The organism is Streptomyces sp. NPDC057307 (assembly GCF_042667665.1).
Lineage (GTDB): Bacteria > Actinomycetota > Actinomycetes > Streptomycetales > Streptomycetaceae > Streptomyces.
In genome coordinates this window covers 1-57,205 of the sequence record NZ_JBHUZM010000019.1, presented here as the reverse complement: position 1 = coordinate 57,205, position 57,205 = coordinate 1, and the positions used below count along the sequence as shown (strand labels likewise).

Annotated in this window: 48 protein-coding genes, 6 tRNA genes and 1 riboswitch; of the genes, 24 read left to right on the top strand and 30 right to left on the bottom strand. The window is 71.3% G+C overall.

Annotation, left to right across the window (positions count from 1 at the left end; genetic code table 11):
* Window positions 1-146 precede the first annotated feature (146 nt).
* On the bottom strand, window positions 147-1,247 hold the full coding sequence (locus ACFUN8_RS10545) for a Leu/Phe/Val dehydrogenase (RefSeq protein ID WP_383634302.1): 1,101 nt from the start codon (window positions 1,245-1,247) through the stop codon (window positions 147-149).
* Window positions 1,248-1,400: 153 nt separating this feature from the next.
* Here ACFUN8_RS10545 and ACFUN8_RS10540 point away from each other — a divergent pair, with 153 nt between their 5' ends.
* Complete coding sequence (locus tag ACFUN8_RS10540) at window positions 1,401-2,249, top strand: hypothetical protein (protein ID WP_383634300.1); 849 nt, start codon at window positions 1,401-1,403, stop codon at window positions 2,247-2,249.
* Window positions 2,250-2,751: 502 nt separating this feature from the next.
* Window positions 2,752-2,958: a developmental transcriptional regulator BldC gene (gene bldC, locus ACFUN8_RS10535; protein ID WP_003949541.1), complete on the top strand. Its 207-nt coding sequence runs from the start codon at window positions 2,752-2,754 to the stop codon at window positions 2,956-2,958.
* A gap of 383 nt (window positions 2,959-3,341) precedes the next feature.
* Here the strand turns inward: bldC and ACFUN8_RS10530 are convergent, their stop codons facing one another.
* The 7 genes from ACFUN8_RS10530 to ACFUN8_RS10500 all read right to left on the bottom strand — a co-directional run bounded on the left by ACFUN8_RS10530 (window position 3,342) and on the right by ACFUN8_RS10500 (window position 10,037).
* Window positions 3,342-3,563, bottom strand: a complete 222-nt coding sequence (locus ACFUN8_RS10530; protein ID WP_383634298.1) for a DUF6274 family protein — start codon at window positions 3,561-3,563, stop codon at window positions 3,342-3,344.
* A 186-nt stretch (window positions 3,564-3,749) separates the two neighbouring features.
* Window positions 3,750-3,824, bottom strand: a tRNA-Asp gene (locus ACFUN8_RS10525).
* 101 nt (window positions 3,825-3,925) lie between these two features.
* Window positions 3,926-7,876: an ATP-dependent RNA helicase HrpA gene (gene hrpA, locus ACFUN8_RS10520; protein WP_383634296.1), complete on the bottom strand. Its 3,951-nt coding sequence runs from the start codon at window positions 7,874-7,876 to the stop codon at window positions 3,926-3,928.
* 113 nt (window positions 7,877-7,989) lie between these two features.
* A tRNA-Phe gene (locus ACFUN8_RS10515) sits at window positions 7,990-8,063 on the bottom strand.
* A 22-nt stretch (window positions 8,064-8,085) separates the two neighbouring features.
* Window positions 8,086-8,160, bottom strand: a tRNA-Asp gene (locus ACFUN8_RS10510).
* 38 nt (window positions 8,161-8,198) lie between these two features.
* Window positions 8,199-8,271, bottom strand: a tRNA-Glu gene (locus tag ACFUN8_RS10505).
* Window positions 8,272-8,351: 80 nt separating this feature from the next.
* A complete protein-coding gene (locus ACFUN8_RS10500; protein WP_383634294.1) occupies window positions 8,352-10,037 on the bottom strand; it encodes a metallophosphoesterase in 1,686 nt (561 codons plus the stop codon).
* Window positions 10,038-10,178: 141 nt separating this feature from the next.
* On the opposite strand from ACFUN8_RS10500, the gene ACFUN8_RS10495 reads away from it, so the two are divergent.
* The 6 genes from ACFUN8_RS10495 to ACFUN8_RS10470 all read left to right on the top strand — a co-directional run bounded on the left by ACFUN8_RS10495 (window position 10,179) and on the right by ACFUN8_RS10470 (window position 15,044).
* Complete coding sequence (locus ACFUN8_RS10495; protein ID WP_382563755.1) at window positions 10,179-10,556, top strand: metallopeptidase family protein; 378 nt, start codon at window positions 10,179-10,181, stop codon at window positions 10,554-10,556.
* Between the two features lie 152 nt (window positions 10,557-10,708).
* Window positions 10,709-11,155 (top strand): fluoride efflux transporter FluC, encoded by a 447-nt coding sequence (locus tag ACFUN8_RS10490; protein ID WP_383634292.1) that lies wholly within the window; start codon window positions 10,709-10,711, stop codon window positions 11,153-11,155.
* Entirely contained in the window at window positions 11,152-11,505 is a 354-nt protein-coding gene (gene crcB, locus ACFUN8_RS10485; RefSeq protein ID WP_383634290.1) for a fluoride efflux transporter CrcB, read from the top strand. The genes ACFUN8_RS10490 and crcB overlap by 4 nt, the downstream gene beginning before the upstream one ends.
* Window positions 11,506-11,669: 164 nt before the next feature.
* Entirely contained in the window at window positions 11,670-12,272 is a 603-nt protein-coding gene (locus ACFUN8_RS10480) for a hypothetical protein (RefSeq protein ID WP_383634288.1), read from the top strand.
* A gap of 304 nt (window positions 12,273-12,576) precedes the next feature.
* The gene (locus ACFUN8_RS10475; protein WP_383634286.1) at window positions 12,577-14,796 is read left to right on the top strand and encodes a DEAD/DEAH box helicase; all 2,220 of its coding nucleotides are present in this window, start codon (window positions 12,577-12,579) and stop codon (window positions 14,794-14,796) included.
* A gap of 175 nt (window positions 14,797-14,971) precedes the next feature.
* Window positions 14,972-15,044 (top strand) — tRNA-Lys (locus ACFUN8_RS10470).
* 69 nt (window positions 15,045-15,113) lie between these two features.
* On the opposite strand, the gene ACFUN8_RS10465 is transcribed toward ACFUN8_RS10470, so the two are convergent.
* From ACFUN8_RS10465 to ACFUN8_RS10430, 8 genes are all read right to left on the bottom strand, one after another.
* Window positions 15,114-15,767 carry a class I SAM-dependent methyltransferase gene (locus ACFUN8_RS10465; RefSeq protein ID WP_383634284.1) on the bottom strand — a complete coding sequence of 218 codons (654 nt, stop codon included), beginning with the start codon at window positions 15,765-15,767 and terminating at the stop codon, window positions 15,114-15,116.
* Between the two features lie 75 nt (window positions 15,768-15,842).
* On the bottom strand, window positions 15,843-16,346 hold the full coding sequence (locus tag ACFUN8_RS10460; protein ID WP_383634282.1) for a hypothetical protein: 504 nt from the start codon (window positions 16,344-16,346) through the stop codon (window positions 15,843-15,845).
* Between the two features lie 182 nt (window positions 16,347-16,528).
* Window positions 16,529-16,657 (bottom strand): hypothetical protein, encoded by a 129-nt coding sequence (locus ACFUN8_RS10455; protein WP_383634280.1) that lies wholly within the window; start codon window positions 16,655-16,657, stop codon window positions 16,529-16,531.
* A 357-nt stretch (window positions 16,658-17,014) separates the two neighbouring features.
* Window positions 17,015-18,232: a helix-turn-helix domain-containing protein gene (locus ACFUN8_RS10450; protein WP_383634278.1), complete on the bottom strand. Its 1,218-nt coding sequence runs from the start codon at window positions 18,230-18,232 to the stop codon at window positions 17,015-17,017.
* A gap of 143 nt (window positions 18,233-18,375) precedes the next feature.
* A complete protein-coding gene (locus ACFUN8_RS10445) occupies window positions 18,376-18,771 on the bottom strand; it encodes a hypothetical protein (RefSeq protein WP_383634276.1) in 396 nt (131 codons plus the stop codon).
* A gap of 115 nt (window positions 18,772-18,886) precedes the next feature.
* A complete protein-coding gene (locus ACFUN8_RS10440; RefSeq protein ID WP_383634274.1) occupies window positions 18,887-19,402 on the bottom strand; it encodes a hypothetical protein in 516 nt (171 codons plus the stop codon).
* A gap of 122 nt (window positions 19,403-19,524) precedes the next feature.
* A complete protein-coding gene (locus tag ACFUN8_RS10435; RefSeq protein WP_383634272.1) occupies window positions 19,525-20,118 on the bottom strand; it encodes an ABC transporter permease in 594 nt (197 codons plus the stop codon).
* Window positions 20,119-20,170: 52 nt separating this feature from the next.
* A complete protein-coding gene (locus tag ACFUN8_RS10430; protein ID WP_383634270.1) occupies window positions 20,171-21,238 on the bottom strand; it encodes a medium chain dehydrogenase/reductase family protein in 1,068 nt (355 codons plus the stop codon).
* Between the two features lie 108 nt (window positions 21,239-21,346).
* Between ACFUN8_RS10430 and ACFUN8_RS10425 the strand changes: the two genes are divergently transcribed.
* Entirely contained in the window at window positions 21,347-21,985 is a 639-nt protein-coding gene (locus ACFUN8_RS10425; protein ID WP_383634268.1) for a TetR/AcrR family transcriptional regulator, read from the top strand.
* Window positions 21,986-22,130: 145 nt separating this feature from the next.
* Here ACFUN8_RS10425 and ACFUN8_RS10420 read toward each other — a convergent pair whose 3' ends face one another.
* Window positions 22,131-22,766: an SRPBCC family protein gene (locus ACFUN8_RS10420; RefSeq protein WP_383634266.1), complete on the bottom strand. Its 636-nt coding sequence runs from the start codon at window positions 22,764-22,766 to the stop codon at window positions 22,131-22,133.
* A 738-nt stretch (window positions 22,767-23,504) separates the two neighbouring features.
* Entirely contained in the window at window positions 23,505-24,533 is a 1,029-nt protein-coding gene (locus tag ACFUN8_RS10415) for an NADP-dependent oxidoreductase (RefSeq protein ID WP_383634264.1), read from the bottom strand.
* A 120-nt stretch (window positions 24,534-24,653) separates the two neighbouring features.
* Here ACFUN8_RS10415 and ACFUN8_RS10410 point away from each other — a divergent pair, with 120 nt between their 5' ends.
* Window positions 24,654-25,622: a LysR family transcriptional regulator gene (locus ACFUN8_RS10410; RefSeq protein WP_383634352.1), complete on the top strand. Its 969-nt coding sequence runs from the start codon at window positions 24,654-24,656 to the stop codon at window positions 25,620-25,622.
* A 244-nt stretch (window positions 25,623-25,866) separates the two neighbouring features.
* Window positions 25,867-27,435, top strand: coding sequence for a hypothetical protein (locus ACFUN8_RS10405; RefSeq protein ID WP_383634262.1), 1,569 nt, complete (start codon window positions 25,867-25,869; stop codon window positions 27,433-27,435).
* 145 nt (window positions 27,436-27,580) lie between these two features.
* Here the strand turns inward: ACFUN8_RS10405 and ACFUN8_RS10400 are convergent, their stop codons facing one another.
* Window positions 27,581-28,423 (bottom strand): oxidoreductase, encoded by an 843-nt coding sequence (locus ACFUN8_RS10400; protein ID WP_383634260.1) that lies wholly within the window; start codon window positions 28,421-28,423, stop codon window positions 27,581-27,583.
* Window positions 28,424-28,490: 67 nt separating this feature from the next.
* Here ACFUN8_RS10400 and ACFUN8_RS10395 point away from each other — a divergent pair, with 67 nt between their 5' ends.
* The gene (locus tag ACFUN8_RS10395; RefSeq protein ID WP_383634258.1) at window positions 28,491-29,228 is read left to right on the top strand and encodes a DNA-binding response regulator; all 738 of its coding nucleotides are present in this window, start codon (window positions 28,491-28,493) and stop codon (window positions 29,226-29,228) included.
* A 100-nt stretch (window positions 29,229-29,328) separates the two neighbouring features.
* On the opposite strand, the gene ACFUN8_RS10390 is transcribed toward ACFUN8_RS10395, so the two are convergent.
* A complete protein-coding gene (locus ACFUN8_RS10390; RefSeq protein WP_383634256.1) occupies window positions 29,329-31,338 on the bottom strand; it encodes a BTAD domain-containing putative transcriptional regulator in 2,010 nt (669 codons plus the stop codon).
* 112 nt (window positions 31,339-31,450) lie between these two features.
* On the opposite strand from ACFUN8_RS10390, the gene ACFUN8_RS10385 reads away from it, so the two are divergent.
* Entirely contained in the window at window positions 31,451-32,428 is a 978-nt protein-coding gene (locus tag ACFUN8_RS10385) for an alpha/beta fold hydrolase (protein ID WP_383634254.1), read from the top strand.
* Between the two features lie 93 nt (window positions 32,429-32,521).
* Here ACFUN8_RS10385 and ACFUN8_RS10380 read toward each other — a convergent pair whose 3' ends face one another.
* Window positions 32,522-33,118: a TetR/AcrR family transcriptional regulator gene (locus ACFUN8_RS10380; protein WP_383634252.1), complete on the bottom strand. Its 597-nt coding sequence runs from the start codon at window positions 33,116-33,118 to the stop codon at window positions 32,522-32,524.
* Window positions 33,119-33,198: 80 nt separating this feature from the next.
* Here ACFUN8_RS10380 and ACFUN8_RS10375 point away from each other — a divergent pair, with 80 nt between their 5' ends.
* On the top strand, window positions 33,199-33,636 hold the full coding sequence (locus ACFUN8_RS10375) for a VOC family protein (protein ID WP_383634250.1): 438 nt from the start codon (window positions 33,199-33,201) through the stop codon (window positions 33,634-33,636).
* A gap of 114 nt (window positions 33,637-33,750) precedes the next feature.
* Here ACFUN8_RS10375 and ACFUN8_RS10370 read toward each other — a convergent pair whose 3' ends face one another.
* Window positions 33,751-33,957, bottom strand: coding sequence for an antitoxin (locus tag ACFUN8_RS10370; RefSeq protein ID WP_383634248.1), 207 nt, complete (start codon window positions 33,955-33,957; stop codon window positions 33,751-33,753).
* Window positions 33,958-34,133: 176 nt separating this feature from the next.
* On the opposite strand from ACFUN8_RS10370, the gene ACFUN8_RS10365 reads away from it, so the two are divergent.
* A complete protein-coding gene (locus tag ACFUN8_RS10365) occupies window positions 34,134-34,346 on the top strand; it encodes a hypothetical protein (RefSeq protein ID WP_383634246.1) in 213 nt (70 codons plus the stop codon).
* Between the two features lie 69 nt (window positions 34,347-34,415).
* On the opposite strand, the gene ACFUN8_RS10360 is transcribed toward ACFUN8_RS10365, so the two are convergent.
* The gene (locus ACFUN8_RS10360) at window positions 34,416-35,069 is read right to left on the bottom strand and encodes an HAD family hydrolase (RefSeq protein WP_383634350.1); all 654 of its coding nucleotides are present in this window, start codon (window positions 35,067-35,069) and stop codon (window positions 34,416-34,418) included.
* Window positions 35,070-35,172: 103 nt separating this feature from the next.
* Here ACFUN8_RS10360 and ACFUN8_RS10355 point away from each other — a divergent pair, with 103 nt between their 5' ends.
* From ACFUN8_RS10355 to ACFUN8_RS10335, 5 genes are all read left to right on the top strand, one after another.
* Window positions 35,173-35,352 (top strand): hypothetical protein, encoded by a 180-nt coding sequence (locus tag ACFUN8_RS10355; protein ID WP_382571193.1) that lies wholly within the window; start codon window positions 35,173-35,175, stop codon window positions 35,350-35,352.
* A gap of 81 nt (window positions 35,353-35,433) precedes the next feature.
* A tRNA-Met gene (locus ACFUN8_RS10350) sits at window positions 35,434-35,507 on the top strand.
* Between the two features lie 140 nt (window positions 35,508-35,647).
* Window positions 35,648-36,394: a MerR family transcriptional regulator gene (locus ACFUN8_RS10345; RefSeq protein ID WP_383634244.1), complete on the top strand. Its 747-nt coding sequence runs from the start codon at window positions 35,648-35,650 to the stop codon at window positions 36,392-36,394.
* A gap of 542 nt (window positions 36,395-36,936) precedes the next feature.
* Complete coding sequence (locus tag ACFUN8_RS10340) at window positions 36,937-38,028, top strand: PP2C family protein-serine/threonine phosphatase (RefSeq protein WP_383634348.1); 1,092 nt, start codon at window positions 36,937-36,939, stop codon at window positions 38,026-38,028.
* A 304-nt stretch (window positions 38,029-38,332) separates the two neighbouring features.
* Window positions 38,333-38,487, top strand: a riboswitch (cyclic di-AMP (ydaO/yuaA leader).
* Window positions 38,488-38,498: 11 nt separating this feature from the next.
* A complete protein-coding gene (locus tag ACFUN8_RS10335) occupies window positions 38,499-39,563 on the top strand; it encodes a M23 family metallopeptidase (RefSeq protein ID WP_383634242.1) in 1,065 nt (354 codons plus the stop codon).
* Window positions 39,564-39,588: 25 nt separating this feature from the next.
* Here ACFUN8_RS10335 and ACFUN8_RS10330 read toward each other — a convergent pair whose 3' ends face one another.
* The 4 genes from ACFUN8_RS10330 to ACFUN8_RS10315 form a co-directional block, all read right to left on the bottom strand.
* On the bottom strand, window positions 39,589-41,007 hold the full coding sequence (locus ACFUN8_RS10330) for a PrsW family intramembrane metalloprotease (protein WP_383634240.1): 1,419 nt from the start codon (window positions 41,005-41,007) through the stop codon (window positions 39,589-39,591).
* Window positions 41,008-41,071: 64 nt separating this feature from the next.
* Entirely contained in the window at window positions 41,072-41,815 is a 744-nt protein-coding gene (gene trmB, locus ACFUN8_RS10325; RefSeq protein WP_383634346.1) for a tRNA (guanosine(46)-N7)-methyltransferase TrmB, read from the bottom strand.
* 240 nt (window positions 41,816-42,055) lie between these two features.
* Entirely contained in the window at window positions 42,056-43,324 is a 1,269-nt protein-coding gene (lhgO, locus tag ACFUN8_RS10320) for an L-2-hydroxyglutarate oxidase (RefSeq protein ID WP_383634238.1), read from the bottom strand.
* Between the two features lie 166 nt (window positions 43,325-43,490).
* Window positions 43,491-45,026: a sporulation protein gene (locus tag ACFUN8_RS10315; protein WP_383634236.1), complete on the bottom strand. Its 1,536-nt coding sequence runs from the start codon at window positions 45,024-45,026 to the stop codon at window positions 43,491-43,493.
* Between the two features lie 582 nt (window positions 45,027-45,608).
* Between ACFUN8_RS10315 and ACFUN8_RS10310 the strand changes: the two genes are divergently transcribed.
* Window positions 45,609-47,708 (top strand): asparagine synthase-related protein, encoded by a 2,100-nt coding sequence (locus ACFUN8_RS10310; protein WP_383634234.1) that lies wholly within the window; start codon window positions 45,609-45,611, stop codon window positions 47,706-47,708.
* A 47-nt stretch (window positions 47,709-47,755) separates the two neighbouring features.
* Here the strand turns inward: ACFUN8_RS10310 and ACFUN8_RS10305 are convergent, their stop codons facing one another.
* Complete coding sequence (locus ACFUN8_RS10305) at window positions 47,756-49,795, bottom strand: sigma-70 family RNA polymerase sigma factor (RefSeq protein WP_383634232.1); 2,040 nt, start codon at window positions 49,793-49,795, stop codon at window positions 47,756-47,758.
* 360 nt (window positions 49,796-50,155) lie between these two features.
* Window positions 50,156-50,974 carry a TetR/AcrR family transcriptional regulator gene (locus ACFUN8_RS10300; RefSeq protein WP_383634230.1) on the bottom strand — a complete coding sequence of 273 codons (819 nt, stop codon included), beginning with the start codon at window positions 50,972-50,974 and terminating at the stop codon, window positions 50,156-50,158.
* A 333-nt stretch (window positions 50,975-51,307) separates the two neighbouring features.
* Here ACFUN8_RS10300 and ACFUN8_RS10295 point away from each other — a divergent pair, with 333 nt between their 5' ends.
* Window positions 51,308-52,804, top strand: coding sequence for an NAD(P)/FAD-dependent oxidoreductase (locus ACFUN8_RS10295; RefSeq protein ID WP_383634228.1), 1,497 nt, complete (start codon window positions 51,308-51,310; stop codon window positions 52,802-52,804).
* A 137-nt stretch (window positions 52,805-52,941) separates the two neighbouring features.
* Complete coding sequence (locus ACFUN8_RS10290; protein WP_383634226.1) at window positions 52,942-54,714, top strand: SpoIIE family protein phosphatase; 1,773 nt, start codon at window positions 52,942-52,944, stop codon at window positions 54,712-54,714.
* A gap of 11 nt (window positions 54,715-54,725) precedes the next feature.
* On the opposite strand, the gene ACFUN8_RS10285 is transcribed toward ACFUN8_RS10290, so the two are convergent.
* Window positions 54,726-56,012: an MFS transporter gene (locus tag ACFUN8_RS10285; RefSeq protein WP_383634344.1), complete on the bottom strand. Its 1,287-nt coding sequence runs from the start codon at window positions 56,010-56,012 to the stop codon at window positions 54,726-54,728.
* Window positions 56,013-56,204: 192 nt separating this feature from the next.
* On the opposite strand from ACFUN8_RS10285, the gene ACFUN8_RS10280 reads away from it, so the two are divergent.
* Window positions 56,205-56,747 (top strand): MarR family winged helix-turn-helix transcriptional regulator, encoded by a 543-nt coding sequence (locus tag ACFUN8_RS10280; protein WP_382571209.1) that lies wholly within the window; start codon window positions 56,205-56,207, stop codon window positions 56,745-56,747.
* The last annotated feature ends 458 nt before the right edge of the window (window positions 56,748-57,205 follow it).

Sequence of the window (57,205 nt, the reverse complement as noted above, 5' to 3'; positions counted from 1 at the left end):
GGCGCGGGACCGGCGAGAACGGGTGTCCTCGCTGGTCAGCTGCGATTTTAACCTCTTATTGAGGGGCGACCCGCCGACCGGGGTGAGTCTCGTCTCCCCCCGGAGCCGCGCGGTGGCTCAGCGTCGGCCGATCGCCCCTCCGGACCTCAGCGGGCGCGGGCCTCCGAGATGCGCTGCTCGGCGATCCGGTCGGCCGCGGCGGCCGGCGGAATCCCGTCGTCCTTCGCACGTGCGAATATCGAAAGTGTGGTGTCGAAGATCTTCGCGGCCTTCGTCTTGCACCGCTCGAAGTCGAATCCGTGCAGCTCGTCGGCGACCTGGATCACGCCGCCCGCGTTCACCACGTAGTCCGGCGCGTAGAGGATGCCGCGGTCGGCGAGATCCTTCTCGACACCGGGGTGCGAGAGCTGGTTGTTGGCCGCTCCGCACACCACCTTCGCGGTCAGCGCGGGCACGGAGTCGTCATTGAGCGCGCCGCCCAGCGCGCACGGCGCGTAGACGTCCAGACCCTCGGCGCGGATCAGCGCGTCGGTGTCGGCGGCCACGGTGACCTCGGGGTGGCGGTCGGTGATCCGGAGCACGGACTCGTCCCGTACGTCCGTGATCACCACGGAGGCGCCGTCCTGGAGCAGATGCTCGACCAGATGGTGCCCGACCTTGCCGACGCCGGCGATGCCGACCTTGCGGCCGCGCAGCGTCGGGTCGCCCCACAGATGCTGGGCGCTGGCCCGCATCCCCTGGAAGACACCGAACGCCGTCAGTACGGAGGAGTCGCCGGCGCCGCCGTTCTCGGGCGAGCGGCCGGTCGTCCAGCGGCACTCGCGGGCGACGACGTCCATGTCGGCGACATACGTACCGACGTCGCAGGCCGTGACGTAGCGACCGCCGAGGGAGGCCACGAACCGGCCGTACGCCAGCAGCAGCTCGTCCGTCTTGATCAGCTCGGGGTCACCGATGATCACGGCCTTGCCGCCGCCGTGGTCGAGACCGGCCATGGCGTTCTTGTACGACATCCCGCGCGACAGGTTCAGCGCGTCGGCGACGGCGTCCTGCTCGGAGGCGTACGGGTAGAAACGGGTGCCGCCCAGGGCCGGGCCCAGGGCGGTGGAGTGCAGTGCGATGACTGCCTTGAGCCCGCTGGCGCGGTCCTGACAGAGCACGACCTGCTCGTGGCCACCCTGTTCGGAGTGGAACAGGGTGTTCAGTACATCGACGGTTGCGACAGGGGCTCCGGTCACATCGGTCACGGTGGTGACTCCCAAGTACGAAGCGGTGAGTAGCCCCTCCTGGGGGTGGGGAGGGACTGTTTGCGCACGAGGGTAAGTCCTACCGTGACGTAGATCCGACGCAGTGCCCAGGATCACCCTCCCGGGCGGTACGGGCATGGGACGATTCGCCCCATGCCAGCGGTGTCTTCACTCCTCGTCCCTTACGCCTCCTACCTGCGCGTGTACGAGCCCCTGGCGGCCTTCCCGGAGCCGGAGAGAAGCCACTGGGCGCGCTACGCCGCACGGGACCGCACGCCGACCGCACAGGACGAACTCCGGCGCTCCCTGGCCGACTTGCTGCCCACGCCGCCCGTCCCGGTGCCCGTGCACGAGAGCGCCGACGCGTTCGTGACGGAGGTGGACGGCGTGGTGTGCGTCTGCCCGTGGCGCACCCGGCTGCGCGGCTGGCTGGCCCTGGAGTCGCTGGACGGCACCCTGCCGAAGCCGCTGCTCGACGCCGTACTGCCGTCGGTCGTACGCGAACAGGCCGCCGCCGACTTCGAACAGTGGCGTGAGCGCAATCCGGACGCCCGGCCGTGGATCAGGACGGCGGTCTGGCAGGTGCCGGTGCGCTGGTTCACGCTCTTCGCCGACGACGAGCGCGAGTACCGGGCGTACGAGGAGGAGGGCCCCACGGCGCCCGCCCTGCGCTACCGGACCCCGATGGTGCAGGCGCGGCGGCGGCTGGCCCGCGCGCTGAAGGCGCTGCGGGAGTCGGTCGACGAGGGTCCGCTCATCGAGGGCCTCATGGACGTGGGCCGGTGGCTGGAGGAATTCCACCCCCGCTCGCTGGTCGAGCTGGACTACGGCGGGCTGGTGCACGCCCTCACCGGACCCCAGCTCGCCGACGACCGCTCGGCGGCGGACGTGGCGGCCGGGATCGCCGCGCTGCGGGCCGGTGACGGCGAGGCGGCGGGCGTGGCGTACGAACGGCTGGCGGAGCGCTGGCGGGCGGTCAGGGACCGCCAGTTCGCCAACTGAGGGCGTACCTGATGGGGCGCGCGGACGGGGCGTAGGGCCGCATGTCCGCGCGCCGGGGGACTTAGGCCCCGATCCGGGTTCTTTGCCTCAAGCGTGACGGACCGCACTAACGGGGCTCTTGCGCCCATCGCCCACCCTCGTGTCAAAATAGGACAAGGAGTCCGGGGAGGACTCCTTCCGTCCAAGTAAGGGTGGAATGCTCTGCATTGTGCTCTATGGGGGGTCTCGTGACTCCTGATTGCTCCTGTGACTGATCGTCACTGCGACGTAACTGTCCGCTATGGCATGGTCCATCGGCTTCCGTCGTTGATGAACACCTGAGAGGGCAATTCCATCGGTTTGGCCGACGAGGCTGGACAGATGGTGTAGTTGTAGTGCCGAGGACAAGCCGTTCGTCCTATAACCGACTCGGCCCGCGTCCGCCATTTCGGGCAACGCGGGTCAAGGTGCAGAATTTAGAGGAAAGAACCGAGATGGTTCGGTTCTCCCGAGGAGGCCGCTCATGACCGCTCGCACCCCTGATGCCGAGCCGCTGCTGACCCCGGCTGAGGTTGCCACGATGTTCCGCGTGGACCCGAAGACGGTCACACGCTGGGCAAAGGCCGGCAAGCTCACGTCCATCCGCACGCTCGGTGGGCATCGCCGGTATCGCGAGGCAGAGGTCCGCGCGCTGCTCGCGGGTATTCCGCAGCAGCGCAGCGAGGCCTGAAAAGCCTCGTCAGGGCACAGCTGACAACCAACCAACCCCAACCGGACACCCGGGTCCCCAATCCGGTCGTCCAGCTACATAGCTCCACATTGATCCACACAGCTTCACAACGCACCACACGACGGGCATCTGCCCCAACAGGGCCCACGCTCCCGCGATGCGGGGCAAGTCACTTTGATCGCGCTGGACTCCGCCGGGTCCAGCGCGATCTTTTTTGTGCGGTGGGGCCGGAGTTGGGGGCCGGGAGGAAGCGCTTGCGGGGGCATGCAATTGCACATATAAAATTCGCAGGCTGTATGCGAGGTGTAAGCACAGCCGTCCCGGAAATGTGATCGGTGACACCCGTCACAGAGGCAACCCCTTGCCAACTCCCGTCATAGCGCCTAATGAGGGTCGCTGTCCGCTTCTGGTGTGCGGTTCGGGGCGGAGCTGTTGGTTGTCGTCCCGTCGGCGCTCGGGGGAGCGGGCGCGGCAGGCTCCATGGCGAGCCGCTGGAGGCGATGGCAGACCGCGCAGTGACGCGTGACGTGTCGATAGCCCGTAGCGGCCGCCAGATGGGCGCGCAGGAGCGCGCGAGTCTCGTGCTTCGCCACCGATGCCGCCATGCGCGCCACCCCCCGGAGGACGGGGCCCTGGGCTGCCAGGGAAGGGCCCCTGTGGATGACTTACCCGCGCCACGGGGAGCCGTCAACCCAAGACGCAGCAACGAGGCCCGCACTCGTGGGGCTTTCCGGGGCGGCACAGCAACGAGGCCCGCATCCAAGGGATGCGGGCCTCGTGTCGTACAAACGCGGTCCTGACGGGATTTGAACCCGCGGCCTCCACCTTGACAGGGTGGCGAGCACTCCAAGCTGCTCCACAGGACCAGAATTCGCGGCTCCGGCGTGATTCCCACCGGCGGCTGCGAAGTCAGACTGTACAGCAGCTCGAAGGGTGCGGTCGAACCGGATCCGGGCCCCGCCTGCGGCTACGGCGCCGCCGCGTCGATCGCCTTCACGATCCGCTTGTCCGACACCGGCTGCGCCGTGCCCAGCGCGTGCGCGAAGTAGCTCACCCGCAGCTCCTCGATCATCCAGCGGATGTCCAGCACCTGCTGCGGCACCGGCCGCCCGCGCGGGAGCTGTTCGAGCAGCCAGGCGTACTCGTCCCGCATCTCGTGGACCTTCTCCATGCGCGTGGTGTCGCGCTGGACGTTCGTCGGCATCTGCTGGAGCCGACGGTCCGCCGCGACCAGGTAACGCATCAGGTCGGGCAGCCTGCGCAGTCCGGTACGGGTCACGAAGCCCGCCGGCATCAGCTCCGCCAGCTGGTCCTTCACGTCCTGCACGTTGTTGATCAGGACCAGGCTGTTCGTGGACTTCAGCCGCCGCTCACACGCCTGCCAGGCGGCCAGGATCTGCTCGACGTTGCCGATGGTGCGCACGGTCACGTCGACCAGGTCGGCGCGGACCTTCTCGTACAGCTTGCGGTACGACTCCTCGTCCCACGCGGGCCCCCCGTGCTCGGCGATCAGCCGGTCCGCCGCCGCCGTCGCGCAGTCCTCGAACAGCGCCTGGATCGAGCCGTGCGGATTACGTGACAGGGCCAGCTTCTGCTTGTTGTTGAGGGTGTCCGAGGCGAACTTGGCGGGATTGACCGGGATGTTGAGCAGGATCAGCCGCCGCGTCCCGTGCCACATGGCCTGCTGCTGCTCGGCCTCGGTGTCGTAGAGCCGTACGGCCACGGTCGCGCCCTGGTCGACCAGGGCCGGGTACGCCTTGACCGGCTGGCCGGCCCGCCGGGTCTCGAAGGTGCGCGAGAGCGTGCCGATCGTCCAGTCCGTGAGGCCCGAGCGTTCGACGGACTCGCCCGTCGGTCCCGCCACCGCCGCCGCGGCCTGCGAGATCGCCTTGCGGGCCTTGGGCTTGAGGGCGATCCGCAGCGCCTCCAGATCCTTGTCCTCGGCGATATTGCGGCGCCGCTCGTCCACGATCCGGAAAGTGATCTTGAGATGGTCCGGCACCCGGCCGGGATCGAAGTCCTCCGCCGTGACGGGCACCCCGACCATCCGCTGCAGCTCGCGGGCCAGCGTCACGGGAAGCGCTTCCTGAAGAGGCACCGCGCGCTCCAGGAACTTCTTGGCGTAGTTCGGCGCCGGGACGTAGTGGCGGCGGATCGGCTTCGGCAGCGAGCGGATCAGCTCCACCACCACCTCCTCGCGCAGTCCCGGGATCTGCCAGTCGAAGCCCTCGGAAGTGATCTGGTTGAGCACCTGGAGCGGTACGTGCACGGTCACGCCGTCCGCGTCCGCCCCCGGCTCGAACTGGTACGTCACCCGGAACTTGAGCCGGCCCTGCCGCCAGGAGTCCGGATAGTCGTCCTTCGTGACGGCGCCCGCGGCCTCGTTGATGAGCATCGAACGCTCGAAGTCGAGGAGTTCGGGCTCCTCCACGCGCTTGCGCTTCCACCACGAGTCGAAGTGCGCCCCGGAGACCACATGGTCGGGCACCCGCTCGTCGTAGAAGTCGAACAGCGTCTCGTCGTCCACGAGGATGTCGCGGCGCCGGGCGCGGTGCTCCAACTCCTCGACCTCGCCCAGAAGTTTGCGATTGTCATGAAAAAACTGATGGTGCGTCCGCCAGTCGCCCTCGACGAGCGCGTTGCGGATGAACAGGTCGCGCGACGCCTCCGCGTCGATTCGGCCGAAGTTCACCTTGCGCCGCTCGACGATCGGTACGCCGTACAGCGTCACCTTCTCGTACGCCATGACGGCCGCCTGGTCCTTCTCCCAGTGCGGCTCGCTGTACGTGTGCTTGATCAGGTGCTGGGCCAGCGGCTCGATCCACTCGGGGTCGATCCTCGCGTTGACCCGCGCCCAGAGCCGGGACGTCTCCACCAGCTCCGCCGACATGATGACGCGCGGCGGCTTCTTGAAGAGGGCCGAGCCGGGGAAGACCGCGAACTTCGCGTTGCGGGCGCCCACGTACTCGTTCTTCGCGCCATCCTTGACGTCTTTCAGGCCGATGTGCGACAGCAGCCCGGCCAGCAGCGAGATGTGCACGGACTGGTCCGAGGCCGGGGCGTTGTCGTCGTTCTCCTCGAACTTGATGCCCATCTGCTTGGCGACCGTGCGCAGTTGGGAGTAGATGTCCTGCCACTCGCGGATGCGCAGGAAGTTCAGATACTCCGCCTTGCACATCCGGCGGAAGGCGGAGGAGCCGCGGGCCTTCTGCTGCTCGCGGATGTAGCGCCACAGGTTCAGGAAGGCCAGGAAGTCAGAGGACTCGTCCCGGAAGCGGGCGTGCTGCTGGTCGGCCTGGGTCTGCTTCTCCGAGGGGCGTTCGCGCGGGTCCTGGATGGAGAGCGCCGAGGCGATCACCATCACCTCGCGTACACAGCCGTTGCGCTCCGCCTCGATGACCATGCGCGCCAGGCGCGGGTCGACGGGCAACTGGGAGAGTTTGCGGCCGAGCGGGGTGAGCTGCTTGCGCGGATCCTTCTGTGCGGCGTCGAACGCGCCCAGTTCCTGGAGGAGTTGGACACCGTCGCGGATGTTGCGGTGGTCCGGCGGGTCGATGAAGGGGAACTTCTCGATCTCGCCAAGGCCGGCCGAGGTCATCTGGAGGATGACGGAGGCCAGATTCGTACGGAGGATCTCGGCGTCCGTGAACTCGGGCCGCGCGTCGAAGTCGTCCTCGGAGAACAGCCGGATGCAGATGCCGTCCGACGTACGGCCGCAGCGGCCCTTGCGCTGGTTGGCGCTGGCCTGCGAGATCCGCTCGATCGGCAGCCGCTGGACCTTGGTGCGGTGGGAGTAGCGGGAGATACGGGCGGTGCCGGGGTCGATCACGTACTTGATGCCCGGCACGGTCAGCGACGTCTCCGCCACGTTCGTCGCCAGCACGATCCTGCGGGTCGCGCCGCCGCCGGGTCTCTGGAAGACGCGGTGCTGCTCGGCGTGCGAGAGACGCGCGTACAGGGGGAGGACCTCGGTGTGCCGGAGCTTGCGCTTGTCGAGCGCGTCGGCGGTGTCGCGGATCTCGCGCTCGCCGGAGAGGAAGACCAGGACGTCGCCGGGTCCCTCGGACTGGAGTTCGTCGACGGCGTCGCAGATCGCGGTGATCTGGTCGCGGTCGCCCTCGTCACCCTCCTCTTCGAGGAGGGGGCGGTAGCGGACCTCGACCGGGAACGTACGGCCGGAGACCTCCACGATCGGGGCGTCGCCGAAGTGGCGGGAGAAGCGCTCGGGGTCGATCGTCGCCGAGGTGATGACGAGCTTCAGATCCGGGCGCCGGGGGAGGAGCTGGGCGAGATAGCCGAGCAGGAAGTCGATGTTGAGGCTGCGCTCGTGGGCCTCGTCGATGATGATCGTGTCGTACGCGCGCAGGTCACGGTCCGACTGGATCTCGGCGAGCAGGATGCCGTCGGTCATGATCTTGACGAACGTCGCGTCCTGGTTCACCTGGTCGGTGAAGCGGACCTTCCAGCCGACGGCCTCGCCGAGCGGGGTCCTCAACTCGTCGGCGACGCGCTCGGCGACGGTGCGGGCGGCGATCCGGCGGGGCTGCGTATGCCCGATCATGCCCCGGACGCCCCGGCCCAGCTCCATGCACATCTTGGGGATCTGGGTGGTCTTCCCCGATCCGGTCTCACCGGCGACGATCACGACCTGGTGGTCGCGTATCGCCTCCAGGATCACGTCCTTCTTCTGGCTGACGGGCAGTTGCTCGGGGTACGTGATCGCCGGCATCCGGGCCGCGCGGGCGCGCACACGCTCGGCGGACCTGCCGGCCTCGACCGCGATCTCGTCGAGGACGGCCTGCCGGGCTTCGGGCTTACGGATGCGCCGGACGCCTTCGAGACGGCGGCCGAGGCGCTGCGCGTCACGCAGCGACACCTCGGCCAGCAGGGACTGAAGGTCGGCGAGGGAAGTAGACATACCGAGCCCAGGGTCTCACCCGCGCCGGGAGAGTGGCGAACCCATTTCGCGGGGACAAGTGAGAAGCCCCTGCCGAAGTTCTCGGGAGGGGCGTCTGCGGAGGAAGAAGAGAGTGGCTGGGGCCGGGATCGAACCGGCGACCTATCGCTTTTCAGGCGATCGCTCGTACCAACTGAGCTACCCAGCCACGCGGCTCTCACGAGCCACAGCGGTCCTGACGGGATTTGAACCCGCGGCCTCCACCTTGACAGGGTGGCGAGCACTCCAAACTGCTCCACAGGACCAAGCAATGTGCGAGACGAGTCTCGCACACAGTGTTGCGTGCCCCCAACGGGATTCGAACCCGTGCTACCGCCTTGAAAGGGCGGCGTCCTGGGCCACTAGACGATGAGGGCTAAGGGCCCGCCTGGGCGCTTGCTAGCGCGTCGGGGACGTGAGAAGCATATGGGATGCGGGGAGCTATCGCCAAAACGGTTTACGGGGCGGGGGAGGGGCCCGCCGGGGCGGCGGGGGAGCGGGAGCCGGACGGTCCGTTCGAGGGTGGCGCGGACGATGTTCCGGAGGGCGATCCGGAAGGTGATCCCGACGGTGAATTCGACGACGATCCCGACGGTGCTCCGAACGGCGACGGCGACGGGTCCGTGCCCGGTACGCCCGCCTCCTCCGGGAGATGGCGGCTGACCTCCGCCGTCGTCAGCCCCAGACCTCCCAGCGTGATCTCGTCCCACGCCTGCAGCCGCTTCGTCGTGCTGTCCAGATAGAGCAGCGAGGCCCGGACCTTCTCCGGCTTGTCGTTCTGGACCGCGCGCAGCCCGCCGCCGCCCGCCGAGCCCTCGATCTTCAGACGCGTGCCGAGCGGCATGATCTCGGTGTCGCGATGGTGGACATGGCCCGCCAGCACCAGCGGGACGGTGCCGTCGGTCTCCTTCGCCGCGATCGGGTTGTGCGCGACGGCGATGTCCACCGGGGTGCCCGCCCGCTCCTGGTCGCGGATGGCCGACGCCAGCCGGATGCCCGCCATCTCCTCGGCCGGGTCACCGGCGTTGGCCAGCGAGCGGTCGGGGGTGAACTGCGGATCGCCCGTGCCCGCCACCCGGATCCCGGCGACGGTGACGGCGCGGCCGTTGTCGAGGACATGGACGTTCTTCAGGCCCTCCAGATACTTCTGGGTGGCGGCCGAGTCGTGGTTGCCGCGCACCCAGACGTAGGGGGCGCCGAGGTCGGGGATCGGGTCGAGGAAGCTGTTCTCGGCGGCCGAGCCGTGGTCCATGGTGTCGCCGGAGTCGATGACGAGGTCGATCTTGTACTGCTCCACGAGCGAGCCGATGATGTGCCAGGCGGCGGGGTTGAGATGGATGTCGGAGACCTGGAGGACACGCAGGGTGCCGGGGTCCGGCTGGTACGAGGGCAGGGTCGACGTCGCGTCGTACAGCTTGGTCACGTTCGTGACGAGCCGTGCCAACTCCTTCTGGTAGACGTCGAATTCGGTGACGATCGAGCGTGCGCTGCCGACGACCTGCGGGGCCGAGGAGAGCAGCCCGGAGAAGCGGGGCTCCAGCACGGACTTCGGGTTCCAGGTCGCGAACGCGGTGATGCCGGCGGCGCTCAGCAGCACGAGCGCGAGCCCGCCGGCGGCCAGCGCGCGGCGGGGGCGACGGTAGACGGCCAGTCCGAGGGCGGTGGCGCCCGAGACGACGGCGACACAGGACCGTACGGCCAGCTCGGTGGTCCCGGCCGCGACGTCGTGGCCGACCTCCTCCTGGAGGCCGGAGAGGCGTTCGGGGTGCTCGACGAGGGCCTGTGAGCGGACCGGATCGAGCTGGTCGACGTCCACGTCGAGGCGGATCGGGGCCGTGTGCGAGTCGAGTTCCAGCGCGCCCAGCGGCGAGACGTTGATCTTCGTGCCGCCGGTGAGGGAGGGCCGCAGCGTCATCTTCGTGTCCATGGGCCCGACCGGCGTACGCACGCTGCCGACGATCAGCAGCCCGAGCCAGGCGCCGAGCAGCACCACGGCGACGAGGCCGAGCGCGCGGGTGTAGGGGTGCGGGGAGCTGACGAGGGCGCTGGTCGGACCGTCGCCGCGGGACCGGTAGTGCCGCTGGAATCGGCCGATCGCGGTGATCGCGGTGCGGAACGGGACACGGCGTACGTCGCGGGCCATTGGGCGCGTATGCCCACGGCGACGGGCGATCATGCGCGGGCGCCGTCTTTCCCGGATCTTGGTGACTCCTGTCGGGGTGACTCCTGGCGAACGGCGATCTCGGCGAGCGGCGATCTCGCGGACCTGCGTGACAATGGCGGGGTGCTGGAGATGACGCGCGAGGAGTTCGAAGAACTGGTGGCCGAGGCGCTGGACCGGGTGCCGCCGGAGCTGATGCGGCTGATGGACAACGTCGCGGTGTTCGTGGAGGACGAACCGGACCCCGCTTCGGCCAAGGAGTCGGGGGAGGAGTTCGACCCCGACCTGCTGGGGCTCTACGAGGGGACCCCGCTGACCGATCGCGGCGAGTGGTACGCGGGGGTGCTGCCGGACCGGATCACGATCTACCGGGGGCCGACGCTGCGGATGTGCGAGACGCGCGAGGAAGTGGTGGCCGAGACGGAGATCACGGTGGTGCACGAGATCGCGCACCACTTCGGGATCGACGACGAGCGGCTGCACGAGCTGGGGTACGGGTGAGCGCGGCGGGCGATCCGGGTGATCCGGTCGGGCGGGGCGGGCCGGGTGATCCGCGTGATCCGCGTGATCCGGTTGGGTCGGGTGATCCTGCCGAGCCGGCCGGCTCCGATGCCGATCCTGTTGAGCCGGTCGACTCCGATGTCGATCTGCGGGTGCCCGGTCAGCGCGCCGAGACGGCCGGGCACCGGCTGTGGCAGGTGCTCGCCGTCATCGCCGCGGGCGGTGCGGCGGGCGCGACGGCGCGGTACGGCGCCGGGCGGCTGTGGCCCACCGCCGACGGCGCCTTCCCCTGGACGACGTTCGTGGTGAACGTGGTGGGCTGCGGGCTGATCGGCGTGCTGATGGTGCTGGTCTCCGAGGGCGGCCGGCCGGTACATCCGCTGGTGCGGCCGTTCCTGGGGGTGGGGGTGCTGGGCGGCTTCACGACGTTCTCGACGTACACGCTGGACTTCCTGCGGCTGGTACGGCACGGGGAGGCGCCGGCCGCGTTCGGGTACGCGGCCGTGACGCTCGTGGGCGCGCTGGCGGCGGTGTGGCTGACGGCCACCGTGACGCGGCGGACCGTGGTGCGGGGCGTGGCACGGGGCGCGGCGTCGTGAACTGGCTGCTGGTGGTCGCGGGAGGCGCGATCGGGGCGCCGCTGCGGTATCTGACGGACCGTACGGTGCAGACGTGGCACGAAACCCTCTTCCCGTGGGGGACGTTCGCCGTCAACGTCGCGGGGAGTCTGGTGCTGGGTGTGCTGGCCGGGGCGGCGGTGTCGTCGGCGACGTACGCCCTGATCGGTACGGGGCTGTGCGGGGCGCTGACGACGTACTCGACCTTCTCGTACGAGACGTTGCGACTGGCGGAGCGCGGGAAGGGACTGCTGGCGGGCGCGTATGTGACGGCGTCGGTGCTGGTGGGTCTGGGCGCGGTGTGGGCGGGGTGGGAGCTGGGGGCGCGCTGACGGCGGCCGACGGCCGACGGGGTCGGCATGAGGTGGCCGGGCGGGCTTGGGCGCGTGCCGGGCGTGTCCCTTGTGGGGAAAAGGAAGTTGAGCAGGGCAATCATTCCCCTGCCGTCGGGCCTCCTTCGGCGGGCGAGCCGTTTACGCCCCCGGAGGTGCCCCGCGTGCGCCAGTTGTCCGCCCCCGGCCGTTTGTCCGCCCCCGGCCGTATCGCCGTCTGGATCGTCACTTCGGTGGCGGTCGCCACCTCCACGGGCTGCATGAGCGTCGGCGACGACGAAGGGAAGCCGGCCCCCTCGCGATCGGCCGAGGATCGCGGGGCCGAGGCCGAGCAGGACGGCGGTACGGCGGCGGACGCCGGCGCGAGCCTGCCGGCCGACGCCCGGGGCGGCGCGGGGCCGAAGGGCGCCGAGCACAGCGGCAAGGACGGCGAGAAGGGGAAGCCGGGCGACCCGAAGGCGTCGGGCGACCCGTCGGCGAAGCCGTCGAAGGGCCCGGACGGCAAGCCGCTTCCGCCGGCGCCGAGGCCGCCGGGCGGCGGTGACGTACCGCCCGCGGAGCAGCCGACCCGGACCGTGCCGCCGCCCTCCGAGCCGCCCCCGCCGGACCCCGATCCGGAGCCGCCGACCCAGCCCGAGCCGAGCGGCCCGCCGGAGCCGCCGTCGGCGTCGCCGATGGCGGACGTACGGACGCACGCGCTGTCGCCGGGCGACGGGGTCGGGATGCGGAAGGAGCCGGCGGCGTCGCCGCAGCCGGGGCCGGTGTGAGGCCACTCGGTGGGCCGGTCAGGGGCGGGTCCGGGGCGGGTCCGGGGCGGGTCTTGGGCCGCTGTGGCGCCGGTCCGGGACCGCTGTGGGGCCGCTGTGACGGGGATCGCGCGGGGGTTGGTTTGCCAGGTAGGGGGAGCGGTGCGTATGGTAGTAGATCGTTTGATCATTGCCCGGCGCCGACACAGAAGAGCGCCGCGTGGCGCGTACTCTCCCTTGCCGTGGCAGACCGCATTGAGGCGGTCGAATTGCGAATCACGGAGTTTGGGCGCGTGCCGAGACTCCGGAAGGTTTCGCATTTCGCATGTCCATTTCCAGTACTGACCACACCGTCATGCCCGAGAACGACTCCGACGACTCGATCGAGAGCATCACGGCAGAGGCCGTAGTAGCCGTAGAGGCTGTTGACGTCGTCGTGGAGACGACCGGGACGACCGAGACGGCTGAGGTGGCTGAGCCGGTCGAGACGACCGAGGCCCCCGAGGCCCCCTCCACCCCGAAGACCCCCGAAATCACCTTCGGCGACCTGGGGTTGCCCGAAGGCATCGTGCGCAAGCTCACCCAGAACGGCGTCGTCGCGCCCTTCCCGATCCAGGCCGCGACCATCCCGGACGCCCTGGCCGGCAAGGACATCCTGGGCCGCGGCCGTACCGGCTCCGGCAAGACCCTCGCGTTCGGTCTGCCGCTGCTGGCCACGCTCGCCGAGGGCCACACCGAGAAGAAGAAGCCCCGCGGCGTCATCCTGACCCCGACCCGCGAGCTGGCGATGCAGGTCGCCGACGCCCTCCAGCCGTACGGCGACGTACTCGGCCTGAAGATGAAGGTCGTCTGCGGCGGTACGTCGATGGGCAACCAGATCTACGCGCTGGAGCGCGGTGTCGACGTCCTCGTCGCCACCCCGGGCCGGCTGCGCGACATCATCAACCGCGGCGCGTGCTCGCTGGAGAACGTCCAGATCGCGATCCTCGACGAGGCCGACCAGATGTCCGACCTGGGCTTCCTGCCCGAGGTCACCGAGCTGCTCGACCTGGTGCCGGCCGGCGGCCAGCGCATGCTCTTCTCCGCCACGATGGAGAACGAGATCAGCACGCTGGTCAAGCGCTACCTGAAGAACCCCGTGCACCACGAGGTCGACAGCGCGCAGGGCAACGTCACGACCATGAGCCACCACGTGCTCGTCGTGAAGCCCAAGGACAAGGCGCCGGTCACGGCGGCGATCGCGGCGCGCAAGGGCCGCACGATCATCTTCGTCCGTACGCAGCTGGGCGCCGACCGTATCGCCGAGCAGCTCCGTGACTCGGGTGTGAAGGCGGACGCGCTGCACGGCGGTATGACGCAGGGCGCGCGCACCCGGACGCTCGCGGACTTCAAGGAGGGTTACGTCAACGCGCTCGTCGCGACCGACGTGGCCGCCCGCGGTATCCACGTCGACGGCATCGACCTGGTCCTGAACGTGGACCCGGCCGGTGACCACAAGGACTACCTGCACCGCTCGGGCCGTACGGCGCGCGCCGGCAAGTCCGGCGTCGTCGTGTCGCTGGCCCTGCCGCACCAGCGCCGCCAGATCTTCCGGCTGATGGAGGACGCTGGCGTCGACGCCGCGCGTCACATGGTCGCCGGTGCCGGCGCGTTCGAGCCGGAGGTCGCCGAGATCACCGGCGCCCGTTCGCTGACCGAGGTGCAGGCCGACTCCGCGAACAACTCCGCCAAACAGGCGGAGCGCGAGGTCGCCGACCTGACCAAGGAGCTGGAGCGCCTCCAGCGCCGGGCCGGCGAACTGCGCGAAGAGGCCGACCGCCTCGTCGCGCGTGCCGCGCGCGAGCGTGGGGACGACCCGGAGGCAGCGGTGGCGGAGGTCGCGGCCGAGGCCGCGGCGGCCATCGAGGCAGCGGCGGCGGCGCCGCCCGTACCGGCCCAGGCGCCGCGCGACGAGCGTGGCAACTACGGCCGCAGGGACGACCGTCGGGACGACCGCGGCGAGCGCAGCGGCCGTGGTGGCGCGAAGGGTTACACCCCGCGCGACGGCGGCAGCGGCGACCGTGGTGGTTTCCAGCGTCGTGACGACCGCCGGGACGACCGTGGTGGCGAGCGGGGCGGCTTCAACCGTGACCGCCGTGACGACCGTGGCGGCAGTGGTGACCGCGGTGGCTTCCAGCGCCGTGACGACAGGCCCGCGAGTGGCGGTTTCCAGCGTCGTGACGACCGTCCGGCCAGTGGCGGCTTCCGCCGCGACGACCGGAAGGAAGGCGGCTTCAACCGCGACCGCCGCGACGACCGCCCCTCGGGCGGCGACCGCCGCGACGGCGCGCGCCCCTTCCAGGGCCGCGAGCACCGTCCCACCGGTGACCGCCCGTTCAACCGCGACCGCCGCGACGACCGCCCCGCGGGCGGCTTCCGCTCCGGCGGCCACGACCGCCCCTCGGGCCGTCGCGACGACCACCGCGGAGGCACGACCGGCACGGGCACGAGCACGGGCTCGTTCGGCCGCCGCGACGACAAGCCGCGCTGGAAGCGCAACGGCTGACCGTCCACCTCCCCGGACTCCCTGAGTCCACGCCCGACGGGGCCCGTACCGCACCCACCCGGCTGCGCTACGGGCCCCGCCCCGTACCCCCACCACCCCGGCGCCAACCCCTACCGGGGGGATACCCGATCGGCTCGCCGTTCCGGGCGGGCTATGCTCGTGGATGACTCGTCAGGGGCCGTTAGCTCAATTGGCAGAGCAGCGGACTTTTAATCCGTTGGTTGTGGGTTCGAGTCCCACACGGCCTACGAAGAAGGCCCAGTTCGGGAGCTGTCCCGGCTGGGTCTTCAGTCGTTTCCGGGGCCGGCGGTGCGCGGTCAACGGCGGGCGCGCACGACGAGGGTCCCGATGTGGTCGGCCTTTGGTGCGTCGAGGACCTCGGCGTTCGCCTCATGGAACCCGGCCCGGGTGAGCAGCCGCTCCCAGACCTGGGGCTTGTAGCTGTACCGGTAGGTGAACATGGCCTTCCCCGCGAAGCCGCCCTTGTACATGCCCTGCGGGCCGTAAGCGCCGGGGATGGCCGGCGGCTGTGAGAACACGAATGTGCCGCCTGGGGTAAGCCGCTCGTGGACGAGCGGGAACAACTTGTCCGGGGCGCTGAACCACGCGGCGCCGAAGATCGAGTAGATCGCGTCGTAGGTGTCCGTCGTGTCCGTCAGGTGGTCGAGTACCTCGCCGTGCACGAACTGGGCGCCGGTCTCAGCCCACCGGTCGCGGGTCTTGGCGACCATGACCGGAGACAGGTCCACCCCCGTGGCCTTGATGCCGCGCTGCGCGAGATGGGCGAGCGCGCGCCCGGTGCCGCACCCGATTTCGAGGACAGTGCTCGGGTCGCCGAGCAACTCGGTGCCGGGGCCGTGGCCGGCGTACTGCGTCCAGTGGAAGACCGGCTCGGCGTCGGCCTTGAACGCGGACTCCGCGTAGGCGTCCCACAGTTCGGTTTCGGCGGCGATGTCGTGCAGTGCGGGCACAGGGGTTCCTTCGTGAGCGGACGGACAGCGGCCCCCGCCCGCCGGTGGCGGCGGACGGGAGCCAGGGTAGGGGCGTCAGTGGCTGTCGGGGACCTTGTCGTCGCAGGGCGAGCAGTTCGCCCCGTCGATGGCCCACAGTTCCTCGTCGATCGCCCAGCCCTCGGACCGCAGGAAGTCACCCGTGCGCAGGCACAGACCGTCGCTGCGGCGTTCGATGAAGGGCGCGTGGTGCTTGAACGCGCCGCCGTTGTAGAGGCGGCACATGCCCCACCAGACGGGCGTGTCGAGGATCAGCTGGTGTACGCCGATGTCGACGAGCTTGCCGACGCCGAGGTGCACGTTCGGGTTCTCGATCGATCCCATGACGTACATGACGGCGTTGCCGAGGATCCGCTCGGCCATGTCGCGGACCATGGTGCTGTCGCGCAGGAGCAGGGCAACCTCGCGGTCCCACAGGCTCATGCCGCTGTCGAAGATGTTCGTGGTCAGTTCCGTGATGTGCGGCGCGACCGCGTTGAGAACGGCCTGGGGGTCTCGGGTCGCCGTCAGGTTGACGGTCTTGATGGCTGCTGTGCTCACGTGCCCTCCTACGCGTTGGATGGTGCGCGGGATTTACCGCCCTGCCCCGGGTGCCGACTGCCTGGAAGGTGCCCGGGGCGGGGGTTTGGCCCCTCGTCTCGCTGGAGCTCCCCAGCGACAGCGGGACGAGGGAGTCAGTGGGGGCGGCCGTCGCCCTCGGCGTCGGCGGGCCCGAAGGTGAGTCACTGCGGGCGGACGGGATAGTCGCGCGTCAGGTCCTCGGCGCGGATCGGGTCGCCGCGCCGGAGCAGGATGACGCCGTGCTCGGGGCAGCGCTTGCCGCGCGAGTCCTCGACGGGGAGCTCGTACAACCCTGACGCACGCGATCATCAGCTTGCCGCCCGCGCTGCCGCAGCGTTCCGGGCGGCAATGGTGTACCCGGCGGTTGCCCACGCTGCGATGCCCGCGCTGCGATGTCGGCGTACGCGGCGTCCAAGTCGGCCTGGATGCTTTGCGCCTGAGCGTCGCGCGGCGGGTCGGCGGTCGGCGGTGGCACCCTTGGCGGGCGAATGTTGAGTCAACGTCGGCTCCCTGGGGGGTGGGAGCGGCGCCGGAAGCCTCTGGCCGAGTTGGTCGGCGCCGCGGTAGACCGACCACGTTAGGTATCCGCGCGATCACACCCCAGGGTCGAGCCGTACCACATTCCGCAGCCGGTAGGACGGCGCGCCCTACCCGGCGAGCCCGAGTCGGGCGGCCAGGCCCAGTACCTCGGTGTCCGCCCGGGAGGCGCGCCCCCGCAACTCTTCCACCAGGCGCCGCGAGGTGGAGTGATACCGCATCCACTCCGGAGCGTCGGCCTCGGCCAGCAGCAACGCCCGGCCGGCCGCACGGTCCTTGCCGAGGTCGTTGTAGGCGAGTGCCCGATCCACTTGGAATCGAGCACGCCAAGTCGGTGGCAGGGAAGCGAGGTTGGGGATGGTGCGCGCCGCGGCGATCGCCTCGTCGGCCTTCTCCATCTCCACCAGGAAGTTGACGTTGGCGATGCCCGTGTTCGTCGGCCCGAACGGGGTCGCGTAGACGAGACGATCCTCGCCCATGCTCTCGGCCGCGCCTTTCGCCAACCGCATGAGATCGGTCACCGTAGTCTGTTTCTCCTGCCGCACAGCGGCCGTTGCCGCGCGCAGCAGCAGGATTCCCCACAACGCGAGGTCCCGCGGTGCGGACCGGAAGCCGGGCTCGATCTTCTCGGCGCGCGCCAGGGCGACGCGCTCGGCGTCCGCAAGTCGGCCCTGTCTGGTGAACACCCAGGACAGGGTGGAGGCGGCCATCGTCTCAAGGCCCGGGTCGTCGCACTCGCGGATCGCACCCAACGAACGTTCCATTGCCGTGAACGCGGCGTCTTCCTTGCCGAGCCCGGTGAGCGTCGTCGCCGCCACCTGATACGCCACAGCGAGCACGGAGTTGGCCGCGGCCCTGTCGCTGCCCGTCGAAGCGTGCACGACAGCGCGCGCGTCGCGAATGAGTTGCGGAAGGAGGAGCCCGATCTCGCCCATGCGCCCCTCCTTGCGGATGCTCTCCGTCGAGCGGAGCGACTTGCGCAACTCCTCGATCGTGGGCGGGTCCTCGGGATCGATGTCGCCCCCGAAGAGCTCGGCGACCGGTGAGACCGCCTCCCTCAAGGCCAGGACCGACGGGAGGCCGTCCTCCGCGTCGTGAACCGCAAACGTCGTGGGCTGCCCGACGAGGTAGCTGGGTTCGGTGTCCAGGGCGCTCGCGAGGGCGTTGATGGTGGAGAGCCTGGCGGAGTTCCGACGGCCCTGTTCCAGTTTCCGGACCACGTCGACCGAGAGGCCGGCACGCTCTGCCAGCTGCTCTTGCGTCATCTTCCGTCGCAGCCGCAGTTCCGCGAGGCGGTCGCCCATGCCGGATTCGTGTGTCGTGTTCACAGCTACCCCCGCCGGAGAGTGGTCCGCCCACGCTACTGCCGGACGCACGAAGGCGCCCCGTGCTCCCGGAGGAGGGCGGAGCGATTCACCGGTCGCTGTGCTGCGGCCGTCCAGGCTCGGACCTGCCGATCCGCCCGCAGGGGCTAGCGCGGGCTGGGGCCTTGGTGGGGAGGCGGCTCGGAGAGGCCGGCTTCGTTCAGTGCGAGACGCAGCACCTCGGGCATCGGCACGTCGACCGCGTCCGGGGTGAGTATGGGCGCGGGCGCGCGGCCGGACCACGCCTCGGTCACGTCGGCCCCGTCGACCGTCGCGGCCCTGATCGGGTTGTGCATGGTCCCGATGTTCACGACGGTGATGTCCTGCTCGATCACGGGGACGAGGTACTTGCGGACGAGGGCGGCCCACGGGAAGTCGAACGCGTTGTGGTCGATGCCCCGCGTCTCGCACCAGGCGAGCCACAGCTCGGGGTCGTCGCCGTCGTTGAACCCCCACTTGGACAGCAGGCTGGAGCTGAACAGGGTGATGGTCGGTTCGGTCACGCTCGGCATCGTCTCACCGCCTCCGTGATGCTGTGGGTGCGCGAAGGCCGCAGTTGAGGGCGGCCAGGGCGGTGGTGACGGTGCTCGGCGCGCCGCGAGGAGGTCTCGATGAGACTCATTCCTGCCCAGGAGGGGCGCCGGCGTCTGGGCGGCGGCGTGTGAAGGGGCTTGGGCCCGGCGTCACCAGACCGCCCACCTTCACAAGGATCGGGGTGATCATCATGGGTTTCACGCCCATCTCCGGCCGGCCGCTTTCATCCCATTGCAGAGATAGCTCGGGCAGTCTCGCAGCGCCGGACCGCGCCTCGTTCCACCCGTAGAGAGCTGCCGCGTTCATCGCTTCTTCGACGGCCTCGCGCCGGATCTCCGTGATGTCCTGTTCCGCGTCTCGCCGGCTGCCGGCTTCAGCGAGCGCTTCGTCGGGCGCCGCAGCGAACGTAGCGGCGCCGGCCGCCTCCCCGAGTTCGACCTCTTGGCCGGCGATGTTCAGGCGGATGCTGCGGCTTCCGATCAGTGCCCTGATGGCGTTGCCGAGATCTGGGCTGCGACGAAGCCTCCAACTTGCCAGGCCGACGAGTAGCAGAACGGTAATGGGCCACTTCAGGGAAGCGATAAATTCCAGGACGCTCAAGTCGGCTCCCAGGTAAGGGCGTTGATGCCGCCCATTGTGGCGTGGAGCATCCGTTCGGTCAGGCGGTCCGCGCAGATCGGGCCCCGACGCGCGGGGGGCGCCTTTCAGCCGTCCCGGGAGGATCACCGCGTGGCGAGGCGGCGGTGTTCGAGGAGGGTGGCTGTCGCGTAGCCGCCGCCGCCCGCGAGGGTGAGGACCCAGTAGAGGCCGGGGGTGCCGAGGGAGAGCGCGGCCGTGGAGATCAGGGCGAGCCAGGTGCCGAGGCTGTAGTGCAGGACGTTGCGGCGTACGGCGCCCTCGGCGATGTAGATCAGGCCGACCATGAGGCCGGAGCCGGCGGGCCAGAGCAGGTCGGCCAGGTCGGGCGAGCCGGTGGCGGACGTGAGGCCGGTGATGGTCAGGAACAGGGCGGCGAAGGCCACGATCCAGGAGAGGCCGAGGAGCCGGCCGCTGAGTATCTCCGGGCCGGTGGCGTCGCGTTGGGCTCGGAGGGCGGCGAGGGTGGCCAGGACGGTGCCGGTCGCGAGGCCGGTTCCGAGCAGTGCCATGGGGAGCCAACTGGGCATGTCCAGTACGGGGGTTGCGCCCCCGGAGAGCGCGGCGCTGCCGTGGCCGAAGACGTACGCGAGTCCGAAACTGACGTAGACCGCGGTGTTGTTGATCCGGTCGTCGGTGCGAGGGGCGGTGGGGGTGGGGGTGGGCAGGGTGATGGTCATGAGGGGCGTCTCCGGGGCAGGGGCGGGCTGTTCGTGGAGTTCGGCCGGGTGTTCACGCGTCGTGGGGGTCGGGGACGATGATCACTTTGCCGAGTACGGTGCGGGATTCGGCGAGCGTGAGGGCGGTCGCGGCGTCGGAGAGGGGGATGCGGGCGGCGATCTGGGGGACCAGGTGGCCGGCGGCGACCAGGTTCAGGACCTGGGTGAGGTCTTCGTTGAGCCGGGCCTGCCACTTGGTGCAGCGCTTGCCGGCCCAGTAGTTGTAGAAGTGCGCGCTGCGGCCGTTGGGCAGGGCGTTCCAGGTGGCGAGGCGGGCGAAGGACGTGAGCACGGGCAGGCGTGAGTTGCCGGTGTCGTCCTTGGTGGCGGCCGTGCCGTAGGAGACGAGGGTGCCGCCCTTGCGCAGGAGTTGCCAGGACTGTTCGAGCGCCGGGCCGCCGACGTGGTCGAAGACGGCGTCGACGCCGTTGGGGGCGAGGTCGGTGATCTGCCGGTACATGTGGGGGTCGTGGTAGTCGACCGGGGTGGTGCCGAGGGCGCGCACGGTGGTGTGGTGGCGGGGGGAGGCCGTGCCGATCACGGTGATGCCGGCGTGCCGGGCGAGCTGGACGAGGGTGGAGCCGACGCCGCCGTTGGCGCCCAGGACCACGATGGTGCCGCCCGGGCGGACCTTGGCGATCCGGTGGAGCATCTGCCAGGCGGTGATCCCGTTGACCAGGACGGTCTCCGCGGCGGCCGGGTCCACGCCGTCGGGCACCGGCATCAGCTCCGCGGCGTCGACCAGCAGCCGGCTGGCCCACGCGCCCGTCTTGGTGACCGCCGCGAACCGCCGCCCCACCAGCCCCGCGTCCACACCGGGCCCCGTCGCGGTCACGGTGCCCACCACGTCGTACCCGAGGACGAACGGGAACGGCGGCTGGTCGTAGTACTTGCCCCGCCGCATCTGCTGCTCGGCGAACGCGACCCCCGTCGCCTCCATCCGCAGCACCACCTGGCCCGCGGCCGGCTCCGGCAGCTCACGCGTCCGGATCTCAAGACCCTCCGGCTCGACCTTCCCGGGCACGACGATCTCGGTGACGCTGCTCGTAACGGTGCCGCTCGTAACAGTGCTGGTGTTCATGGTGGGTTCCTCTTCGCTCGACCTTGCTAACGATCGTAAGGCTACGACTGTTAGTCGATCGGGCGCAAGAGAAGAGCGCCTATAAGTTTCGCGCTGTAAGGTAACGCCATGGCAGAAGACACATCGGCGACACACACCCGCGTCCGCAACCGCCGCGGGGAGGGCGCTCGGCTGCGCGAAGAGATCGTGGCCGCGGCGGTCGGGCTGCTTGAGGAGACCGGCGACGAGGGCGCCATCACGCTGCGCTCCGTCGCGCGCCGTGTCGGGATCGCCGCCCCTTCGATCTACCGCCACTTCCCGGACCAGCCCGCCATCATGCTGGCCGTGGTGCGCGACGCCTTCACGGATCTGGATGAATGGCTGCGCACCGCCGTGGACGCCGCGGGCGACGAACCCCGCGCGCGGCTGATGGCCTTGTGCCACGCCTATCTGGAGTTCGCCCTCGCCCATCCCGGGCGCTACCGCATCATGTTCGGGGGGCTCTGGAACCCTGATCTGAACGCCAGTTCAGTGACCGAGGAGGACGTGGCCACGCTCGGCGACGCGAGCATGCGGCGTCTCGCCGAGGGCCTTGAGGGCTGTGTCACCGCCGGCGTCGCGACCAGCACCGACCTGCCCGCCGACGCGGTCGCGCTGTGGCTCGGACTGCACGGTCTCGCTCACCAGCGCGCGGTTTCGCCCTCGTTCCGCTGGCCGCCGGACATCGCCGAACGTGTCATCACCGCGCTCGCGCACTTCACGGACTGACTGGGGCGGCTGATCGAGACGGACTGATCGAGCGCGGGCGTACGTCACCGGGGCGGCGGCCACGCGGCACCGCCCGCCACGCGCCCGGGTCGGAGGACCTGGGGGTGGCGGGCGGCGGCGGTGCGCTGCGGTCGGGAGTTCCGCGTCAGTTGCAGTCGTCGTACGTCTCGGCGGTGTCCTTCAGGCGCTGCATCCAGTCCTTGAGGCCCGCGTCGAGGCTGCCTTGGCTGCCCGGGATGTCGGCCTCGACGGGGGCGCCCGCCCAGGACTCCTCGGTGGTGGCGAGTACGCCGCCCCTGACCGGCCGGAAGGTGAACAGGTGGACACCGTCGATGCCGTTCACGGGCCCGCCCCACGCGGTGCAGCGCCGGGACTCGACCGTCTTGACCGTGGACGTGACCTGCATGTTCTGCGGTGACCACGCGAAGACCGAACCCGGCCGCAGCGGGCCCGGCGTCTTCTTCTCGGCCGGGGTGATCTCCGGTATCCAGGAGGACCAGTTGTCGATGTCCGTGTGCAGTCGCCAGACGGTCTTCAGCGGCGCCTTGATGAGGACGCTGGATGTGCTGATCACGGGGGCGTCCTTGTCGACGGTCACGCCCCGGCATTCCTGGTAGCCGCGACCGCTCGCCTGCGCCGCGTCCGCCGCCTGCACCGGGCCCGCCGCTGCCGCCGGACCCGCCGCGTTCGCCACTGCCGTCGGCTGGACGGCCAGGGCCGCCGTCGCGCCGATGACGGCGATGCCGATGGCCTTCCAGTGCTTACGTCGTGTGGTGATCAACGTCTTCCTTCTCTCACGTGTCATGCGCCGACGGGGCGTCGCAGCCCCGGCATCCGCCGAGATTCGCGGCATGTGCTTACGGCTGCAAGGTTACGGCTGTAAACGTAGCGTGGCAAGTGACATGTCGCGCCTGAACCGGCCTCCGTGATCCGCGACTTGAGCCCTCCCGCCCCTCAGGGAGCCCGCAGCGGTTCCGCCGGCGAGACCACCCAAGCCACCGTCGCGTGCCGGGCCCGCCCCCGCGCCGGGATCCACGGCGGCACCGAGTCGACGTGCGCTCCGATGCGCCGCTCAGATGGTGGACGGCTCCGCATCGCACGAGGGCCGGCCCGTCGCTAGGTCGGGTCGGCCCTCAGCCGTGCGCGTGAGCATCAGGGGATCGGATGCTTACGCGCACGATGCCTGGTTGAACGATTCTGCAGCGAGGCGGTTACGCGGAATCCGGGCGATCTTCCGGGATGCCGAGGCCCTCGCCGCGGTGGTGGCCGGCCTCGTCGCGCCGTTCCGGGGCGAGGGCGTCACGGCGGTCTGCGGGTCGAGGAGTGCGGGGCGACCTGGGTGGGGTGCGGCGTCGTGGTCGATCAGCTCGCCGGGGAGCCGGGGGACGCCCCCGGAGCCGTACGCGGGTCCAGAACCGTACGCGGACTTGGGACCGTACGCGCGCTGCTCGCCGCGCGAGACCTTCCGGCGTACGAGTCCTGAGGCCGGCCGCCGCCCAGGAGGCCGGATCGGCCTCCCTCAGACCCGGCTCACGATCATCTTGCCGGTGTTTCCGCCGCGCAGCATGGACAGGGACGCGTCCACGATCCGGTCGAAGCCCTCCACGACCGTCTCGTCCAGGGCGAGTTGTCCGTCGATCAGACGCGGTACGGCGAACTCGTACAACTCCTCCTGTACGTCACGGTAGTTGCGCACCAGGAAGCCCTCCATCCGCAGGCTCTTCTCCACCACGTCGGCGTGGTCGAACCGCACCGGTGGCGCGTCCGGGGTGTTGTACTGGCCGACCGTGCCGACCCGTACCACCCGGCCGCGTTCGCGGAGCGCGCCGATCGCCGCGCCCAGGTGCTCGCCCCCGACGTTGTCGACGTACACGTCGATGCCGGTCGGCGCGGCCTTCGTCAGGAGGTCGGCGACGGGGCCGGCGTGATAGTCGAACGCCTCGTCGTAGCCGACCCGTTCCTTCAGATACGCCACCTTCGCCGGGGTGCCCGCGCTGCCGACGAGCCGTCCGGCGCCCATCAGCCGGGCGAGCCGCCCGGTGGCCGTACCGACGCCGCCGGCCGCCGCCGAGACGAACAGGTCCTCCCCTTCGCGGAGTTGGGCGATCCGGGTGAGTCCGACGTACGCCGTGAGGCCGGTGCCGCCGAGGATGCTCAGATGGGCGCAGAGGGGGACACCGTCGTGATGCGGGAGGCGCCTCGTCTCGTCGGGGCGTACGACGGAGTGGGTGCGCCAGCCGTGCCGGTGGAGGACGATCTCGCCCTCCGGGAGCGCCGGGTCGCGGGAGTCGATCACCCGGCCGAGGGTGCGGCCCTCCAGCGGGGAGTTCAGCTCGAAGTCGCCGTCCATCATCTCGCGGTGGTACGGGTCGACGGACCAGTGGAGGTTCTCCACCAGGGCTGTGCCGGGGGCGGGTTGGGGGATGGGCGACTCGACGAAGCGGAAGTGGCCGGGAGTGGGGAAGCCGGTCGGGCGGGCGATCTGGTGCACGGTGAGCGCGGTGGCGGCGGTGGAGGCGGCGCTGGTGAGGGCGGTGGATGCGGTCATGGGACGTGACCGTAGGGAGGAATGCGACGGCCGGGCAGAGGGTTGCGCTCATGGAACGACCTCATCCATGAAGCGTCCTCATACCCGCAGGCAGGAGCCCCCTTGACCGCGCCCTTGACCGTGCCCGTCACCACGCCCCCGCCGACGTCCACCCCCGCCGCCGCGGACCTCTCGCCGCAGGAGCTGCGCACCCTCGTGGCCGTCGCCGTCGAGGGCGGCTTCTCCGCCGCGGCCGGCACGCTCGGCATGACGCAGTCCGCCGTCTCCCACGCGGTGCGCGGCATCGAACGCAAGGTGGGCGCCGTGCTCTTCGAGCGTGGCCGGTACGGGGCGCGCCCCACGGCGGCGGGCACCCGGGCCGTCGCGCACGCCCGGCGGGTACTCCGGATGCTGGACACGCTCGCCGCGGAGGCGCGTGGAGCCGGAGCGGGCGCAGACGGCGGCGACACCGTCGCGGGGCCGTTGCGCATCGCCGCCTTCCGCAGCGCCGCCCTGCATCTGCTGCCGCGCGCGCTGGAAGGGCTCGCCGCGCGGCATCCCGGGATCGAACCGACGGTACGGGTGGTCAGAGAGGTCGGCCCCGGCACGGCGGGTGAAGTGGCCGAGGGGCGCGCGGACGTGGGGATCGCGACGATCGGCACCGGTTCGCCGGTGCCGCCCGGCCTGATCGGAGACGTACTCCTGGAGGAGCCGTACGCCCTGGTGCACCCGGCCGGCCATCCGGACCCGCGCTCGCTGCCGCTGGTCGACTGGACCGAGAACTGCTCGTCGTACACCCGGACTTGGTGGGCGGAGCAGGACTGGATCCCGTACGCGACCGTCCAGGCGGAGGACGACGGGGCGGTGCTTTCGATCGTGGGCAGCGGACTCGGCATGGCGATCATGCCCGCGCTCTCACTGACACGCGCGCCGCTCACCACCGAGACCACCGACCTCGGCCCCGGGCGGCCCACCCGCTCCGTCGGTTACGTCACGACGCCCGAGCTGGCGACGACGATCGCCGTCCGCGCACTGATCAGAGAGCTCCGGGCACTGCGTCCGCTGGACGGTGGGTGGCCCTTGAACGGACCGTGGTCAACCGGCAGATGAACACCTGCCGGTTCGGCCGGGACCGGGCCCCCGCGTAGGTCCGTGGGCCCTGCGGATGGGCCCTGACCTGTACTTACGCTGCTGCCGCTCGGGGGCACGACGGCGTAGGGCGGGAGTACGGATGCGCGACAGGCGGCAGCGTTACAGAGGGTGGAACGACAGGTGGCGCGGCGGAAGATGGCGTGATCGAGGCCGGGGCGACCGGGGGCAGAGCGGCGCCGAGTACGCCGCGGTGTTCGGGATCGTGGCCGCGATCATCGCCGCGATCGTCGGTCTGAGCCTGCCCGAGGAGGAGGCGACCGGGCTCAAGAGCGCGGTGTGCCGGGTGCTGCACCCGCTGAGCGAGGACGAAGCGTGTGCCACCGGCGACTTCGCGGACGGCGGCGACGGGGGAGAGGGCGGCGGAGGCGGTGGCGAGGGCGGGGACCCCTTCGTACCCAACGGCGACCCGTTCGAGCCCACGAGGTGTCTGCTGTCCCAGGACCAGACCAAGACCACCGTCGTCGTCCAGATCTTCTTCATCAAGATCAGCAGCTCGGAGACGGTCAAGCTGCAGCAGTGGTCCGACGGCACCGTCACCCTGGAGCGGATCACCGAAGTGGGCGGCGGGGTCACGGCCAGCATCTCCGCGGGCATCCGTGGCCTTGAGGACTGGGGCGGCAGCGCCAAGCTGAGCGGTACGTATCTGGCGGGCAGCGGCAGCGGCGGGCAGTGGCTGTTCTCCGGGAACAAGACCGGCGACCCGCAGAAGGACCTGGAGCTGAACCTGGAGGACGCCAAGCAGTTCACCGAGTATCTGAAGGCCCAGGACGAGTGCAACTCCCGCCCCGCCGGCCCCCGTTCCTCTGAACTGGGCATGATCTGCGGCTATCACGCCAACAAGAAGAAGCCCGACCTGCCGCCGGAGAAGGCACCCGACGTCGACATCACGAAGACGTCCGTCGAGGCTTCCGGCAACGTGAACTTCGGCGGAAAGTTCAAGGGCAACGGAAAGGGCGGCAAGGACTCCGGCGACGGCCCCAAGGACCTCGGGAAGATATCCGGCGAGCTGGCCAACGGCACGATGACCGAGGACGTCGTCGTCATGCGCGCGCACACCGGACCCAACGCCGGGAAGATCACCTTCGTCTACACCTTCACCGTCAAGGGCGCGGGCGGCGCGGGCGGGATCGCCACCGGCGAGCGGATGCAGCAGCTGGCGGTCACCTACGACGCGGCCACGTACGACCAGGAGGAAGCGGACGGCAAGGCGCACCGACCGGAGAAGCTGGTGATCACCACCAGCGAAGAGGCCGGAGGGGGCGGCGGCGTCAAGGTCGAGGCGGGCGCCAACGCGGGCCCCGTGACGATCGACGTCGGCGGCGGTGGCGGATCCACCGAGTCGCAGATCCATACCGAGACGGCCGAACTCATCCTCGACAACGACGCCGACAGCGTCCTCGTCGAGGACTGGCTGCGCGGGAACGGCGACCAGCCCGCGAAGAACCCGCTGCCCTCCCCCACCGACGCGGCCAAGGTGCCGGGCCCGGACGCGAGCCCGCTCGAACGGCTGCTGCACGAGAAGGGAAGGCTCAGCAGGCTCGACTACAAGGCCAACACCGACTGGTGGAACGCCTCGCTGGGCATCGGCTTCGGCATCTCCGCCGGGCAGTTCACCCTCGGGTTCAAACTCTTCGGGATCGACATCACCCATGAGGAGAAGAACCAGACGATCACGGGCGACCCGACGTACGCGACGGGGCCCAAGAACGGCGGCGCGCGGCCCTGGGTCGAATGGAAGAACTGCAGCAAGGTCAAGCCGATCCCGACGTGAGGCGGGCAGCCGGGCAGCCGGGCAGCGGGGCAGCCGGGCAGCGGGGCAGGCGGTCGGCAGTCGGCCGGTCGCCGTGTGCCGGCCGCGGAGGAGGTTCTCCGTGGCCGGGCCGGCCTCGTCAGCCCTGTCAGCTCTGTGAGGCCCGTCAGCCTCGCAGCTCGGACAGGTCCTCGTCGCTGAGTACGAGGTCGTCCGCCGCGAGGTTCTCCTCCAGATGGTCGAGAGAGCCGGTGCCCGGAATCGCCAGGACCGACGGCGACCTCGCGAGCAGGGCGGCGAGCGCGACCTGCGACGTGGTCGCGTTCAGACGGGTCGCGACCTTGCCGAGCCGTTCGGTGTCGAGCGGGGTGCCGCCACCGCCGAGCGGGAAGTACGGCACGTACGCGATACCCGCCGCCTCGCACTCCGCGAGCAGCCCGTGGTCATCGGCGTACTGGTTCTGCACCGCCGTGACGGGCGCGACGGCACGGGCCTCCGCGAACTGGGCGGCATCGACGTTGCTGACGCCCAGGTGCCGGATCAGCCCCTCCGCGCGCAGCCCGGCCAGTACCTCGAACCGTTCCGCGATCGACTCCCCACCCGGCCCGGTCATCCCGCCCACCCGCAGATAGACCAGGTCGAGCCGGTCGAGCCCGAGGGCCCGCAGATCCGCCTCGACGAGGCCGCGCAGCTGGTCGGGCGTCGCCTGCCCGCTCGGCACACCGTTCGGTCCTGGCAGTGGGCCGACCTTCGTCGCGATCACCAGTCCGGCGGGGTAGGGGGCCAGCGCCGTACGGATCTGCTCGTTGGCCTGTACGCCTTCCCTGCCGTAGAAGCCGGCCGTGTCGATGTGGTTCACACCCAGCTCCACGGCCCGCCGGAGCACCGCGATGCCGGTCTCGTGAGCACGCGTCGGGCCGTCGAAGGTGCCCGTGGCCAGGCGCATGGCGCCGAAGCCGAGCCGGTTGATGGTCAGGTCTCCGCCGAGGGAGAAAGTCTTGATCGTCATGAGACCCATGCTGCGCGCGGCCGGGACGCCCGGCGAGCCGGTGGCAGCTTGGTGCCAGACTGAAGGAATGCGGAACGAACAAGTGTTTTCAGTGCAAGGAGACGCGGAGCTGGTCGCGCGGGCCGGGCATCTCTTCGAATCCGCACAGACCGAGTTCATCTGCGCCGCCCGGGATCTCAGGACCTGGTCACAGCCGGAGGCCAGGGCGGCGATCGGGGCCCGGATGGCCGCATCGGGTGCTTCTGGTGCTTCTGGTGCTGCGGGTGTCTCGGACGCACCCGACGCCTCGCACGCACCAGGCGCCCCGGGCTTCATCACGCGCAAGCTGCTCAGCCCGGTCGCGCTCGCGGACGAGGAGGCCCGTGCGCACCTGCGGCAGGTGCGGCGCGCCGGGGCGCTCGTACGGATCAGCGGCTCGCGGCTGCCGCACGAGACCATCCTCATCGACCGACGGGTGATGATCCTGGCCGGCCGGGAGACCCCCACCGGCCGCGAGTACACCGTGACGACGTCGCAGACCCTGGTCGACGGCGTCCACTCGATGTTCCGGGCGATCTGGGACGCCGCCGTGGATTTCGACACCTATCTGCGCGGCGACGTCCCGCACCTCGACGCCGAAGCCCGCGTGATCCTCGCGGCGCTGGCCTCGGGCCGCACGGACGAATCGGCGGCCAAACGGCTCGGTGTCTCACTGCGTACGTATCGGCGGCGGGTGGCCGGCCTGATGGCGAAGCTGGAGGCGGACTCCCGCTTCCAGGCGGGGCTGCGTGCGGGGGAGCTGGGGCTGACGCCGCGGCGGGCGTGAGGTTGTTGGCCGGGGGCCGGCCGGACCCTCGTTCGCGACGACCGGACGACCCCAGGACCGGAACGCCGCAGGATCGGAAGACCGGAAGGCTCGCCCGGGCTCACCCCCGTAGCGTCTTACCGATCGCCGCGAGGTAGCCGGCCACCGGGCCCAGTGTGAGCAAACCACTGCCCGCGCCCGCGAGTTCGGCGGCTGCCGGGAGCAGGCGGGCCTGGACGCGGGTGAGTGCGGCGTGGTCGGCGAGTGCCAGTGCCGCCGTCGCCTCCAGGCAGCAGCACGCCTCGTACAGCAGGTCGTGGGGCGGCTCCGGCAGGGCGTGCAGAGCGCGTAGGGCGGCGGGGTGGTCGCCTGCGGCCAGAGCGCTGAGCGGGGTGATCCAGGGGCGGTACGGTCCCCAGTCCGCCCGCGGGTCGACCGCCTCGCGCGGCGGGACACCGGGGCCGTCGGCGGAGTGCGGGGAGGTGAAGTGCAGCGAGAGCAGGGCGAGTTGGCGGAGCCCGTGGGTCAGGCCCGGCATACCGGCGTCCGGCAGACCGTCGGCGGCCCGCTCGTACGCCGACCTCGCCCCGGCCGGATCTCCCGACGCGGCCAGGCGCAGCGCGCCGTACCACTGGGTGAAGACGCCCACCAGCGGGAGTTCGTGGAGCGCCGCCAGCCGATCCGCGGCGGCGGCATGCGTGTCGGCCGCCGCGAAGTCGCCCAGGGCGCCGTAGGCCTGAAGGCGGATCAGATGGCCGAGCACCTCGAAGGTCACCAGGCCGTGCCGGGCGCCCAACTCGACCAGTTCCGCGCCGATTTCGGATCGGCGCGGTGCGAGGCCGGCGCGGGTGAAGGACTGCATGAACGTCCCGTTCAGCGCAAACGCCAGCAGCGCCGGGTCGTCGAGGCGGCGCGCCAACGCCTCAGCCAGACCCGCCGCCCGGGGGCCGCGCGAGGAGTGCGAGCCGCGCGTCTCCACCGCGACGGTGGCGAGCAGCCGGCAGCGCACCGCGTCGTACGTACCGCGCCCGTCGGGCGGCGGCAGCGCGGCGAGGGTGCGCTCGGCGGCGGCGACGATCTGCCGCGCCAGCTCCGGATCGTCGCCGCGCGTCCAGATCGCGGGAACGTCGAAGGCGCCGATCACCCGGCCGGTCAGCTCCGGGTCGCCGAACTCCTCGGCGGCGGTGATCGCCGCCAGGCGGTGCTCGCGCGCGGCCGTCAGCCCGCCACCGCCGGTCACCGCGAGGTCGCGGAGCAGGCCGACCGTCGTCTCCAGACGGGCGCGGGCGCCTGCCGCGACCGTGCGGTCGTACGCGGCGGCGGCCCGCGTCCACAGTTGTGCCGCCGCCTCGGAGGGGCCCGCGGTGCCGTCGATCGCCGGGTCCTGCGCCAGCATGTCCGCCTCCAGCCGCCGCAGCCCCGGCCCCGGATCCAGCCCGAGCTGTTCCACCAGCGTCGACCGGGCCCGGCGCAGGACCGCGAGCGCGTCCCCCTGACGGCCCGTCCGGTACAGCGCCAGCGCCAGCAGCCGCCACGCGTCCTCGCGCCACGGATGGTCGGCCAGGTGCGCGTCCAGGTCGGGGACCGCCTCGGCGGCCAGTCCGAGGGCCAACTGCGCCTCGGCCCGGCGCTCGACCGACCGGAGCCGTAGTTCGGCCAGTCGGGCGCGTTCTCCCCGTACCCACTCCTCCCGCGCGAAGTCGGCGTACGCGGGCCCCCGCCACAGCTCCAGCGCCTCGTCGAGCCGCCGCAGCGCCCGCGCGGGCGGCAGCCGCGCCGCCTCGCCGACGGCCGTCTCGAAACGCCAGGCGTCGACGGCGTCCGGCCCGACGCGCAGCGCGTATCCGGGGCCGTCGGTGACCAGCAGCCGGGCAGGGGTACGGGGCGGACGGTCCGGTTCCAGGGCGCGGCGGAGCGCGGCGACGAAGGTCTGTACGGCGCCGACCGCGCCGGACGGCGGCGGATCCTCCGCCCACAGGTCGGCGACCAGCCGGCCGACGGGGACGACCCGGCGGCGGGCGACGATCAGGCGCGCCAGTACGGCACGGTGGCGCGGGCCCTTGAGGGCGATCGGGCCGTCGGGGCCCTCGGCGGTCACGGGGCCGAGCACACCGAACAGGACCTGTGCCATCCGCCCTCTTCCGTCGCTCATCGAGCGTGCTGACCGACTGCTGATTCGAGCCCCGCACGCTGGAAGCCACGCAGCTCGAAGCTACGCACGCCACCCTACGAAAGAGCGCACCATGCACCCCACCATCCCCGGCTTCACCTACCGGCGCGTCCCCGTCGCCGACGATGTCACCCCCAACCGCACCCCCAACGACACCCCCGGCGTCACCCTCAACGTCGCCGTCGGAGGCTCGGGCAGCCCGGTCGTGCTCCTGCACGGCTTCCCGCAGACCCACCTCATGTGGCGGCACGTCGCCGTCGAACTCGCCGCCCACCACACCGTCATCTGCCCCGACCTGCGCGGTTACGGCGCCAGCGACAAGCCCGCCGAGCTTGCCGAGACCGCCTCGGTAGACGGTGCAGACGGTGCAGACGGTGCGGATGGAGTCGGCGGAGCCGACGCGGTCACGTACGCCAAGCGCACCATGGCCGCCGACATCGTGGCGCTCGCCCGTGCCCTGGGGCACGACCGGTTCGCGCTGGTCGGTCACGACCGGGGTGCCCTCGTGGCGATCCGCGCGGCCCTCGACCACCCCGACGTGATCACCCACCTCGCGTCGCTCGACGTCCTGCCCACGCTGGACACCTGGGACGTCATGCACGGCACCGGCGCGGCCGTCGGCTTCCACCTCTATCTGATGGCCCAGCCGCCCGGTCTGCCCGAGCGGATGATCAGCGCGAGCGCCGACGCCTTCTTCGGCCACTTCCTCGACATCTGGACGCGTGATCCGCGGGCGATTCCGCCCGAGGTCCGGGCCGAGTATCTGGCGGCCTCCCGCGCGGCCGTCCCGTCGATCGTCGCCGACTACCGCGCCTCCGCCGGGATCGACGTCGCCCACGACCGGGCCGACCGCGACGCCGGGAACCGGCTGCGGATGCCGGTCTCCGTCCTCCAGCAGGACTGGGGTACGGCGCTGGGCTTCGACGCCGCCGCGCGCTGGCGCGCTTGGGCGCCCGACCTGCGGCACACGACCGTCTCGTGCGGCCACTTCATGGCTGAGGAGGCGCCGGGGGAGGTCGTCGAGGCGGTACGGGACCTGCTGACCCGCTGACCCGCTGACCCGCTGACGGCGCGGCGGGCGGGAGGCGCGTACATCCGGCACCCACATCGGGCGCCCACATCGGGCGCCCCACCCGTCCCCTCGTCACCCCACCCGCAGCGCCCCCAGCAACCGCCCCAGCGCGGCCCTCGTGTCGGTCAGGTCCGCCGGGTCCGTCGAGGTCGCCAGCCACAGCGCCGCCTCGTTCATCGCGCCCGACAGCAGGTGCGCGAGCGGCGCCACGGGCTGTGCGGCGATGACGCCCTCGGCCACGAGCGTGGCCAGCGCCTCCGTCAGATGGCGGGCCGACGACGCCTCGTCCATCGCCCGCCACTCGGTCCAGCCCAGTACGGCGGGCCCGTCCACGAGCATGATCCGCTGGATGTCCGGCGCGGTCGTCGCGGTGATGAACTCCTGGCAGCCCTCGACCAGTTGGTCCCAGGAGTCGTCCCGCGCGCCGGCCGCCTCCGCGACGCGGGCGCCGACCTCCTCCTGGACGCTCTCCAGTACGGCACGGAAGAGGGCGGCCTTGCTGTCGAAGTGGTGGTAGAGCGCACCCTTGGTCACACCGGCGGCGGCGACGATCTCCGCGAGGCTCACCGCGCCGTAACCGACCTCCGCGAAGAGCTTCCGGCCCTCCCGCAGCAGAGCCTGCCTGGTCTGCTCCCGCTGCCGGGCCCGGGTCCCCTGCTCCTGCGGCATCGCGTCCCTCTCCAATTTGACGTACTCAAGGTATGTGAATAGCGTTGTTCGCGTACCAAAGGTATGCGAAAGGATCCATCATGCGGCTGACCAGCTTCTATCCCGTGATCGCCACCACGCGACTCCAGGAATCACGCGACTTCTACATTCGGCTGCTGGGTTTCGAGACGACGTTCGAGGCCGACTGGTACGTGAGCCTGCGGCGGCCGGGGCCCGTCCCGTACGAGCTCGCGCTCCTCGATCCCACCCACCCGACGGTGCCCGCGGGGTACGGCAAGCCGGTTCAGGGGCTGCTCCTCAACTTCGAGGTGGCGGACGTGGACGCGGAGTGGGAGCGGCTCGTCCACGGCGAGGGGCTGACCCCCGTACTCGAGCTGCGCAGTGAGGACTTCGGACAGCGGCACTTCATTGTGGCCGACCCCAGCGGGGTGCTGATCGACTTCATCACGCCGATCGAGCCGATCGGGGAGTTCGTGCAGCAGTACGTCGGGGCGGGCGCGGGCGTGGGCGCCCTGTAGGCCCTCGGAGGCGTACGGCGCGCGAAGGCTCCGACCGGACGCGCGAAGGCTCCGACCAGAACACAGGGTCCGGTCGGAGCCTTCGTGAGCGTCGGGTCAGGATCAGGGTCGGGGTCAGTTCTGCGGCGGGCGGTCGTCGCCCGGCGTGGGCCGGTCCTGGGAGCCCAGTTGTTCGTTGAGCTTCTGCTGGGCCGTGTCGACCTGGCTCTTGTACTTGTCGCCGGTCTTCTTGTCGACGGCGTCACCGGCCTTGTCGACGCCTTTTCGCGCGGTGTCCTCGTGGCCCTTGACCAGACCCTTGAGCTTGTCGAGCATCGACATGACTCGTCCTCCCTTGTGGGGTTCACTCCCAGCATCGGGGCGTGTGTCGTATCCCGCATCCGGGCGGTGACAAAGCGCATGGAACGACCGGTAAGCGGCCCATTTCGCGGCGGTCTCCGGGCAAAGTCCGGACCCCGAGGCTGCGCTCCAGCCCCGGGAGTCGCACTCTTGACCGTATGAGTGACGCACCGATCGTCGTACACCGGCCGTCCGGGACGGGCGGCCGGCGGGTCACTGTCCGCGGCCGGATCATGGGACTCGCGCACAACGACGACCATCTGATCGAATTCCTCCGGCTCGCCGGGCTGCCCGACGCGTGGGAACTGCTCGACGACCCCTCCTGGGTCGAGTGGCAGGGCGGGCTGCCGCACGAGTACGGCTCCGAGTGACCGCCCGCCGGTCTCCCCGGCCCCGGCCCCGGCCCCCGGCACGGCACCGGCCCTCGCACCGGCACCGGCTCAGGTCAGCTGCCGCTGCTCCGCCACGATCGGCGTCAGCTGCGTGAGCGTGTCGATCCGCCAGTCCGCCGCCGCGACGACGTCCGGGTCGTCCGCCGACAGATAACCCCAGTGACCGCGCCGCAGATGCGCCGCGCGCAGGCCGGCCCGCTGGGCGGGGAACAGATCGTTCATGGGGTGGTCGCCGACGTACAGAATCCGTTCCGGCGCGGTGTCGGCCGCCTCCACGACGCGGGCGAAGAACTCCGCCGACGGCTTGGCGACCCCCCACTCGCCGGACGTGACGACCAGATCGGCCGGCAGATCGAGGCCCCGCAGCAGCTCACCGGCCTTGACGGTCTGGTTGCCGGCGATGATGACGCGTACGCCGAGCTGGTGCAGACCGGCCAGGGCGGGCCGTACGTCGGGGTAGAGGTCGGACTCGTCCAGGTGCTCGCCCCGGCCCGCGGCCTCTCTGGCCCGGTACGCCTCGCCGACATCTATGCCCGGCTTGATGAGACGGAGGGCGTCGGCGTTGTCCCTGCTCTGGGTGGTGACGGCGCCGACCAGCGCGGAGATGGTGTGGCGGGGGATGCCGAGCCAATCGGCCCAGGACGCCCAGTAGCGGTCGTCCCGGACGAGAGTCTCGCCGACGTCGAACACGATGGTTTCGATCACCGGGGTAAGCGTAGGTGCTGAGGGGCTCCGGATGGGGGCGGTACGAGGTCGTGGGGCACACGCTCTGCCGATTGTCAGTGGCTGGCCGTAGCCTTACTCCATGTCAGCTTCCTCTGATGCCAGCGTTCCCGTCCGTCCCGCCGCCGTCGTCAACGCGGAGATCCGTGCCCTGTGGGCGCGCGCGGGCCGGGCGCTGTCCACCGCCGAGCAGGAGGAGTATCAGCGGCTGCTGGTCGAGTGGGCCGCGTCGGTCCGGGCCGATGTGGTGGAGGCCGCTTAGGCCGATCGGGGCCTCGGGAGGTGTCCGGGCCGGTAAATGGAGATGATCTTGGTCCGGATGGCGTAATGTTGCATTCAACGGCGCGGGGTGGAGCAGCTCGGTAGCTCGCTGGGCTCATAACCCAGAGGTCGCAGGTTCAAATCCTGTCCCCGCTACTGGAAAAAGACGAAGGCCCGGATCCATTGGATCCGGGCCTTCGTCGTGCCCGCGTGTCCGGGGCGTTCTCCTGGGGCGTGCCGTCGCGCGCCGCATCGCGCTTGACCTTTACGCAACGTCAAGATTTAGCGTTTCGGTCATGGAGTGGTCGATCCAGGACATCGCGAAGAAGGCCGGCACGACGAGCCGCACGCTCAGGCACTACGGCGAGCTGGGACTGCTGACCCCGAGCCGGGTCGGCGGCAACGGTTACCGCTACTACGACCAGGACGCCCTCGTCCGGTTGCAGCGAATCCTGCTGCTGCGTGAACTCGGTCTCGGCCTGCCCGCGATCGGCGGGATCCTCGACGGCCAACAGGACACGGCCGCCGCCCTGCGCACCCATCTCGCGCTGCTCGAACAGGAGCGCGCGCGGGTGGGACGTCTGATCGCGTCGGTGCGGACCACTCTCCACAAGACCGAGAGGGGAGAACAGCTCATGGCCGAGGAAATTCTCGACGGCTTCGATCACACCCGTTACGAGGGGGAGGTGACGGAGCGATGGGGCCGGGAGGCGTACGAGCAGGGGGACCGCTGGTGGCGGTCGCTGAGCGAGAGCGAGCGCCGGGAGTTCATGGACCGGCACGAGAACATCGCCCGCGACTGGGGGCGGGCCAAGAAGGACGGTCTCGCCGCCGACAGCGATCAGGCACAGGCCATCGCCGCCCGGCACTGCGAGTGGCTGTCGAGCACCACGAGCCCTTCCAGGTCGTACGTCATCGGCGTCACCGCGATGTACGTCGACGACGCGCGCTTCGGCCGTAACTACGACAAGTACGCGGAGGGCGCGGCCGTCCTCGTACGGGACGCGATGAAGGTGTACGCCGAGCGCCATCTCACCGACTGACGGGTTCGCTGCGCCTCGATTTCCAGGCGCCCGACCGCCCCGCTCCCGCCCCGCTCCCGCCCCGCCACAGGTCACCGCACTGGCCCACCGATAGCCCAGTCGGTCGACGGCGGGTAGCCGCCCGGCGCGTGAGGGGCCAGCCTAGGGAGGGCGCGGTACCGTCCGCAGCCGTCGACGGACCGGGCAGGAGACCACTGGTGGGGCAGAGAGACAGCGGAGACGACGGGACGGCGGGCGGCGGCGGGGACGACGGCCGCCGTCCCGCCGAGAGTGCTGTCCGCCGCCCCGGCCTGGCCGGCAGGCTCCGCGGTCTCGGCAACAGCGCCCGGCGCGGGATCCGCCGGGGCTTCGAGCGCGCCGACGCCGGCTTCCGCCGGGCGGACTCCCGCCCGGCCGCCCCGGTCCCGCCGGCCTTCGACCCGGACGATCCCACCTGGGACGGCCGGTCCTCCGCCGACAAGCACCCCGCGGGCTTCGGTCCCGACGACCCCCGTCCGGCCGGGCGAGGACGCGGCCGGCACGCCGCCCGGCCGGCGCATCCGATCGTGGAGATCCTGCCCGGCCTGATCATCGTGGCGGGGATCGTCCTGGACCAGACGACCCCGACGGCCATCACCGCTTCCCCGCTCTACGCGGCGGCGCCGCTGGTCGCCGCCCCGTTCTTCTCGTTCCTGCGCACCCTCGTCATCGGCATCCTGGCCACCGCCGCCGTCGTCGGGCTGCACTTCCTCAACGACACGGTGGACGCGGTCGAGACGGTCACCGAGTCGCTGACCGTCTTCACGGTCTCCGTGCTGGCGCTGGCCATCAACGGAGTCGTACGCCGCAGCGGCGAACGCCTGGCCTCGGCGCGCGTCATCGCCGAGGCCGCCCAGCGGGCCGTCCTGCCGACGCCCGCCGCCCGGATCGGCGGGCTCCATATCGCCGCGCGCTACGAGGCGGCGGAGGAGGGGGCGTTCATCGGCGGTGACCTGTTCGCCGTCCAGGACACGGAGTACGGGGTACGGCTGGTGGTCGGCGACGTACGCGGCAAGGGCATGGGCGCCGTCGAGACCGTGGCCGTCGTCATCGGCGCCTTCCGCGAGGCCGCCGAGCAGGAGCGGTCGCTCGAAGGGGTCGCGCAACGGCTGGAGCGGGCGCTGGCCCGCGAAGGCACCCGGCGGGACGGGATCGACCTGTTCGAGGGTTTCACCACCGCCGTACTCGCCGAGATCCCGCACGTCGAGGGCATGGTGCGCGTGGTCAACCGCGGGCACCCGGAGCCGCTGCTGCTCGCCCCCGACGGCGGGCTGACCGTGCTGTCCCCCGCCGATCCGGCGCTGCCGCTCGGGATGGGCGAGCTGGGGACCTGGCCGGACCGCGCGGACGAGGTCCCGTACGAGTCCGGGGCGACACTGCTCCTCTACACGGACGGGCTCACCGAGGCGCGCAACGCGGCGGGCGTCTTCTACAACCCGCGCGAACGGCTCGCGGGACGGATCTTCCCCGGCCCCGACGAACTGCTCGACGCGATCGTCGGGGACGTACGGCTGCACACCGGCGGCGGCAGTACGGACGACATGGCGCTGCTGGCCGTCAGCCGGCCCACCCCGCGACAGCCGGAGCGGCGCCGGACGATGCCGGTCGTGCCGTGACTCGATCGCGTCGCGACCCGTCCTGGCCGGACGGGACACGGCGTGCCGTGCGGCGCCATCTCGCCCGCCACGCTGCGTAGTTGAAGTGCACCACTCCGCATAACATTTGACGCACCGTCAGTTCGAGTGTGTGATCGCACACGATCCGAAGGGCGATCAACTCGCCCGATTCCACCCGCTTGTGTCCCGGTTGGTCCAGGCCGCGTCCGCTAACGATCACCCGGAACAGCTTGGAATAAGCCCCGGTCGTCTATTAACGTTCGATAACGCAGCGCGGTTGTCCCAGCCGTCGAAGAGACGGCACCGTGCGCACGCGCCGAATTCCGCAAGGAAACCGGGGAACCACCAATTGGGGTGAATCGGGCGTCTCTTGCTGCCTCGTGCGGCGAAAAACGCTCGTAGGAGACCTTCCTGCTCCGAACCCGTCAGCTAACCCGGTAGGCGAGAAGGAAGGAAAGGAGAGCGCCCCAGTGGCGTCCAACAGGCCTGCCCCCGAAGCCTCAGCCCCGGTCCATTTCGGTCCCGGGAGCCGGTTCGCCGGTACCGATCGCACCGACGACGAGGCGAACAAGGGCTGGGAGGAGTGGAATCCCACCGCGGACTCCATCCGTCCCGTACGCGGCAAACACCGTGTCGCCAAGCAGCGCAACGCTCTCGCCCGCAGCTCCACGGTCCTCGGAGTAGGCGTCATCGCCGCGGTCGGCGCGGGAGGCATAGCCTCCGCGCAGGACAAGCCAGCGGTCTCGATATCACTTCCCGACGCGCTCTCGGACAGTTTCCCCGACGCCAAGTCTCTTCCCGGTGTCGGGTCTTTCATGTCCGACGGCGACGACAAGAACGACGAGACGCCCTCTCCGCTCACCACGGCCGGCCTCACCGCGGCCGACGCCCAGCAGGGCACCACCGACTCCGGCGAGGCGCTGCGCGCCCGCATCCTGCAGCAGGCGGAGCAGCAGCAGGCCGAGGCCGACGCCGTCCAGAAGGCGAGCGCCGAGACGGCCGCCGCCGAGAAGGCCGCGGCCGAGGCGAAGAAGCAGCAGACCGACGCCGAGGAGAAGGCCGCCGAGGAGAAGCGCAAGGCGAAGGAGGCGGCCGAGCGCAAGGCCGAGAAGGAGCGCCTGGAGAAGCTGGCCGCCAGTTTCTCGCTCCCCACCTCGTCGTACACGCTCACCTCGACGTACGGCCAGAGCGGCTCCATGTGGTCCTCCGGCCAGCACACCGGCCTGGACTTCGCCGCCCCCACGGGCACGCCCGCCAAGGCCGTCCACAGCGCGACCGTCAAGTCGGCCGGCTGGTCGGGGTCGTACGGCTACCGCGTGGTGCTGGAGCTGGACGACGGCACGGAGATCTGGTACGCCCACCTGTCCTCGATGACCGTCGCCGCCGGCCAGAAGGTCACCACCGGCGAGACCGTCGGACGCGTGGGGGCCACCGGCAACGTCACCGGCCCGCACCTGCACCTCGAGGTGCACACCGCGGGCGGCAGCGGGATCGACCCGCTGAGCTGGCTCCGCAGCAAGGGACTCACTCCTTGATACGGGCCGAGCCTCAGGGCAGGTCCTAGCTCCGATACGGGTTGTAGCCGCCGTAGTCGATGTACGGCGGCGGAGTCCACACCCGCCCCGTCGCCCGCGCCGCGTACGCCAGCGCGGGCGACGCCATGTCCCGGCGCTGCCACATGTGGTGCAGCAGCTCCTGCTCGCGCTCGGCGAAGTCCGGGTCCGCCGCGCCGCGGCCCGCCCGGTGGCGCAGGAACGCGAGGGCGGTCGCGAACGCCTGGTACTCGCGGACCGTGCGGGCCGCCGCCGACCCGTACGTACGGCCCGCGACATCGCGCGCCGCCGAGCGCGCCCGCATCGAGGACAGCGCGAGCGGTTCGGTCTCGCCGAGCCAGCCGGCCGCCGCGTACGCGGGCAACTCGGCCGAGACCGTGCGCAGTTCGCGCTGCCGGCTCCAGATCGCCAGCCAGGTGAGCAGGGCGAAGGCGGGGACCATGAAGGCCGCGTACACCGCGTAGAAGCCGTACGGGCCGAACAGCGACGAGGAGCCGTTCCACAGCGCGTGCGTGCCCATGGCGAGCGTGAGGCCGAGCACCGGCAGCAGCCAACGGCGCACGCGCCGGCGGCGGGAGGTCAGGGCCGCGAGGCCGAAGCCGATGCCCGTGAGGACCGTGAAGAGCGGATGGGCGAACGGCGACATCACCACCCGTACGAAGAAGGTCGCCGCGGTCACGGAGGCGAGGCCCGAGTTGCCGATCTGCTGGTCCTCGCCGAAGGCGTTGCCGAGATAGAGGATGTTCTCGGTGAAGGCGAAGCCGGTCGCGGTGAAGCCGGCGACGACGACCCCGTCGACGAGACCGGTGAACGACTTCCGCCGGAAGAGGAAGATCAGCAGGATCGCGGCGGCCTTCGCGCTCTCCTCGACGATCGGCGCCACCACCGTGGCCCCCAGGGACTCCGCGCCGGTGGGGTCGGCGGTGGCGGTGGCTATCCACTGGGTCGCGAAGGAGTTCGCCGTGATCGCCACGAGGGCGGCCGCACACGCGCCCCAGGCGAAGGCGAAGATCAGATTCCGCCAGGGCCCCGGCTCGACCCGGTCCAGCCAGCGGAAGGCCGCCATCAGCAGCGGCACGGGCAGGGTCGCCAGACCGAGACCGACGAGAAACCCCTGCGTACCGGTCTGTTCCCGGACGAGCGACAGGATCAGCAGGCCGCAGATGGCGAGCAGGATGATCACCGCGCCCGCGCGCACCGCCGGATGCCGCCAGAACGAGCGGTGCGGCCGGTAGCGCCGGCGGGCCCGCTCCGGCACGGCGGCCCACATGTCACCGAGCCGCTGTTGCCGCTCGAACGCGGGGATCGCCGGGTGTGGGTACGGGGCCGGGTCCGGGTCCGGATACGGCGGCGAGGGCGGGAACGGAGGGATGTGCGGCGGGGCGTGCGGAGCGGCGTGCGGCGGTGGTCGGGACGGTTCGGACACCTCCTGACCCTAACGAGCGCCACCGACATCCCGCGACGGTGCCCGTCGGGTCCCGGCCGACGTCCTACTCGGCCGGAACGCCCTCCGGAACGACGCGGCGGAAGACCAGGTCGCGTACGGCATGCCCCTTGTCGAGGCCCTGGCCCTCGAACCGCGTGAGCGGCCGGAAACCGGGCCGCGGCGCGTAACCATCGTCCGGGGCGGTGTTCTCGAAGGCGGGGTGCGCGGTCAGTACGTCCAGCATCTGCTCGGCGTACGGCTCCCAGTCGGTCGCGCAGTGCAGTACGGCACCGGGCCTCAGCCGGAGCGCGGCCAGGTCGAGGAACTCGGGCTGGATCAGCCGCCGCTTGTGGTGGCGCGTCTTGGGCCACGGGTCCGGGAAGTAGACCCGTATCCCGGCCAGCGAAGCGGGCGCCAGCATCTCCCGCAGCAGGATGATCGCGTCGCCGTTGGCCACCCGGATGTTGGACAGCCCGTTCCGCTCGGCGAGACGCAGCAGGTTCCCCTGCCCCGGTGTGTGGACGTCGGCGGCGAGGATCCCGGTGCCCGGGTCGTCGGCGGCCATCCGCGCGGTCGCCTCGCCCATGCCGAAGCCGATCTCCAGGACGACCGGCAGCCCGCCGAGGAGCGCGTCGAGGTCGAGCACCCGCTGTCCGTCGATGTCCAGGCCCCAGGACGGCCACAGCCGGCGCAGCACCTCGGCCTGGCCGGTCGTCACCCGGCTGCGGCGCGGCTGGAAGCTGCGGATACGGCGCTCGAAGTGCGATCCGGCGGGGTCGGCGGCCGGCCCCGAGCCCTCGGGGAACATCCGGGACCAGGGGTGGGCGTCACCGGCGCGCGCGCCGTCACCGGCACCGTCGTGGTCACGGTCGCTGTTCACGTTCATCTGGGTCTCGGACACGTCTTCTCGGCACGTCGGGTCGGACAGGACTCGGACAGGATCCTGACGATTCTACGGACCCGCCCGCAGCGACCGCTTCGTCCTCACGGTGCACATGCTCACCGGCCCGGCCCGGCCCGGCCCGGCCCGGCCCGGCCCCGCACCCCGTCACACCCCGTCCGCGTCCTTCAGCATCGTCAGCGCCCGTCTCGCCACCTCGCGGCCGATCGGCAGCGCGGCCGTCGCCGCCGGCGACGGGGCGTTGAGCACGTGCACCGTGCGCGGGGACTCCTGGATCAGGAAGTCGTCGGCCAGTGTGCCGTCCCGCAGCACCGCCTGCGCCCGCACCCCGGCCGTCGCGGGGCGCAGGTCCGCGTCCGTCACGGCGGGCAGCAGCCGGCGTACGGCGGTGGCGAAGGCCCGCTTGGACAGCGAGCGGCGCAGCTCGCCCGCGCCGTAACGCCAGTGTCTGCGCGCTATCCGCCAGGAGCCGGGCCAGCCGAGTGTGCCCGCCAGCTCACGGGGGCGCACGGCGGACCAGGAGTAACCCTCCCTGGCCAGCGCGGGCACCGCGTTGGGGCCGACATGGACGCCGCCGTCGACGCCGCGCGTCAGATGCACCCCCAGGAACGGAAAGGCCGGATCCGGCACCGGATAGACCAGGCCGCGGACCAGACCGGGCCGGGCCAGTTCGAAGTACTCGCCGCGGAACGGGACGATCCGCATACCCGGGTCGTCGCCCGCCAGCCGCGCCACCCGGTCGCACTGGAGCCCCGCGCAGTTGACCAGGGCGCGGGCCCTGACCACCTCTCCGGAGGACGTACGGACCGCGACACCCCACGCCCGCCGGTCGACGACGGTGACCTCGGCGCCGTACCGCACGGACGCGCCCGACGCCTCGGCCGAGTCGGCGAGCCGCGCCGCGACGGCCCCGAAGTCGCACACCCCGGTCGTGCCGACATGGATCGCGGCCAGGCCGCGCACCTCCGGCTCGTACTCCATGATCTGCGCCGGGCCCAGCTCCCGGACCGGAATGCCGTTCTCCCTGCCGCGCTGGACCAGCGCGTGCAGCCGGGGCAGCTCGTCGCGGCCGGTGGCGACGATGAGCTTGCCGGTGACCTCGTGCGCGATGCCGTACTCCGCGCAGAACTTGACCATCTCGGCGGCGCCCTTGATCGCGTAACGCGCCTTGAGGGAGCCGGGGCGGTAGTACACACCGCTGTGGATGACCCCGCTGTTGTGGCCCGTCTGGTGCCGCGCCGGGCCCGGTTCCTTCTCCAGGACCGTCACACGGGTGCCGGGGGCGGCCCGGGTGAGGGCGTAGGCCGTCGACAGACCGACGATGCCGCCGCCGATCACCAGCACGTCGCAGTCGTAACCGTGCCGATGGCCCTGCCCGTAGCCACGGCCGCCCACGCGACCCGAGCCGTCTTTCATCACCCGCGCAACCTCCCACCCCGATAGTGCACTGGCCCACTGACAATGCCCTTAAACCACCGAGGTACCACGCGTGTCCCGCATCGTTCACCAAGCATTCCGGCGGCGGTCCCGACCACCGGTGCGTACGGCCACCGGGGCGTAGGGCCCCACCGGCCCGTAGGGCCTACGCGGGCGCCACCAGCAGCGGGCGCGCCCGCTCCCGCAGCTCCGCGACCCGTGGCTCGTCGCCGTACGGCTCAAGGCGGTGCAGCAGATCCCGTACGTACTCCGTGGTGCGCGCCGACGAGATCCGCCCCGCCACCTCCACGGCACGGGTCCCCGCCGCGCACGCGGCGTCCAGATTCCCGGACTCCAGCTCGGCGACCGCGCTCACCACCAGGCGTAACCCGTGCGACCGCGCGAACTCCTCGGTCGGCCGCGACAGCGCCTGCTCCGTGAAGCGCCGCATCTGGCGTGGCGCCTTCAGATCGCGGTAGCACTCGGCGGCGTCGGCGGCGAAGCGGTCGTACGAGTAGAAGCCCAGCCAGCTGGGATCCGCGTCGCCCGCCCGTGAACGCTCCAGCCAGCCCTCGGCCGCCTTCAGCGCCGCTCCGGCCGCCGCCGCGTCGCCGGCCTTCGCGTGCGCGCGCGCCTCCACCAGCCGGAAGAAGCTCATCGTGCGCGCCGTCGCGAGGCCCCTGTTGCGTTCGAGCGCGGCCTGGGCCAGGTCGACGCCCTCGTCGGCGAAGCCCCGGTAGGTCGCCTGGAGGGACATCGAGGCCAGGACATAGCCGCCGAGCGGCACGTCGGCCGCCGCGCGGGCCAGGCGCAGCGCCTGGATGTAGTAGCGCTGCGCGGCCTCCTGCTGACCGGTGTCGAAGGCCATCCACCCGGCCAGCCTGGTCAGTTCGGCGGTCGCGCCGAACAGTCCGCGGCCGACCTCGTCGCTGTACGCGGCGAGCAGCAGCGGCGCCGCGTCGACCCGCAGACACTCGGGCACCATCGACGAACGCCAGTCGCCACCGCCGTACTTGGAGTCCCAGCGCCGGGCGTCGGCCGCCGCCTCGCGGAGCTTGGCGACATCGCTGTGGCCCACGCGCAGCGGCGAGACCTCGCCGCCGTCGGCCCCCGGAGGGCCCGTGGGGGCCGCGGTGCCGGGTGGGAGGGTCGCCGCGGGCGGACCGGTCAACCCGGGTCCGCCGTGCGCCGCGTGCGCTCTCCGTGCCGCCTCGGCCATCGCCGCGTCCCGCGCGACGGACGAGTCGGCGGGCGATATCAGCCACCGTGAGGCGGGCGTGGCGTAGGCGCTGACCGCGAAGGAACCGGCCAGCGACTGCCAGATGCCGCCGCTGCCCGCCCGCCGGCCCGCCAGATCCAGCCGGTACAGATCGGTCGCCGACCGCACCGCCTCACCGACGTCGCGCGGGAAGGCGAGACCCACCTCAGGCGCCGGATCGGCGTCGGCCAGGCCGATTTCGTGCAGCGGTACGGGACGGCCCAGCTTGGCGCCGATGGCCGCGGCGATCAGATGGGGCGCCGCACCCTGCGGAACCATCCCCTTCGAAACCCATCGCGCCACCGACGTCTTGTCGTATCGAAGCGTCAGACCGCGCTGCGACCCGAGGTCGTTGACCCGCCGGGCGAGACCGGCGTTGCTGATTCCCGCGAGGGCGAGAACGGTGCCGAGTTTCTCGTTCGGCCCGCGTAGCTCTCTGGACATGCGCCACCCCTCGACACACAGACGGCCGCCCCGCCGACTCCTCTTGTGAGGAACCCCGTGGCATTCGTAAACCCAGCGTAGTTCGCCGCATCCCTACCGTTAAGGGGCGGAGGTCCGGATGGCGGGATTGTTGTCCGTACGCGAGTACGCGCAAAACTCGCCCCGACTCGAACGTGCTCCGGGTGTGTGGCCGTGCGCCCGGCCGTGCGCTCTTGGCCAAAAGAGGCCGTGAGCGCTTCCATGAGTGCTGCGTGGGTCGGCCCACTGCGTACTGGAACCAGTGGGCTGGGGGACACCGCCGCCTCATTTCCCCGCGGGTGGCGGATCGGTCCGGGAGGCGAAGGCGCCTCCCGGACTGTACGTTCGCCGACGTTCTGTCGGCCGATCAGGCTCGGAGATTGGCTGAATGCTGTCTGTCCGACCTGAGCCCCTCACCGCCCCAATTGTCCTTTGCCAGGGGCGCATTCGCATTTCGCGCTCCCTCGCCGGGTCCCCTCCTGTGTGCCGTTGTCGTGGCAGCATGTTCATGAACGACCGATGACAACGGGTACGACTCTTGATCCACAGGCTGTGGAGGCGGCGATGCGCTGGTTGGTGGGGTGGAGCAGTATCGCCGCGAGCTTCGGCACGGCGGGAGCCGTGGGTGATCAGTCCGAGGGCCGGTCGGTCCACCCCGTCGGGTCCCAACTCCTGTGGGGCGACCCGGATCCGCTGTGGGCCGTGGGCGACTGGCGCGACGACGAAGTACGTGTCGTCAGCGTCGACGCCTTCACCCGGCTCGCCGTGTTCGGGTGCTGCGGAGCCACCGACGAACAGCTGAAACTGGGCCTGTTCGCGGCGCGCGGCGGCGCCCTGCGCCATCTCACCGCCTGGCCGGGCAGCTACACGGCGGTCGCGCAGATCGGCCGCCGGATCACCGTCGCGGGCGATCTCGCCGGCGCCAGACCCGTCTTCCACACCCCCTGGGCCAACGGCACCGCCTACGCCACCGCCGCCCTCCCGCTCGCCGACCTCATCGAGGCACAGCTGGACATCGGGCACCTGGCCGCACTGCTCGCCTGCCCCGAGACACCCGAGGCGCTGCGCGACTCCACCCCGTACGCGGGCGTCAAACGCGTCCCGCCCGGCCACGCCCTCGTCCTGCGCGAGGGCTCCCGCGAGATCACCGGGTACGAACAGGTCGCCTCGCTCGCCGTCGCCGCACCCCAGGTCGACCCGGAACGGGCCGTCGAGGGAGTCAGGGACGCCCTCGTCGAAGCCGTACGAGCCAGACTCCTGGCGCCGCGCCACGCCCCCGAGACCTCGCGGCCCGACCCCGGCCCCGTACCCGGCATGGGACCCGCCGACCGGCGCGCCGCGCGCGGCGGACCCGTCCCCGGCATCGGCGCCGACCTGTCGGGCGGCAGCGCGTCGGGCACGCTCGCCCTGCTCGCCGCCGGACTTCCGGGCGCGCCCGGCACCGTCCTCGGCCACGGCACCGGCGCCGGCGAACGCCTCCTCGCCGTCACCTTCAACGACCTGGTCACCGGCGGGCGCGAGGCCGAACTGGAACGGGCCCGCGCCATGGCCTCCAACCCCCGGCTGCACCACGTGGTCGTCGCGGCGGGCGAAGAGGCCCTGCCGTACGCCGAGTTGGAAGGCCCGCTGACCGACGAGCCCGGCCCGTCCCTCGTCACCGCCGAACGCCACCGCCGCCGGCTCGCCGCGGGCAGCGCCGACCACTTCACCGGGGCCGGCGCCCGCGAGGTGCTGGACGCCCACCCGGCGCGCCTGGCCGACCTGCTGATCGACCGGCGCCGCCGCGATCTGCTGCGGCCGACCACCGCGCTCGCCAAGGCCCAACGACCCTCGGCGGGCTCCCTGTTCGTGCCGCTCACCGTCTACCGCGCGGCCCGCCGCCTCGCCCGTACGCCGTACCGCACCGGCCTCGAACAGGCCGCCGCCCAACTCCCCGGCGCACACCGCGACCGCGACGCCCCCGCCGCCGACGGGCCGCTGGGCGCCTCCCTCGCCGCGCTCACCTGGTCGCGCCCCGGACCGGCGGCGCGCTGGCTCACGGGGGAGGCTCTCGCTGAAGTATCGGTTCGCCTGACGGCGGCGGCGATCCGCCCCACATCCGTCCAGCGGCCCGGAGAGGCCCGCGCACGGGCCGCGCTCGCCCGGCACGCCGCCGACCACCGGATCTTCGAGCAGGCCGCCGAGATCCGCAGCCAGCGGCTTCACGCGCCGTTCTTCGACAACCAGGTGGTACGCGCCTGCCGGGCCCTGCCCGAATCGCTACGGGTCCAGCCCGGCGCCCGCTCCGACATCCTGCGCACCGTCCTCGCGGGCACGGGCATCCACGACCTGCCGCCGGGCTGGGGCGCCACGACTCACGCGACGGAGGCCGCCGCGACCCGCACCGGAATGCGGGCGGCCGTCAACGACCTGATGGCCCTGTTCGACGCGCCGCTGCTGGCCGACGCGGGCCTCATCGAGGCGCGCGTGGTGCGCAAGGCACTGCGCAAGGCGGCCGAGGGCGAGCCGATCCCGCTGGACGGCATCGCCGACCTGGTCTCCACGGAACTGTGGCTCAGGCGCCTGCTCTCGCGCCGAGGCACCTGCTGGACGGGCTCGGCCGCGCCCCGCCAGCGCGCGGTGGCGGGCGGCGTGATGCCGTCCCGCCCGACGCTGCGCCCGTAGCCGTTCCGGGGACGACGGGTCCGGGACAACGGGTCCGGGACGGTCCCTCAGCGGCAACTGATCCTGGACTGCGCCCAGTCCGCCACCGCCACCGAGTCGAACGCCGTGTGCGGCTCGACCACCAGACGAATGGTCTCCTGGCCCCCGATCCCCACGCTCACCGGCACCGCCGCGTCGCCGCCGCGCACCACCGGGGACCGCCAGAGCCGGCCGCTGTCCCCGTACACGGAGAAGCGCAGCGCGCCGAGCCCGAGCGTCATGTCGTCGACGCCCACCAGCGCCTGGTAGGTGGCGCACCGCCGGTTCAGCTCGATGGTCACCGAGCCCCGCGCGTGCATGGACGCCCCGTGCCCGTACCGCGTGCCGCCGATCGACATACCGGGGCGCTGCCAGAGCCAACTGCTCTCCCCGATCCGCACCTGGGGCCCGGACCCGTCGCCCGCCACGTCGTACTTGAGCTGGTTCACCTGATACACCTCCGGCGCGGGAGGCGGCGGCGGCGCCGGTGCGGGCGGCTTCGGCCGGGCGGCGGGCGGCGCCGGGGGCTTGGGCTTGGGCTTCGGCGGTGTCGGCTTCGCCTTCGTCGGTGTGGGGCTCGGCTTCGGCTTCGGCGTGGGCCTCTCCACCGCCGGGGCCGGCCGGGGCGCCGGTCCGGGCGCGGCCGGTGGCTTCAACTTCGGTGGCGGCGGCGCCTCTTCCGGTGTCACCGGCTGTACGACGGGCGGCTTCGCCTTCGGCTTGTCAGGAACCTCGTCCCCGGACAGCGCCCACACCAGCCCGGCCGCCGCCGCGAGCGCGACCACCGCCGCGATCCCCGCCTTCATCGGCGCGCCCAGCCCTTCGGCCGCCGCACCGCCCACCGCGCCGGCTCCCGCGGACCCCGACGCGCCACCACCGGCCGCGGCAGCCGCCGCACCCGCTCCGGCCGCGCCCGCCGCCCCGCCGGCGACGACACCGGCGGCCTTGAGCGAGTACCCGGCCGCGAACCACCCGATGACCGCGAGCGGAAGCACCGCCGGAATCCCGGCGTTGACGTGCGCCAACTCACCCGCCACCAGGCGGCACTTCGCGCACTCGTCCAAGTGCTTGCGCAGCCCGCGTTCGGCCCGGATCCGCAGCCCGCCGCGCGCGTACGCGCCCAGCCGGTCGGCGTACTGCGCGCAGTCCCCGGCAGAGGCGACCGCCGTGTTCACATGCGCCTGGAGATACGCCTGCTTGAGCCCCTCACGCGCCCGACTCGCCAGCACGGCCGTGGCGTTGGCCGTCAGTCCGAACAGCGGCGCGACCGCGCTCGGCGACTCCTCCTCCACGGTGGTGTGCCAGAGCACGGCCTGCCAGCGCTCCGGCAGACTGCGGAACGCCTGCATGGCGAGCGACCGTTCGGCCTCGTGCATGGCCCGCACGTCGGCGCCCAGGTCGAGGGTCTCGTCGTCCGACACCTCGGCCGCGCGGGCGGAATCCGCGGCGAACACCGCGAAGTCCTCGACCAGTTGCTCCCGCTTGGCGGTCTTCGTCCACGCGGCGGCGACGCGCCGTACGGTCGTGAGCAGATACGCGCGCACCGCCTGCTCCGGCCCGGCACCCCCACGCACCGCCTGGAGCGTGCGCGCGAACACCTCGGCCGTCAGGTCGTCCGCGGTGTGGGCGTCCCGGCAGCACGTACGCGCATAGCGCAGTACGGCCGCCGAGTGCCGCCGGTACAACTCCTCGTACGCGCCGTCGTCGCCGTCCCGCATGCGCTGGATCAACTCGGCGTCCGGCGGCGGCAGATCGGCGGCGGGTCCCTCGACGAGCGCGTCGGCCTCGACCGGTACGCCACCGCCACCACCCTCGCGCTGCGGCGGCACACTCGGATCCGCGTCGTCCTGGGAAGTGGCGGGGGCGGTGGGGGCGGTGGCAGCGGCAGGAGTCGCGGGCGCCGTAGACGTCACCGACCCGACCGACCCGACCGGCCCCATGGACCCGGCAGCCCCGGAGGAACCTCCCGGCCCACCCTGGTTCGGCACCTGCCCGGAAGGCGGTCCCCCCGTCTCCGTACCACCGGCGCCGCCGCCACCCAGTGGCTCGTCCCGTCCGTCACCGCTCATCGCGGAAGCCCCCGTAGCGTCCTGCAGACCCGAAACACCTGGCCAGCGTGCCACAGCGCCCGCCACCGCCAAACCCCTGTTGACAGCGACCACTCGTACGTGATTTGTCACCGGAACCGGGCACCGGCCCGGGGCCGTACGCGAAGGGCTCAACCGGGCGCGGCGCAAACGCCGTTCACCAGGATGTTCGGTACCGGACAGGTCCGGAGAGGCCCTGAGCGGGCACCCGCGAAGAACAGCTCACGGCAGGGGCGGCACGGCTGTCGGACGAACTACCGTCCGACAGCCGCCCCACAGCCTCAAGTTGACGCCTGACGCGCGGAACGGAGACCTCGGACGCCGCCCCGCACGCCGCCGCCACTACGCCGCGCGGGAGCGAAGCCCTTCGAGCAGGATGTCCAGCAGCCGCGCCGAAGCCGCCGCCTGCTGCGCCGCGTCCGGCAGCGCGGGCGCCGCCGTGGCTATCACCAGCAGCACATCGGCCACCGTCACACCCGGCCGGAGTTCGCCGGCCGTACGCGCGCGCTCGACCAACTGCCCCACGACATCGAGCAGTTCGACCGTGCCCGAAGCCGGGTCCACCAGATCGTCGCCCAGAGAGCCCGCGCCTCCGCCGGCCTCCGCCGACCCCAGGGACCCCGAAGGCTGCTGCCCGGCATGCTCACCGGAACCGACCACCCGCAGATCCGGGTGCCCGGACTGCCGCTGCTGCGGCACCCGTGCCTCGTCCGACGCGTCCGGGACGACCGTCGACTCGTCGACGTCCACCCCGACCCTCAGTACCTGCGGCGGCAGCAGCCTGCCCGCGCCGGAAGCCACCGACGTCCGCAGGAAGCGGGCGAGCGCGGACCACGGCTCGTCCTCCTGCCCCAGAGCCGCACGCGCCTGCTCCGTCAGCCGGGAGGTCTCCTCCTCGGCTATCCGGCGGACCAGCACGTCCTTGCTGGGAAAGCGTCGGTAGACCGTGCCGACCCCGACCCGGGCCCGACGCGCCACGTCCTCCATCGGCGCCCCGTAACCGAGCTCGCCGAACACCTCACGAGCCGCCCGAAGGACGTGCTCAAGATTGCGCTGTGCGTCCACCCGCAGCGGCGCGGCACGACCGATCCCGCCCGCGCTCGCGCGTCCGTTGCCGTCCATGGAAACGACGGCCTGCCAATGAGAATCCTGAATGTGCATAAGCGTTCCCCCGGTAATGACGTCTCCCCCCGGAGACCTCCCCGCCTGACAGCCGGGGCCGTCGACCCAGTCACGGTCGACCCCCCGACGAAGTACGAACATAGTTGAGCCCCGGGGAATTCAGAAGGGGGTGGTTCCGCACAGTGCGCCCCCCGATCGGAGCAAGGACCGGAAGATGCCTGATTCGACACTCTCCTTCCCTCCGGCCCACACCCCCTGACCTGCGAACCTTCCCTGCCGCAGGGGGATTTGCGCACGTGGGGCCGTCGAAGGGCTCCGGTCACACAATTTGCCGGGGCTGTGGACAAACCCCGGAGCCCGTTGCCTCATGGGGTGGTGAAGGCAGAGATCTCCCGGGGGACGACCCCCGCACCACCGCCCCGCGCACGCGTCCTCGTCATCGGCGGCGGCTACGTCGGGATGTACACCGCGCTCCGGCTCCAGCAGAAGCTCAAGCGCGGCGAGGCGGAGGTCGTGGTCGTGTCGCCCAACGCGTACATGACCTACCAGCCGTTCCTGCCCGAGGCCGCCGCCGGCTCGATCTCACCGCGCCACGTCGTGGTGCCGCTGCGGCGCGTCCTGCCGGACTGCACGATCATCGTCGGTGAGGCCAGATCCATCGACCACGCCAGACGCGTCGCGACGCTCACCACCCTCGCGTCCGAGGAAGAGGCAGCGACCCGAGCGACCGCCGACGGCCCCCGCAGCCCCCACAGCACGGGCGGCCCGGACGGCCTCGGCGGCCCCGACCGTCCGCACGTCGACAACGCGGCGGCCGACGCGCGCGAGACCCCCGGCTCCTTCGAGATGACGTACGACGAACTCGTCCTCGCCCCCGGCTCGATCTCCCGCACCCTCCCGGTCCCCGGCCTCGCCGAACACGGCATCGGCTTCAAGACCGTCGAGGAAGCCATCGCCCTGCGCAACCACGTCCTGGAACAGATGGACATCGCCTCCTCCACCCGCGACCCGGAACTGCGCGACGCCGCACTCACCTACGTCTTCGTCGGCGGCGGCTACGCGGGCGTCGAAGCCCTCGCCGAACTGGCCGACATGGCCCGCTACGCCACCCGCTACTACCACAACGTCAAGGCCGACGACCTGAAGTGGATCCTCGTCGAGGCCTCCGACCACATCCTCCCCGAGGTCGGCCACGACATGGGCAAGTACGCGGTCCGCGAGCTGCGCGCCCGCAACATAGACGTACGTCTCGAAACCCGGCTCGACTCCTGCGAGAACCGGGTGGCCGTCCTCAGCGACGGCACCCGCTTCCCCACCCGCACCGTTGTCTGGACGGCGGGCGTCAAACCGCACCCGATCCTCGCCGCCACCGATCTCCCCCTCGACAAGCGCGGCCGGCTCATCTGTACGGCCAAGCTCACCGTCGACGGCGCCGAACACGCCTGGTCGGCCGGTGACGCCGCCGCCGTCCCCGACCTGGCCGCGGACGAACCAGGCGCCGAATGCGCCCCCAACGCACAACACGCCGTCCGCCAGGCCCGGGTACTCGCCGAGAACATCGTCGCCTCGCTACGAGGCGAAACACTGCGGGACTACCGTCACCGGTACGCCGGCTCCGTCGCGTCGCTCGGTCTCCATAAGGGCGTCGCGCAGGTGTACGGCCGTAAACTCAAGGGCTATCCCGCCTGGCTGATGCACCGCATCTACCACCTCAGCCGCGTCCCGACCTTCAACCGCAAGGCGCGAGTACTGGCCGAATGGACCCTTTCCGGGCTTTTCAAACGGGAGATCGTCTCCCTCGGCTCCCTGGAGCACCCACGCGCCGAATTCGAACTCGCCGCCGGACGGGAACGCCCCAGAGACGTCTGACGTCCGATGTCAGTGCGGTCGGCCACCCTGAACGTGTGACCATAGGTGGGTTCACATCTGCACAGAGTGATTCCGCAGAGAGCGATCCGACAGCCCGCCAAGGCGAACAGCAACGACACCATGAGGCCTGAAAATCCGTGAATTTCACGCGTTGGAGCGCCCGGCTCCCCGGTACACAGCGCCGCACCGCCGCGCGGACGGACGCCGGAGAGGCGCACTCGCCGGGTTCCGCCAGTTCCGTGCCCGCCGCCCGTGGTGAATTCGAACGACACGGCGAGCGCAAGGGCGGGAGAGACGGAAGAGACGGCGGGGACCGAAGAGGGGCAAGAGACGGCCGGACCGGAAAAGACGGCAGCCCGACCGGAATCCCCGCGCTCGAAGAACTGGGCGTCCGCGACGTCCTCGACGGCCTCCCCGCCCTCGTCGCGCTCGTGTACGGCCAGGACCACCGCGTCGCCTACGTCAACGACGCCTACACCGACGCCTTCGGACCACGCGAGCCGGGCACGGCCGCGGCCGAGAGCTGCCCCGAGCTGATCGAGCTGGGCCTGCTACCCCTCATGGACCAGGTGCTGCGCAGCGGAAAGCCCCGTACGGTCAAGTCCCGCAAGGTCCAGTCGGCCACGTTCGGCACGGCCCACGCCCTCGCCAACGGCTCCGCCGCCGTGACACGCGACGGCTCGTACACGGTGACCTGCACCCCCGTCGACACCAGCGGATCCGGCGGCGTCCTCATCTTCGCCGCCGACGTCACCGACCACGCCGAGGCCGCCGAGCGCCTGCGCGCCAGCGAGCGCAGACTCCGCGAGACCGCCGTCGCCCTCCAGCGCTCGCTCCTCCCGCAGGAGCTGGAACAGCCCGACGACCTGCGCGTCGCCGCCACCTACCAGCCGGGCGGCACGGACGCGGCGGTCGGCGGCGACTGGTACGACGTGATCACCCTCGGCGCCGGCCGTACGGCCCTGGTCATCGGCGACGTCATGGGCCGGGGCGTCCGCGCGGCGGCCGTGATGGGCCAGCTGCGCACCGCCGTCCGCGCGTACGCCCGTCTCGACCTGCCCCCGCACGAAGTCCTGCAGCTGCTCGACGGACTCGCCGCCGAGATCGACCCCAGCCAGATCGCCACCTGCGCCTACGCGGTCCACGACCCCAACGAGGGCCGGCTCGTCTACGCGTCGGCGGGCCACCTGCCGATCCTCGTCCGCGCCGAGGACGGCACCGTCGCGCGCGCGGCCGATCCGACAGGACCCCCGCTCGGCACCGGCGGCTGGATCCACACGTCCGGCACGATCGACCTCGCGCCCGGCTCCACCGCCGTCCTCTATACGGATGGTCTCGTCGAGCGCCGCAGCGAGGACATCGACGAGGGCGTGGCCTCCCTGGAGCGCGCGCTGGCCGGGGCCAAGGGATCACCCCAGGTCGTCTGCGACCGGCTGATCCGCGCGATGGGGGTCACGGCCGAGCACGACGACGACGTCGCGGTACTGGTCCTCCAGCACCCCGCCCGCACCGGGCACGCCGCCGAGCTGTTCCACAACGCCGCGCTCGACCTCCTCGGCGGCATCGAGGCGGCGCCGCGCGCCCGCGCGTTCGCCTCGGGAGTCCTCTCCTCGTGGCGCTTCCCCGTCGAGCTGAGAGACCTGGGCGTGCTCGCCACCAGCGAACTCGTCGCCAACTCCCTCCAGCACGGCACCCCGCCCATGCGCCTCAGACTCCGCCGCACGGACCGCCGGCTGATCATCGAGGTCACCGACGGGGACGACCATCTGCCACTGCGCCGCCACGCCGAACCGGCGGACGAGGCGGGCCGTGGCATCTCCATCGTCGCCACGATCGCCTCGTCCTGGGGCTCGCGCCGTACACCGGGCGGCGGCAAGGCGGTCTGGTGCGAGTTCGCGCTCCCTCATTAGGAGGCAGGCGGTCACGAGGAGGCGGTCACGGCGGTCTCCGGCTTGTGTACGGCCACCACGCGCGACGTACGCGCGAGTGACGGCTGGTCCTGTACGGGCGTGAGCCGCCGGCCCAGCCGCAGCGCCAGCACGCTGACACCGAGCGAGAAGAGCACGAACGTCACGATGTACGGGCCGTGCAACGCGGCCCCCATCGGCCCGCCCACAGCGGGCCCGACGGCCAGCGCGAGCTGCTTGACCAGAGCGAAAGCGGCGTTGTACTGCCCGACCATCTCGTCCGGTGCCAGGTCGGCCACCAGCGGAGCCACGGTCGGCGACAGCATCGACTCACCGAGCCCGAACAGCGCGTACGTGGAGATGAAGGCGGCCGTCGCCATCGTCTGGCTCCCGTGCCCCAGGCCCGCGTACCCCGCGACGATCCAGGCGACCGCCCAGATCAGCCCGACCGCGGCGATGACCCGGCTCCGCCTGCGCCGCTCGACCAGCCGGAGCACGACGAACTGCGCGACCACGATCACGGCGGTGTTCGCGGCCAGCGCGATCCCGAGCGTCGACGGATCGATCCCGGCGGCCTCGGTGCCGTACGCGGCCAGCCCGGACTCGAACTGCCCGTAGCAGGCGAAGAACAGTACGAAGCCCAGCACGCACAACTGGACCATCGCCCGGTGCCCGAGCAGCGCGCGCAGCCCACCGCCCGCGGTCCGCGCGGCCTCCTTGGGAAGCGCGGACGAGACGGAGGACGTACGGGGGAGCCGGACCGTCCCCGCGACGGCGGCCAGCACCAGGAACATGGCGGCCTCGATACCGAACAGCAGGGTGAAGCTCCCCGGCCGGCTGACATCGACGAGCTGCCCACCGATCAGACCACCGACGCCGAGCCCGAGATTCTGCAGGAAGAACTGCGTCGCGAAGGCTCGCGTACGGGTCGACGGGGTCGAGCACCAGACGATCATCGTGGCGAGCGCGGGCTGCATGACAGCGGTACCGGCACCGAGCAGGGCCGCCGAGAGCACGGCGGTCGGCACGGTGGCCGCCACCCCCATGCCCACGGCGCCCACGGCGGCCAGCACCGCACCACCGACGACCACGGGCAGCGGCCCGCGCCGGTCGATCACGCGACCGGTGAAGGGCAGGGCGACGAGCGCGGCCATGGCGAAGACGGCCAGCACGGCCCCCGCCGTACTCGCACCCAGGTCCCGCACCTGGGCCACATACACATAGAGATACGGGACGGTGAACCCGAGCCCGAACGCGCTCAGCGCGTTCCCTGCCTGGATCCGGCGCATCGCGGCGCCCATCACCCTGGTCACACTCACCTGCCTTGGAGGATCGAAAGATCGAAGGATCGAGAGGGGAAGCCGAAGACCGAAGAACTCAAGACTCAAGACTGCAAGAACTGAGCCCTGAAGACTTCAAAGCTAAAGTTAGAGCCTTAACAATACACATCGAAGGACTTCAACGCGAACGATGCGCGTGCCATACTGCGCGGCATGTCAGACACCCCCGAGGAACCGAGCCTCGACGAACAGATCGCCGCCTATCAGCGAGAGTTCGACGACCTCGACCCCCAGGTGGAGAAGGTCGTCTCGGCGCTCGGCCGCCTCAACCGCCGGATGAACGTGGCGTACGGACGACAGGTCTCCGACCTCGGCATCAGCAACGCCGAGTGGGAGGTCCTCAAGACGCTGGTCCTGGCGGGAGCCCCGTACCGCCTGGGCCCGGGCGAGCTGGCCAAGCGCCTCGGCCTCACCCCGGCGGCGATGACCCACCGCGTCGACCGCATGGCGGGCGAGGGCCTGGTCACGCGCGACCGGGACGAGAACAACCGGGTCCGGGTGATCGTCGAGCTGACGGACGAGGGCCGCACGAAGTGGCTGGAGGCCATGCGCATGGCCTCGAACTTCGAGGAGGACCTGCTCCAGGACCTCTCGGGCGACGAACGCGGAGTGCTGGGAGAGCTGCTGATCCGCCTCCTCCGCCGCGTGGAACACGCCCAGCCGGACGCCGGCGGACGCCTGACCGACCTGGACTGACCTGCGGTTGACGGAGGGCGAACGGCCCAAGTTGACACCACCGGGACCGGTCCGTAAGGTTCTTCGAGTTGTCATGGAGCCGTAACGGTTCTACGACACACTCCCGCCGCTTGAATGCGGCACACAAACTCTGCGGGACGCCCCCGACCGGGAACAATTTCGGCATGCCGAAATCCATTACCGGGACTCGATTTGTGAGTCGACGGGGAAACGGGCTAGAGTTTGAAACGTCGGAACGGCCGAAGGGCCGGAAAGACAAACCCGCTGACTGGGAATCAGGCGCCGAAAGGTTCTGATAGAGTCGGAAACGCAGGACAGCAAGAACCGAAGGGAAGCCCGGAGGAAAGCCCGAGAGGGTGAGTACAAAGGAAGCGTCCGTTCCTTGAGAACTCAACAGCGTGCCAAAAGTCAACGCCAGATATGTTGATACCCCGACCTCGTCCACTTGGTGGATTGGG

Excerpts from the sequence above, each read along its gene's own strand:
- ACFUN8_RS10540 (WP_383634300.1), top strand. The coding sequence starts at position 1,401 with ATGCCAGCGGTGTCTTCACTCCTCGTCCCTTACGCCTCCTACCTGCGC.
- bldC (WP_003949541.1), top strand. The coding sequence starts at position 2,752 with ATGACCGCTCGCACCCCTGATGCCGAGCCGCTGCTGACCCCGGCTGAG.
- ACFUN8_RS10530 (WP_383634298.1), bottom strand. The coding sequence starts at position 3,563 with ATGGCGGCATCGGTGGCGAAGCACGAGACTCGCGCGCTCCTGCGCGCC.
- hrpA (WP_383634296.1), bottom strand. The coding sequence starts at position 7,876 with ATGTCTACTTCCCTCGCCGACCTTCAGTCCCTGCTGGCCGAGGTGTCG.
- ACFUN8_RS10500 (WP_383634294.1), bottom strand. The coding sequence starts at position 10,037 with ATGGCCCGCGACGTACGCCGTGTCCCGTTCCGCACCGCGATCACCGCG.
- ACFUN8_RS10475 (WP_383634286.1), top strand. The coding sequence starts at position 12,577 with ATGTCCATTTCCAGTACTGACCACACCGTCATGCCCGAGAACGACTCC.
- ACFUN8_RS10435 (WP_383634272.1), bottom strand. The coding sequence starts at position 20,118 with ATGACCATCACCCTGCCCACCCCCACCCCCACCGCCCCTCGCACCGAC.
- ACFUN8_RS10430 (WP_383634270.1), bottom strand. The coding sequence starts at position 21,238 with ATGAACACCAGCACTGTTACGAGCGGCACCGTTACGAGCAGCGTCACC.
- ACFUN8_RS10425 (WP_383634268.1), top strand. The coding sequence starts at position 21,347 with ATGGCAGAAGACACATCGGCGACACACACCCGCGTCCGCAACCGCCGC.
- ACFUN8_RS10415 (WP_383634264.1), bottom strand. The coding sequence starts at position 24,533 with ATGACCGCATCCACCGCCCTCACCAGCGCCGCCTCCACCGCCGCCACC.
- ACFUN8_RS10400 (WP_383634260.1), bottom strand. The coding sequence starts at position 28,423 with ATGACGATCAAGACTTTCTCCCTCGGCGGAGACCTGACCATCAACCGG.
- ACFUN8_RS10395 (WP_383634258.1), top strand. The coding sequence starts at position 28,491 with ATGCGGAACGAACAAGTGTTTTCAGTGCAAGGAGACGCGGAGCTGGTC.
- ACFUN8_RS10390 (WP_383634256.1), bottom strand. The coding sequence starts at position 31,338 with ATGGCACAGGTCCTGTTCGGTGTGCTCGGCCCCGTGACCGCCGAGGGC.
- ACFUN8_RS10385 (WP_383634254.1), top strand. The coding sequence starts at position 31,451 with ATGCACCCCACCATCCCCGGCTTCACCTACCGGCGCGTCCCCGTCGCC.
- ACFUN8_RS10380 (WP_383634252.1), bottom strand. The coding sequence starts at position 33,118 with ATGCCGCAGGAGCAGGGGACCCGGGCCCGGCAGCGGGAGCAGACCAGG.
- ACFUN8_RS10375 (WP_383634250.1), top strand. The coding sequence starts at position 33,199 with ATGCGGCTGACCAGCTTCTATCCCGTGATCGCCACCACGCGACTCCAG.
- ACFUN8_RS10370 (WP_383634248.1), bottom strand. The coding sequence starts at position 33,957 with ATGTCGATGCTCGACAAGCTCAAGGGTCTGGTCAAGGGCCACGAGGAC.
- ACFUN8_RS10365 (WP_383634246.1), top strand. The coding sequence starts at position 34,134 with ATGAGTGACGCACCGATCGTCGTACACCGGCCGTCCGGGACGGGCGGC.
- ACFUN8_RS10355 (WP_382571193.1), top strand. The coding sequence starts at position 35,173 with ATGTCAGCTTCCTCTGATGCCAGCGTTCCCGTCCGTCCCGCCGCCGTC.
- ACFUN8_RS10345 (WP_383634244.1), top strand. The coding sequence starts at position 35,648 with ATGGAGTGGTCGATCCAGGACATCGCGAAGAAGGCCGGCACGACGAGC.
- trmB (WP_383634346.1), bottom strand. The coding sequence starts at position 41,815 with ATGTTCCCCGAGGGCTCGGGGCCGGCCGCCGACCCCGCCGGATCGCAC.
- lhgO (WP_383634238.1), bottom strand. The coding sequence starts at position 43,324 with ATGAAAGACGGCTCGGGTCGCGTGGGCGGCCGTGGCTACGGGCAGGGC.
- ACFUN8_RS10315 (WP_383634236.1), bottom strand. The coding sequence starts at position 45,026 with ATGTCCAGAGAGCTACGCGGGCCGAACGAGAAACTCGGCACCGTTCTC.
- ACFUN8_RS10310 (WP_383634234.1), top strand. The coding sequence starts at position 45,609 with ATGCGCTGGTTGGTGGGGTGGAGCAGTATCGCCGCGAGCTTCGGCACG.
- ACFUN8_RS10305 (WP_383634232.1), bottom strand. The coding sequence starts at position 49,795 with ATGAGCGGTGACGGACGGGACGAGCCACTGGGTGGCGGCGGCGCCGGT.
- ACFUN8_RS10300 (WP_383634230.1), bottom strand. The coding sequence starts at position 50,974 with ATGCACATTCAGGATTCTCATTGGCAGGCCGTCGTTTCCATGGACGGC.
- ACFUN8_RS10285 (WP_383634344.1), bottom strand. The coding sequence starts at position 56,012 with ATGGGCGCCGCGATGCGCCGGATCCAGGCAGGGAACGCGCTGAGCGCG.
- ACFUN8_RS10280 (WP_382571209.1), top strand. The coding sequence starts at position 56,205 with ATGTCAGACACCCCCGAGGAACCGAGCCTCGACGAACAGATCGCCGCC.